53 protein-coding genes and 2 tRNA genes (2 of these 55 only partly in view) are annotated in these 57,236 nt (G+C 70.8%); 45 read left to right on the forward strand and 10 right to left on the reverse strand.

The annotated features are described in order from the left end of the window. Positions 1-465: the 5' portion of a DsbA family protein gene (locus ABT078_RS05690; RefSeq protein WP_351224141.1), read on the reverse strand. The gene continues 60 nt to the left of window position 1, outside the view; only the first 465 of its 525 coding nucleotides appear in the window; the start codon lies at positions 463-465; the stop codon falls past the left edge of the window. Positions 466-628: 163 nt separating this feature from the next. Between ABT078_RS05690 and ABT078_RS05695 the strand changes: the two genes are divergently transcribed. Both ABT078_RS05695 and ABT078_RS05700 read left to right on the forward strand, forming a co-directional pair. Then, positions 629-1,078: a hypothetical protein gene (locus ABT078_RS05695; protein ID WP_351224143.1), complete on the forward strand. Its 450-nt coding sequence runs from the start codon at positions 629-631 to the stop codon at positions 1,076-1,078. Between the two features lie 187 nt (positions 1,079-1,265). Further along, positions 1,266-1,418, forward strand: coding sequence for a hypothetical protein (locus tag ABT078_RS05700; RefSeq protein ID WP_351224145.1), 153 nt, complete (start codon positions 1,266-1,268; stop codon positions 1,416-1,418). Positions 1,419-1,442: 24 nt separating this feature from the next. Here the strand turns inward: ABT078_RS05700 and ABT078_RS05705 are convergent, their stop codons facing one another. Then, positions 1,443-2,003 (reverse strand): CGNR zinc finger domain-containing protein, encoded by a 561-nt coding sequence (locus ABT078_RS05705; protein ID WP_351224146.1) that lies wholly within the window; start codon positions 2,001-2,003, stop codon positions 1,443-1,445. 200 nt (positions 2,004-2,203) lie between these two features. Further along, on the reverse strand, positions 2,204-2,617 hold the full coding sequence (locus ABT078_RS05710; protein ID WP_003959770.1) for an SsgA family sporulation/cell division regulator: 414 nt from the start codon (positions 2,615-2,617) through the stop codon (positions 2,204-2,206). A 189-nt stretch (positions 2,618-2,806) separates the two neighbouring features. On the opposite strand from ABT078_RS05710, the gene ABT078_RS05715 reads away from it, so the two are divergent. Both ABT078_RS05715 and ABT078_RS05720 read left to right on the forward strand, forming a co-directional pair. Further along, positions 2,807-3,286 (forward strand): TIGR02611 family protein, encoded by a 480-nt coding sequence (locus tag ABT078_RS05715; protein WP_351224148.1) that lies wholly within the window; start codon positions 2,807-2,809, stop codon positions 3,284-3,286. A gap of 89 nt (positions 3,287-3,375) precedes the next feature. After that, positions 3,376-3,450, forward strand: a tRNA-Val gene (locus tag ABT078_RS05720). 94 nt (positions 3,451-3,544) lie between these two features. Here the strand turns inward: ABT078_RS05720 and ABT078_RS05725 are convergent. Further along, on the reverse strand, positions 3,545-6,091 hold the full coding sequence (locus tag ABT078_RS05725; RefSeq protein WP_351224150.1) for an SCO7613 C-terminal domain-containing membrane protein: 2,547 nt from the start codon (positions 6,089-6,091) through the stop codon (positions 3,545-3,547). 105 nt (positions 6,092-6,196) lie between these two features. Here ABT078_RS05725 and ABT078_RS05730 point away from each other — a divergent pair, with 105 nt between their 5' ends. The 3 genes from ABT078_RS05730 (at position 6,197) to ABT078_RS05740 (ending at position 8,788) form a co-directional block, all read left to right on the forward strand. After that, positions 6,197-6,658, forward strand: a complete 462-nt coding sequence (locus ABT078_RS05730) for an SRPBCC family protein (RefSeq protein WP_351224412.1) — start codon at positions 6,197-6,199, stop codon at positions 6,656-6,658. Between the two features lie 39 nt (positions 6,659-6,697). Next, positions 6,698-6,769 (forward strand) — tRNA-Val (locus ABT078_RS05735). Positions 6,770-7,123: 354 nt separating this feature from the next. Further along, a complete protein-coding gene (locus tag ABT078_RS05740) occupies positions 7,124-8,788 on the forward strand; it encodes a carbohydrate binding domain-containing protein (RefSeq protein WP_351224152.1) in 1,665 nt (554 codons plus the stop codon). A gap of 106 nt (positions 8,789-8,894) precedes the next feature. Here ABT078_RS05740 and ABT078_RS05745 read toward each other — a convergent pair whose 3' ends face one another. After that, positions 8,895-9,623, reverse strand: coding sequence for a 3'-5' exonuclease (locus ABT078_RS05745; RefSeq protein WP_351224154.1), 729 nt, complete (start codon positions 9,621-9,623; stop codon positions 8,895-8,897). A 173-nt stretch (positions 9,624-9,796) separates the two neighbouring features. Here ABT078_RS05745 and ABT078_RS05750 point away from each other — a divergent pair, with 173 nt between their 5' ends. From ABT078_RS05750 to thrS, 3 genes are all read left to right on the forward strand, one after another. Continuing rightward, complete coding sequence (locus ABT078_RS05750) at positions 9,797-10,360, forward strand: DUF4365 domain-containing protein (protein ID WP_351224156.1); 564 nt, start codon at positions 9,797-9,799, stop codon at positions 10,358-10,360. Beyond that, complete coding sequence (locus ABT078_RS05755; RefSeq protein WP_351224158.1) at positions 10,360-11,628, forward strand: hypothetical protein; 1,269 nt, start codon at positions 10,360-10,362, stop codon at positions 11,626-11,628. Before ABT078_RS05750 ends, ABT078_RS05755 begins: the two co-directional genes overlap by 1 nt. 392 nt (positions 11,629-12,020) lie before the next feature. Further along, entirely contained in the window at positions 12,021-13,997 is a 1,977-nt protein-coding gene (gene thrS, locus ABT078_RS05760; protein WP_351224160.1) for a threonine--tRNA ligase, read from the forward strand. Positions 13,998-14,016: 19 nt separating this feature from the next. On the opposite strand, the gene ABT078_RS05765 is transcribed toward thrS, so the two are convergent. After that, positions 14,017-14,709: a potassium channel family protein gene (locus ABT078_RS05765; RefSeq protein ID WP_351224162.1), complete on the reverse strand. Its 693-nt coding sequence runs from the start codon at positions 14,707-14,709 to the stop codon at positions 14,017-14,019. A gap of 66 nt (positions 14,710-14,775) precedes the next feature. On the opposite strand from ABT078_RS05765, the gene ABT078_RS05770 reads away from it, so the two are divergent. After that, positions 14,776-15,336 carry an HIT family protein gene (locus ABT078_RS05770; protein WP_351224164.1) on the forward strand — a complete coding sequence of 187 codons (561 nt, stop codon included), beginning with the start codon at positions 14,776-14,778 and terminating at the stop codon, positions 15,334-15,336. Positions 15,337-15,351: 15 nt separating this feature from the next. Here ABT078_RS05770 and ABT078_RS05775 read toward each other — a convergent pair whose 3' ends face one another. Both ABT078_RS05775 and ABT078_RS05780 read right to left on the reverse strand, forming a co-directional pair. Continuing rightward, a complete protein-coding gene (locus ABT078_RS05775) occupies positions 15,352-17,010 on the reverse strand; it encodes an AbeC-like domain-containing protein (protein WP_351224166.1) in 1,659 nt (552 codons plus the stop codon). A 200-nt stretch (positions 17,011-17,210) separates the two neighbouring features. After that, positions 17,211-19,418, reverse strand: a complete 2,208-nt coding sequence (locus ABT078_RS05780) for an elongation factor G-like protein EF-G2 (RefSeq protein ID WP_351224169.1) — start codon at positions 19,416-19,418, stop codon at positions 17,211-17,213. A gap of 257 nt (positions 19,419-19,675) precedes the next feature. On the opposite strand from ABT078_RS05780, the gene pgsA reads away from it, so the two are divergent. The 15 genes from pgsA (at position 19,676) to ABT078_RS05855 (ending at position 35,553) form a co-directional block, all read left to right on the forward strand. Beyond that, positions 19,676-20,341, forward strand: coding sequence for a phosphatidylinositol phosphate synthase (pgsA, locus tag ABT078_RS05785; RefSeq protein ID WP_351224171.1), 666 nt, complete (start codon positions 19,676-19,678; stop codon positions 20,339-20,341). Further along, positions 20,338-21,249 carry a phosphatidylinositol mannoside acyltransferase gene (locus tag ABT078_RS05790; RefSeq protein WP_351224173.1) on the forward strand — a complete coding sequence of 304 codons (912 nt, stop codon included), beginning with the start codon at positions 20,338-20,340 and terminating at the stop codon, positions 21,247-21,249. The genes pgsA and ABT078_RS05790 overlap by 4 nt, the downstream gene beginning before the upstream one ends. Further along, positions 21,246-22,433: a glycosyltransferase family 4 protein gene (locus ABT078_RS05795; protein ID WP_351224175.1), complete on the forward strand. Its 1,188-nt coding sequence runs from the start codon at positions 21,246-21,248 to the stop codon at positions 22,431-22,433. The genes ABT078_RS05790 and ABT078_RS05795 overlap by 4 nt, the downstream gene beginning before the upstream one ends. A 683-nt stretch (positions 22,434-23,116) precedes the next feature. After that, a complete protein-coding gene (locus ABT078_RS05800; protein WP_351224177.1) occupies positions 23,117-23,656 on the forward strand; it encodes a hypothetical protein in 540 nt (179 codons plus the stop codon). 172 nt (positions 23,657-23,828) lie between these two features. Then, the gene (gene pdxS, locus ABT078_RS05805) at positions 23,829-24,743 is read left to right on the forward strand and encodes a pyridoxal 5'-phosphate synthase lyase subunit PdxS (protein ID WP_351224179.1); all 915 of its coding nucleotides are present in this window, start codon (positions 23,829-23,831) and stop codon (positions 24,741-24,743) included. Between the two features lie 6 nt (positions 24,744-24,749). Beyond that, a complete protein-coding gene (pdxT, locus tag ABT078_RS05810) occupies positions 24,750-25,337 on the forward strand; it encodes a pyridoxal 5'-phosphate synthase glutaminase subunit PdxT (protein WP_351224181.1) in 588 nt (195 codons plus the stop codon). Positions 25,338-25,400: 63 nt separating this feature from the next. After that, complete coding sequence (locus tag ABT078_RS05815) at positions 25,401-26,153, forward strand: YebC/PmpR family DNA-binding transcriptional regulator (protein WP_351224183.1); 753 nt, start codon at positions 25,401-25,403, stop codon at positions 26,151-26,153. A 143-nt stretch (positions 26,154-26,296) separates the two neighbouring features. Continuing rightward, the gene (gene ruvC / locus ABT078_RS05820) at positions 26,297-26,830 is read left to right on the forward strand and encodes a crossover junction endodeoxyribonuclease RuvC (protein ID WP_351224185.1); all 534 of its coding nucleotides are present in this window, start codon (positions 26,297-26,299) and stop codon (positions 26,828-26,830) included. Next, the gene (gene ruvA / locus ABT078_RS05825) at positions 26,827-27,438 is read left to right on the forward strand and encodes a Holliday junction branch migration protein RuvA (RefSeq protein ID WP_351224187.1); all 612 of its coding nucleotides are present in this window, start codon (positions 26,827-26,829) and stop codon (positions 27,436-27,438) included. Before ruvC ends, ruvA begins: the two co-directional genes overlap by 4 nt. A gap of 175 nt (positions 27,439-27,613) precedes the next feature. Then, positions 27,614-28,711 (forward strand): Holliday junction branch migration DNA helicase RuvB, encoded by a 1,098-nt coding sequence (gene ruvB, locus ABT078_RS05830; protein WP_351224189.1) that lies wholly within the window; start codon positions 27,614-27,616, stop codon positions 28,709-28,711. Positions 28,712-28,875: 164 nt separating this feature from the next. Further along, the gene (gene yajC / locus ABT078_RS05835; protein WP_351224191.1) at positions 28,876-29,355 is read left to right on the forward strand and encodes a preprotein translocase subunit YajC; all 480 of its coding nucleotides are present in this window, start codon (positions 28,876-28,878) and stop codon (positions 29,353-29,355) included. A 147-nt stretch (positions 29,356-29,502) separates the two neighbouring features. Next, entirely contained in the window at positions 29,503-31,233 is a 1,731-nt protein-coding gene (gene secD / locus ABT078_RS05840; RefSeq protein WP_351224193.1) for a protein translocase subunit SecD, read from the forward strand. Between the two features lies 1 nt (position 31,234). Then, the gene (secF, locus tag ABT078_RS05845; protein WP_351224195.1) at positions 31,235-32,347 is read left to right on the forward strand and encodes a protein translocase subunit SecF; all 1,113 of its coding nucleotides are present in this window, start codon (positions 31,235-31,237) and stop codon (positions 32,345-32,347) included. Further along, the gene (locus ABT078_RS05850; protein ID WP_351224197.1) at positions 32,344-32,886 is read left to right on the forward strand and encodes an adenine phosphoribosyltransferase; all 543 of its coding nucleotides are present in this window, start codon (positions 32,344-32,346) and stop codon (positions 32,884-32,886) included. Before secF ends, ABT078_RS05850 begins: the two co-directional genes overlap by 4 nt. A gap of 168 nt (positions 32,887-33,054) precedes the next feature. After that, positions 33,055-35,553 carry a RelA/SpoT family protein gene (locus tag ABT078_RS05855; protein WP_351224199.1) on the forward strand — a complete coding sequence of 833 codons (2,499 nt, stop codon included), beginning with the start codon at positions 33,055-33,057 and terminating at the stop codon, positions 35,551-35,553. A gap of 166 nt (positions 35,554-35,719) precedes the next feature. Here ABT078_RS05855 and ABT078_RS05860 read toward each other — a convergent pair whose 3' ends face one another. Beyond that, positions 35,720-36,949 carry a DUF349 domain-containing protein gene (locus tag ABT078_RS05860; protein ID WP_351224201.1) on the reverse strand — a complete coding sequence of 410 codons (1,230 nt, stop codon included), beginning with the start codon at positions 36,947-36,949 and terminating at the stop codon, positions 35,720-35,722. Between the two features lie 174 nt (positions 36,950-37,123). Further along, complete coding sequence (locus ABT078_RS05865) at positions 37,124-37,909, reverse strand: peptidylprolyl isomerase (RefSeq protein ID WP_351224203.1); 786 nt, start codon at positions 37,907-37,909, stop codon at positions 37,124-37,126. Positions 37,910-38,060: 151 nt separating this feature from the next. Between ABT078_RS05865 and ABT078_RS05870 the strand changes: the two genes are divergently transcribed. The 19 genes from ABT078_RS05870 to nusB form a co-directional block, all read left to right on the forward strand. After that, on the forward strand, positions 38,061-38,792 hold the full coding sequence (locus ABT078_RS05870; protein ID WP_351224205.1) for an MBL fold metallo-hydrolase: 732 nt from the start codon (positions 38,061-38,063) through the stop codon (positions 38,790-38,792). A gap of 10 nt (positions 38,793-38,802) precedes the next feature. Beyond that, entirely contained in the window at positions 38,803-40,065 is a 1,263-nt protein-coding gene (gene hisS / locus ABT078_RS05875; protein ID WP_351224207.1) for a histidine--tRNA ligase, read from the forward strand. 203 nt (positions 40,066-40,268) lie between these two features. Continuing rightward, complete coding sequence (locus ABT078_RS05880) at positions 40,269-40,916, forward strand: vitamin K epoxide reductase family protein (protein ID WP_351224209.1); 648 nt, start codon at positions 40,269-40,271, stop codon at positions 40,914-40,916. A gap of 67 nt (positions 40,917-40,983) precedes the next feature. Next, a complete protein-coding gene (locus ABT078_RS05885) occupies positions 40,984-42,351 on the forward strand; it encodes a replication-associated recombination protein A (protein WP_351224414.1) in 1,368 nt (455 codons plus the stop codon). A 369-nt stretch (positions 42,352-42,720) separates the two neighbouring features. Continuing rightward, positions 42,721-43,335, forward strand: a complete 615-nt coding sequence (gene rpsD, locus ABT078_RS05890) for a 30S ribosomal protein S4 (protein WP_351224211.1) — start codon at positions 42,721-42,723, stop codon at positions 43,333-43,335. Positions 43,336-43,697: 362 nt separating this feature from the next. Beyond that, entirely contained in the window at positions 43,698-44,132 is a 435-nt protein-coding gene (locus ABT078_RS05895; protein WP_351224213.1) for a DUF948 domain-containing protein, read from the forward strand. Positions 44,133-44,138: 6 nt separating this feature from the next. Further along, on the forward strand, positions 44,139-44,498 hold the full coding sequence (locus ABT078_RS05900) for a DUF6167 family protein (protein WP_351224215.1): 360 nt from the start codon (positions 44,139-44,141) through the stop codon (positions 44,496-44,498). Beyond that, positions 44,498-47,167, forward strand: a complete 2,670-nt coding sequence (gene alaS / locus ABT078_RS05905) for an alanine--tRNA ligase (RefSeq protein WP_351224217.1) — start codon at positions 44,498-44,500, stop codon at positions 47,165-47,167. The genes ABT078_RS05900 and alaS overlap by 1 nt, the downstream gene beginning before the upstream one ends. 5 nt (positions 47,168-47,172) lie before the next feature. Further along, positions 47,173-47,637, forward strand: a complete 465-nt coding sequence (ruvX, locus tag ABT078_RS05910; protein WP_351224219.1) for a Holliday junction resolvase RuvX — start codon at positions 47,173-47,175, stop codon at positions 47,635-47,637. A gap of 101 nt (positions 47,638-47,738) precedes the next feature. Next, entirely contained in the window at positions 47,739-49,559 is a 1,821-nt protein-coding gene (mltG, locus tag ABT078_RS05915) for an endolytic transglycosylase MltG (RefSeq protein WP_351224221.1), read from the forward strand. Beyond that, positions 49,556-50,383 carry a shikimate dehydrogenase gene (locus ABT078_RS05920; protein WP_351224223.1) on the forward strand — a complete coding sequence of 276 codons (828 nt, stop codon included), beginning with the start codon at positions 49,556-49,558 and terminating at the stop codon, positions 50,381-50,383. The genes mltG and ABT078_RS05920 overlap by 4 nt, the downstream gene beginning before the upstream one ends. 354 nt (positions 50,384-50,737) lie before the next feature. Further along, complete coding sequence (aroC, locus tag ABT078_RS05925) at positions 50,738-51,922, forward strand: chorismate synthase (RefSeq protein WP_351224225.1); 1,185 nt, start codon at positions 50,738-50,740, stop codon at positions 51,920-51,922. A 29-nt stretch (positions 51,923-51,951) separates the two neighbouring features. Then, complete coding sequence (locus tag ABT078_RS05930) at positions 51,952-52,476, forward strand: shikimate kinase (protein ID WP_351224416.1); 525 nt, start codon at positions 51,952-51,954, stop codon at positions 52,474-52,476. Next, positions 52,473-53,567 (forward strand): 3-dehydroquinate synthase, encoded by a 1,095-nt coding sequence (gene aroB, locus ABT078_RS05935; RefSeq protein WP_351224227.1) that lies wholly within the window; start codon positions 52,473-52,475, stop codon positions 53,565-53,567. The genes ABT078_RS05930 and aroB overlap by 4 nt, the downstream gene beginning before the upstream one ends. After that, on the forward strand, positions 53,564-54,004 hold the full coding sequence (gene aroQ, locus ABT078_RS05940) for a type II 3-dehydroquinate dehydratase (RefSeq protein ID WP_351224229.1): 441 nt from the start codon (positions 53,564-53,566) through the stop codon (positions 54,002-54,004). Before aroB ends, aroQ begins: the two co-directional genes overlap by 4 nt. Before the next feature lie 133 nt (positions 54,005-54,137). Continuing rightward, entirely contained in the window at positions 54,138-54,974 is an 837-nt protein-coding gene (locus ABT078_RS05945; RefSeq protein ID WP_351224231.1) for a Pro-rich N-terminal domain-containing protein, read from the forward strand. 340 nt (positions 54,975-55,314) lie between these two features. Beyond that, positions 55,315-56,430 (forward strand): aminopeptidase P family protein, encoded by a 1,116-nt coding sequence (locus tag ABT078_RS05950; RefSeq protein ID WP_351224233.1) that lies wholly within the window; start codon positions 55,315-55,317, stop codon positions 56,428-56,430. Positions 56,431-56,501: 71 nt separating this feature from the next. Next, on the forward strand, positions 56,502-57,068 hold the full coding sequence (gene efp / locus ABT078_RS05955) for an elongation factor P (protein WP_351224235.1): 567 nt from the start codon (positions 56,502-56,504) through the stop codon (positions 57,066-57,068). Positions 57,069-57,070: 2 nt separating this feature from the next. Further along, positions 57,071-57,236, forward strand: partial view of a transcription antitermination factor NusB gene (gene nusB / locus ABT078_RS05960; protein ID WP_351224237.1) — the 5' end (the start) only. It continues 278 nt past the right edge of the window; the window shows 166 of its 444 coding nt (coding positions 1-166); the start codon lies at positions 57,071-57,073; its stop codon lies beyond the right edge, outside the window.

Raw genomic sequence — 57,236 nt, forward strand, 5'->3', positions numbered from 1 at the left:
CAGGCCCTCCTGGCTCTTGCCGCCGTCGAGACGCTCACCGCCGATCACGTACGTCGGCGTGCCCGTCACCCCGATCGCCTTGCCCTCGGCCTGGTCCGCGTCGACGATCAGGATGTGCCGGCCGTCGACGAGGGCGGTGTCGAACTCCTCAGCGTCCAGGCCGAGTTCGCGCGCAGCCTGCACGAGGAACGGCTCGCCCTCGCGGTCCAGCTCCTCGACCCGGGCGAGCACAGCCTCCACGTACGGCCAGCCCCGGCCCTGCACCATGGCCTCCTCGGCGGCCTGTGAGGCGGCGAAGGAGTGCTTGTGCTTCTCCAGGGGGAAGTGGCGGAGCCGCAGCTCGAGCCGGTCGCCGTAGCGTTCGCGCAGTGCGCGCAGATCGGTGAGGGCGGAGCGGCAGTCGGGGCACTGCAGCTCGCACCACACGTCCAGGACGAGGGGCTCGGAGGGGGAGGTGTCGCTCATGGAACCAGTCTCCCAGCCGCGCGCGGCCGACCCAACCGGGACCTGGGGAGGAGCCGCGTCCCGGAGATCTCCCTGAGGTACGCGCGGACCGTGGCCCGCAGGGACCGGGGCGGTGCAGGATGGAAGGGACGTTCCCACCCGTACAGGCCTTGTGGAGGACCGGATGCTTGCCGAGACCATTTGTTCCGCGGTGTCCGCGGCCGGGCTGGGCATCGCCGCGGTCACGGCGTACCGGAGACGGTTCCTGACCGCGACCCGCATCGTCGCGTATGCGCTCGTGCCGCTCGGCCTGGTGCTGACGGGTGCTGTCGAGTGGATCGCCTCGACGGCCTTCAGCCCGGCGGCCTGGGTGGGCGTCGGCGTGCTCGGGCTCGCGTGGGTGCTCTTCATGACGACCCGCGCGGTGGAGCGCCGCTCGCTCGGCAGGGCCGCCAAGGGCGGTGCGCGCCAGGGGGCGATCGCCCCGTCGGCGTCCGCCCCGGCGCCCGGCTCGACCCGGGCCGTCGGCAGGGCGTCCCGGCCCGCCGCCCCGCCTAAGGGGAAGCCGCGCACCGCCGGCCAGGACGACGACTTCAGCGACATCGAGGCGATCCTGAAGAAGCACGGCATCTGACCGGCAGGCGTCGGCGCCGGCTGCGACTCCTGCCGTCGACATCCACATCAGCGCGACGAGTCGACGCGCCCACGGAGCCCGTCGGGCGCCCCGGGGGCGGCCGGCGCCATGGATGTGATGAACTCGCCGCGCCGGAAGGCGTGTTGTTCGATCATCGCGCGGTGCGCTGCGACATCATCGCCCCGAGATGCTGGATACCTCCCGGGGCCAGACCCCCGCCCCCGCCGACGAGCCGCGTGGTTGTCTCTTCGCGCTCTCTCAGCCGCCCCTGATGATCTTTCTCGCGGTGATCGGCTGTCTGCTGCTCATCGCCTCGGTCCACGACCTGTTTCTGCTGTGAGCCCTGCCGGGCGCACGACGACCGTCAGCCGGCGGCGGCTTCCTTGCGGCGCGCACGGTACGCGGCGACGTGCAGACGGTTGCCGCAGGTGCGGCTGTCGCAGTAGCGGCGGGAGCGATTGCGCGAGAGGTCGACGAAGGCGCGCCCGCAGTCCGGCGCCTCGCAGCGGCGCAGCCGCTCCTGCTCTCCCGCGACGACGATGAACGCCAGCGCCATGCCGCAGTCGGCGGCTAGGTGGTCGGCGACGGATGCGCCGGGCGCGAAGTAGTGGACGTGCCAGTCGTAGCCGTCGTGGTCGGTCAGCTGCGGGGTGGTGCCCGCGGCGGCGACGAGCTGGTTGATCAGCTCTGCCGCGGTACGGGGGTCACTCGCCGCGAAGACCGCAGCGAAGCGGGCCCGCACCTCGCGTACGGAGTCGAGATCGGCCTCGCCCAGCTCACCCACGCCGCTGACGTTGTGGCTTCGTACGAATTCGTACAGCGACGAGATGTCCCTGAGCTGGTCGCCCTCTGCCTGCTCCGGCGCGGTGTTCACCAGATCGACGACGGTGTCGAGGGCGATGCGGGTGTCGTGGGGGATCAGCACGATTCGCTCCCTGGCCTGCTGCGGGCGGGCGTCGCCCACCGAATTGCGCTGACTCTAGCGTCTCGCTCACGAACGCGACGGCGCCGTCACTGCGGGGTGATCCGCAGTGACAGCGCCGCCGTATGCCGTATGCCGTATGTGGTTGTCCGCGCGGCGCCGTCTCCCCGAGTCGGACGGCGCCGAGCAGCCCTCGGTCTGGCTCAGCTTTCGGCCAGGATGTGCGAGAGCTCCGTGTCGAGATCGAAGTGCCGGTGCTCGGTGCCCGGTGGCACCGCGGCATCGGTCCGCTTCAGGAAGGACTCGAGGGCCCGTGCCGGGGCCTCGAGCAGGGCTTCGCCCTCCGGGGAGCTCAGCGCGATGCAGACGACGCCCTGGCCATGACTACGCGACGGCCAGACTCTGACGTCGCCGGTGCCGGTGGGCCGGTGCAGCCCTTCGGCGAGGAGATCGCGGGCGAACACCCACTCGACCGTCTCCTCGGCTCCGGTATGGAAGGTGGCGTGCACGGCATAAGGATCGGCCGTGTCATACCGCAGGCCCGCGGGTACAGGCAGTGAGGACTCGCTCGATACAACGAGGCGCAGGTGCAGCTCGCAGCTGACCGTGGTGTTCATAAGCGCCAGGGCCTTTCGCTCAGTGTGCGCTCGGGGATTCGCACGTCGGCGAAATCGACATGCCACCTACGGTGCCGTTGTAAACCCCTCTGTCTGTTTTGTGATCCTTGAGGTACCCCGTACGGAGGAGTCGGACCTCCGACTGTGCGGTCATGCCGGAGGGGCCTCTCGTCAGGTACTTTGGGGATCATGAATGCGGAGAGTGACGAGCGGAAGAACGCGGCCGCAGCGTCGGCCGCGGAACCCGCCACGGGGGACGTGCCCGCGGGTGCGAACGAGGACGAGGCGGCCCAGGAGCGGCCGCTCGGATCCCGGGCGCCCGAGTTCGTGAAAGCGCGCAGGACGCTGCACCTCAGCTGGCAGGTCGGCGTGTTCGTCGTCGGACTCGCCGTTGTGGCGGCCGGCGTGATCATGCTGCCGCTGCCAGGGCCCGGCTGGCTGGTGATCTTCGGTGGTATGGCGATCTGGGCCACCGAGTTCGTCTGGGCGCAACTCGTGCTGCGCTGGACGAAGCGGAAGGTGACCGAGGCCGCACAGCGTGCGCTCGACCCGAAGGTGCGCCGGCGCAACATCATCCTCACCACGGTGGGCCTGGTGATCATGGGCGTACTGATCGGGATCTACATCTGGAAGTTCGGCATCGTGATGCCCTGGAAGATCGACGAGTGACGCCGCGGTGATGGCCCCGCTGGTCGTCGCAGTGACGGTCCGATGGTCATGGAGCGCCGCTGACATGCGGTAATGTTTGCGGTGCGTCCGGGCGATTAGCTCAGTGGGAGAGCGCTTCGTTCACACCGAAGAGGTCACTGGTTCGAACCCAGTATCGCCCACCACCCGGACCGAAGGCCCCGGAGACCGAGTCTCCGGGGCCTTCGGTATTTCACCCGTTCGGCCCATCGATGCGGACCCGCTGACCGCGTCCGGACATCACCGCATCCGGCTCAGGGTCTCCCGGAGTCTGCGGGCGTCGCGCAGGCGCTGCTCGTACGTCGCGCCGACCGCGAGGAGCAGCAGTCCGGCGAGGGCGGGCGGCAGCCAGCGCGGCAGTGCGCCGACGACCTGGACCACGTACGGGGCGAGCTCGTGCAGGGCGTCCAGCGTCAGGGTCAGACCGCCCAGCACCAGCAGGGCCTGCAGCCGCAGCCGTGCGCCGGCCAGTGTGACCGCGAGCGCGGTCGCACCGAGGAGCAGCGGACGCAGCCAGTGCGCGTCCCCCCAGGCCGCGAACAGGCTCGGTACGAAGGTCGCGGCCAGGCCGGGACCGTACGCGACCCACGACGAGGCCTCCGGGTCCTTGCGCCGCCGCAGCAGGCCGACGGCGAGCGCCGGAACGGTAACCGGGAGGGTGTACGCCTCCGGCGCGGACACCTCCGAGGCTGCGAGGCGGACCCAGGTGGCCGCCACGAACAGCACCGCGGCGGCGTACCCGGCGGCGGGGCGCCGCTCGGCCCGTACCGCGGTGCCCGCCGCGACGACGCCCGCGAGGGCCAGCACCAGCGCGAGCGTCGGGGCGTGCGGCACCGCCAGACCGATCGCTACCAGCGCCGCGGCGGCACCGGTGAGCTCGACGGGCAGCGCGACGGGGTGGCTGCGCAGCCGCGCGCCGAGCAGCGCGGCGGCGGCGGGTACGGCGAGGAGTGCGAGAGCCGCTCGGTGTGCGGGCAGCCCGGCGGCCGCGGCCGCGGCCCCGACCAGACCGGTCGTCCACACGACCGTGGTGCATGCCAGAACGGCCTGGACGGCGCTCCGTGCCATGCGCGCCGCCGCGACGGACAGGACGGCCAGCACGCCGAGCACGGCGAACGTGGCGGGCCGTGTGGCCAGCCCCAGCAGCGCGACGCTCAGCCCGCCGGCCAGGCCGCAGACGAGCGCGGTGACGGCCGTGGCGTCCGGGCCGGCATGCCCGTTTCCGGCCGCGGCGGCTCCGGTCCCGGGGGTGTGGCCTTCCACCGGCTCCCGGTTCCGGAGGTCGGCCCGGAGTGCCGCCCGCGCCAGCGCCGCCGCCACCACAGCGAGCTGCACGGCCGACGTGGCCGCGTACGGCAGGGACAGGGCAGCGGGCAGGGCGAACGCGGCGCTCCAGGCGAGGACGAGCGCGACGCAGGACATCGCGGTACGGGGGAGTGCTACGGCCGGGAGCAGGCGGGGCGCCGCCCACAGGCCGGCGGCCACCACGGCCAGGACCAGCGGGGCCGTGCCCATGTCCGGCAGAAGCGGGGTGACATCGCGGGCGCCTGACCAGACGTCGTCGACGACCGCCACCGGCGCCGACAGCGCGGTCGCCGCGTAGGGCAGGGCCCAGGCGGCCGAGGCACCGTGAACCACGGCCGACGCGAGGCCGAGGCCGGTCGGTATGCGGCGCGGCGCCCGGATCCGCACGACCGCAAGGAGTGCGACCGCGCACAGCAGATACGCGGGCACGCCCCAGTCGTCCGGCACCGCCGCGCGGAGCACGCCGCCGACGCCCGCGATCACGGCCAGGCCCGCCACGACGGCCGTCGCCACCACGGCCGGCCCTGTCGTGGGCGATGCGGGCGCCGTGGGCTGCTGCCCTCTCGGCGGCTCCTGCGGCGCTGCCGCCGGCGCACGCCAGGCCGCGACCAGCGCGAGACCGGCGGCCGCGAGGAGCAGGACGCCCGGCTGCACCGCCTCCGCCGCTGTCCCTGCCGTCACCGAGAGCCAGAGCCCGGTCAGCAGTGACCAGCCACCGGTCACCACGGCACCCGCGACCGCGAGACCCCGCACGGCCGTCGGCTTCGCGGTCAGCGCGATCGCGACGTCGATCGCGGCGGTGGTCAGCGTCGCCCACGCGATGGTCCAGGCGCTCGCATCCGCCGCCAGCGCCCAGAGCGGCAGCGGCAGTTGTACGGTCACCACGGCCACCGGCAGCGGTATGCGCAACGTGCGCAGCGCCAGCCCGTACGCCGCCCACAGCGCGGCCAGCACGCCGGAGGCGACGGCCGCGTACGCCACTGCGTGCGTGTGCGGCAGGGCCGCGCGGCGCAGGGCGTACGCATCCAGGACCATCAGGACCAGGCCGAGCGCCGCCACCGATTCGGCGGTCGACGTGAGCCCGCGCCGCAGCAGCAGGACCGGTGTGGCGAGAGCCGCCACCGTCACCGCGCCGAGCACCAGGGACCGTCCGCCGATGCCCATATGACCCCAGCTGACCAGGGTGAAGGCGATCGCGGCGATGGCCAGCAGGATCCCGCCGAGTGTGAGCAGCACATTCTGCGCGCTCGGCGGCGAGGTCTCGGGGTTGGGGTGCGAAGGCCGGCCAGGGCCCCCGGGACGGGCCGGCCCCCAGGGCGCGGCCGTGGCCGCGGTCTTCGGCTGCTGCTGCGCCTGCAGTGACTGCAGCGTCTGCACCAGCCATGCCCTGCGGGTGAGCAACTGGGCTCGTCGCGCCTCGAGTTGGGCCAGCTCGCCGTCGAGGAGCCGCAGTTCCTCGGCGGGTGGCAGTACGTTCTCCATGCAGAGCAGTGTGGTGTGCGACACATGACTCCGATATGCGCGCGGATACTCAGCCGGATACTCAGATCACGCGTGAGTACGCCCCCCGCGGCGCAGACTCCGGACATGGACTGGCACCGCTACCGCTTCCGCAGCATCTGGGAACTGCCCGCCGTGCCTCGCCTCGTCTACGCCGTGCTGGAACGGGCCGAGGACTATCCCCGCTGGTGGCCGCAGGTCCGCGAGGTCATCCCCGTCGACGACCGAAGCGGCACCGCCCGCTTCCGCTCCGTTCTGCCGTACGACCTCGTCGTCACCCTGCACGAACGCCTGCGGGACCCCGGCGCCGGGATTCTGGAGGTGGAGCTGTCCGGTGACCTGGTCGGCAGGGCCCGCTGGACGCTGGCGCCGCGCATCGGCGGAGGCACCCGCGCCCGCTACGACCAGGAGGTGGAGGTGCGGCGCAGGCTGATGCGGCTGCTGGCCGTGCCGGGGCGGCCGGCCTTCCGGGCCAACCACGCGTTGATGATGCGGGCCGGGCGGCGGGGGCTCACCGCGTATCTGCGGGGAGCCCCGAAGGGAGTTTGAAGGAAACCCGCCGGTACCTGTATGGTTCAGTGCGTTCCCGGGCGATTAGCTCAGTGGGAGAGCGCTTCGTTCACACCGAAGAGGTCACTGGTTCGAACCCAGTATCGCCCACCGGGAGAGGCCGGTTCGTCAGTCGACGGACCGGCCTCGATCTTTTTCCGGGCTCGCACGGCCGGGATGGCCGGGGCGGAGGGTGTCCCGCGTGCGGGCGCGTGAGCTGTACCAATGGGGCGGCAGGGCGGATTCGCCACGCTCCGGGCCCCGGCAGGGCGTAGACCAATCACCGGAGTATGCGCACCCTTCTGACCGGCCGCCAGAGCGGCCGTCTCCGGGGCGAGTTGCGGCCCTGCGCGCGCTCTTGACGGGGACACGACGCTTCGCTTCAATCCGCCTGATAGGTCCAGACCAATCGTGGCGCCGCGACAGGTCCGCCGAACCGTCCCCCACCCCTCATCGGGAGGTCACGTGCGTTCCAGACACCGGCTCTTGGCCGGCCTCAGCGCGGCGCTGCTGGCCGCGGCCGCCGCCATCGCCCTGCCCGGCACGGCCCAGGCCGCCAATCTGCTCACCGATCCGGGCTTCGAGTCCGGGTCCCTGTCCGGCTGGTCCTGCACCGGCGGGCTGGGCTCGGTCGTCACCAGCCCCGTCCACAGCGGCACGAAGGCACTGGCCGGAGCGGCGAGCGCCAGTGACAACGCCAAGTGCACCCAGACCGTCGCCGTCCAGCCCAGCACCGCCTACACGCTCTCCGCCTGGGTGCGCGGCAGCTACGTGCACCTCGGCGTGACCGGCGGCGCCTCCACCTGGACGCCGTCCGCATCCGCGTACACCCAGCTCACCGTCGGCTTCACCACCGGCGCCGCACAGACCAGCGCCGAGGTCTACCTCCACGGTTGGTACGCCCAAGGCACCTACAACGCCGACGACATCAGCCTCGACGGACCCGGCGGCCCCGGCGGCGACACCCAGGCACCCACCACGCCCGCCGGCCTGCGCTCCACCGGCAAGTCGTCCTCCAGCGTCTCGCTCGCCTGGAACGCCTCGACGGACAACGTCGGCGTCACCGGCTACGACGTCTACCGCGGCTCCACCCTCGCCACCACCGTGACCGGCACCGGCGCCACCGTCAGCGGCCTCGCGGCGAACACCCCGTACAGCTTCACCGTCCGCGCCCGCGACGCGGGCGGCAACACCTCCCCGGCATCGACCGCCGTGAGCGTCACCACCGACCCGGGCGGTGGCGGCGGTGGCTTCAAGCAGGCCGCTCCGTATCTCTACCTCGGGTGGGGCGACCCGCCGAGCGCCCCGTCCGTGATGAGCGCCACCGGCATCAAGTGGTTCACGATGGCGTTCATCCTGTCGTCCGGGGGCTGCAACCCCGCATGGGACGGCACCCGGCCGCTCACCGGCGGCACCGACCAGTCGACCATCAACGCGATCCGCGCCGCGGGCGGCGACATCGTCCCGTCCATCGGCGGCTGGAGCGGCAACAAGCTCGGACCCAACTGCGCCACACCGGAAGCGCTCGCCGGCGCCTACCAGCAGGTGATCAACGCGTACGGGCTCAAGGCCATCGACGTCGACATCGAGAACAGCGACGAGTTCGAGAACGAGGCCGTCCAGGACCGCATTCTCAACGCTCTGAAGATCGTCAAGCAGAACAACCCGGGCCTGAGGACCATCATCACCTTCGGCACCTCCACCACCGGCCCGACCTGGTGGGGCAACCGGCTCATCGAGCGCGCCCAGGCACTCCAGGCGAACATCGACGTCTTCACGATCATGCCGTTCGACTTCGGCGGCGGCGCCGACATGTACGGCAACACCGTGAACGCGACGGAAGGGCTGAAGACCAAGCTGAAGAGCACCTTCGGCTGGGACGACGCCACCGCCTACGCCCACATCGGCATCTCGGGCATGAACGGCCTCAGCGACCAGCAGGAGCTGACCAGCCCGGCGACCTGGACCCAGATCAAGGACTGGGCCAACTCCCATCACATCGCGCGGCTGGCCTTCTGGTCGGTCAACCGTGACCGGCCCTGCCCCGGCGGCGGAGTGGTGAGCAACTGCTCCGGAATCAGCCAGAGCAACTGGCAGTTCACATCCATCACCGCCGGATTCACCGGCTAGGTCCCGTGGTCCTGTCCGGTCGGCCGGCGCGGTGATCGGGCCTGCCCGGCCGGACAGGCCGAGTCCACGGTCGTACGGGTGCCCCGAAGCGGCGGGGCGCCCGTACTCAAGCCGCCCGTGCCGGGAGCTCCGGTCGCAGCGGCCACGCGGGATCCACCGCCTCCTCGGTGCCGTTCCGGGCGAACCACGCCTGCAGGCCCCGCGCCTGCGCCGCGTGCCACACCGCCTGCAGCGTGTGCAGCTCCGGCGGCGAGAGCCGCTCCAGCCGGGCCGTGAAACGCCGCCCCACCGCCCGTACGACCTCCAGCGCGGCGGTGGCGTCCGCAGCGGCGTCATGCGCCCCTTCCAGCGCGACCCCGTACTGCTCGCACAGATCCGTGAGGGTGCGCCGGCCCTTCCGGTAACGGTCCAGATGCTTGTCGAGGACGCGCGGGTCCAGGACGCACATCGGCACGTGCTCCAGATAGTGCGCCAGCGACGAGGCCCGGTGGCGGCGCAGTTCGCGGTCCAGCAGGGTCAGGTCGAACGGCGCGTTCATGATGACGAGCGGCCTGCCGGCCGCGCACTGTTCGGCCAGAGCCCGGCCTATCTCCTCCATCACCGGCGCGGGCCACCGGCCGTTGTGCTGCAGATGCTCGTCGGTCAGCCCATGGACGGCCGTGGCCTCCGCAGGGACCGGTATGCCTGGATTGACCAGCCAGGTGGTGACGCGCGGGCGACTTCCCGCCGAATCCTGGACGACCAGTGCGGCGGACACGATCCGGTCCGCCTCGACGTCCACGCCTGTTGTCTCCGTGTCAAATGCCGCCAGGGGTCCCTCATACCAGAGTGTCATCCCCGAACTCCTTGCCCATACCTGGCAGATGGCGTGATCCCCCTGCCCGAATCGGTGATACCCGGACTGTTTGCGCAGTACGCAGGCGGGTGACAACACAGATGACGGGGCGCGAGATTGACGGCCCGTCGCGGGGATCATCGATCGGCACAGCCCGAAAGGCAGACGGAGCCATGGCGCTCGCGCAGCCCGAACCGGGTGCGCTGCCCGAGCGGACCGTACCGCTGCGCGGAGCACTCGCCACCACCGCCTGCATGGAGACCCTCCAGGTGGGGTATCTCCACGCGGTGGCGGCCGCCGCGGGCTGCTCGCTGTCCCAGCCGTTCCCGGACAACGGGATCGACTGGCACGTCAGCCACAGCGCTCCCGGACACACCGTCGACGACGAAGTCACCATCAAGGTGCAGCTCAAGGCGACCTACCAGATTCCGCCGCACCCACCGGGTCCGGCGTTCTCCTTCACCCTCGACAACGACCACCTGGTGAAGCTGGCCCGGACACCCGTGTCGGTGCACAAGATCCTCGTCGTGATGATCGTGCCGAGGACCCAGGACGAATGGCTCCGGGCCAGCCACGACCGGCTCGACCTGCGGCACTGCTGCTACTGGACCAATCTGGCCGGCCACCCGGTGACGGGCCGGCGCAGGACGACCGTGCGGATCCCGACCGCGCGCGTCTTCGACGACCGGGCGCTCTGCGAGATCATGACCCGGGTCGGGACGGGAGGGAGACCGTGATGCACCGCCCGATCGACGAACCCGTACCGCCGTACGCAGGCTCCTCCCACCCGCTTCCGCACCCGCATCCCCTGCCGCTTCCGCTCCCGGACGACGTGCCCGCGCCCTGGTACGGGAGCGAGGGGCCCGATCCCGCGCACGTCGACCCCGTCGTGCTGGGGGCGCTCCTCGACCGGCACGGGTGGCGGCGGCGCGGGGGAGCGGCCGGGCGGTACGCCCGCTGGACGCCACCCGGCCCGGCCGCCGGGCGCACGAGCCTGCTCGTCCCGGAGAGCCGGGCCTTCCCGGACAGCGAGGACCTGCTGAGCGAGGCGCTGACCGCGCTCGCACGGTCGGCCGCGCCGTCCGCCCGTGAAGTGCTCGTCGGGCTCGCCGTGCCCAGTGACGAGATCCGCTGGTGGCGGGACGTGCCCCAGGGTCCGTCGGGCGCGGCGGCCTGGACCGTGCAGGAACAGCTGCGCTCGGCCGCCCGGCAGATGCTGCTCGCGGGCGCGCTCGCCGCGCGGGGGCGGGCCGGGTACTACGGGGCGCGGCACCGGCGGCAGGCGCTGGCGGCGCTGTCGGGCATCCTCGTCGGCCCGGCGCCGGGCGGGCGCGGGCTCACCGCGTTCGTACCCGTGGAGACCGGCCGGTCCGTCGCCGTCGGACTGCACCACGCGCTGCACGCCACCCGCGAGGCCGTCGACTACCAGCGGGCCACCGGCGGGATGGAGGCCTTCGACGCGGCGGTCGAGGCCGGGGTCAGCCGTGAGCTGACCGAGGCCGTCGTGGCGCTGGTGCGCGGCGCCGAGGGTGCGCGGATCGCCCTGGCCTGGTCACCGGCGGCCGGGGTGCCGGAGGGCTGCGCGGCGCGCCCGGAGCCCGTCGAGTTCTCCCCGGGCGACCTGCCGGCCCTCCGAGAGGCCGGGGCCCGCTATCTCCGCGAGGAACCGTCCGTGCCCGTCCGCATCACCGGAGCGGTGGTACGGATGCGGCGCTCCGGCACGCGCGGCGAAGGAACCGTGAGGCTGCGCGTCCTGGCAGGCGCCGAGGTGCCGCACGTCCGCGCGGTCCTCGACGAGGAGTCCTACCGGATCGCGGGCCACGCCCACCTGGTGGGCGTTCCGATCCGCGTCATCGGCCGCCTCGAGAGCCGCGGGGGTTTCCGGCGCCTCACCGATGCCACCGGGGTCGTCCCGGTGCAGGTCGACGAGGCGGAGCGGGACCGGCTGATGAAGTCCCTCCACGAGAACCTCGACTTCTTCGAGGAGGCCTGCGGCGGCGACTGACGGGACGACGGCACCGCCGGCCGGTGCTCCGGCGCCCGCGGCGGGCCTTCTCCTCGTCCCGCTCCTTGTCCCGCCCCGCCCCGCCCCGTCCCGAACCGGCGCAAGCCCCCAGCCCCCGGCGCGGGCTCCGCCTTCGAAGCCTTGTGCCGCGGCGGGGCTCCACTGAGGGCGGTCATCGAGGGCTGCTCGGCGGTGCGGGGCTCAGGCCCGGGGCCCGGAGGGCCTGCCCTCCAGGTGGCAGGGCGGAACATCGACCCGGCCCGGGAAGGGACGGGGTGCGGGAAGCCCGCCGCAGGCGCCCGCTTTCGCGGGCGGGCCGTGCGGCTCGGTAGCATGACCTATTGCGTGCGTCGTACGACAGCGTGCGCACCCCCATCAGGCAGGAGAGACCGGTGTCAGACGTCCGTGTGATCATCCAACGCGATTCCGAGCGGGAAGAGCGCGTGGTGACGACGGGCACTACGGCAGCCGACCTCTTCGCCGGTGAGCGCACCGTCGTCGCCGCACGTGTCGGCGGTGAGCTGAAGGATCTCGCCTACGAGGTCAAGGACGGCGAGCCGGTCGAGCCCGTCGAGATCTCCTCCGAGGACGGCCTCAACATCCTGCGCCACTCCACCGCTCATGTCATGGCCCAGGCCGTGCAGGAGCTCTTCCCCGAGGCCAAGCTCGGCATCGGGCCCCCGGTCAAGGACGGGTTCTACTACGACTTCGACGTAGAGAAGCCGTTCACCCCCGAGGATCTCAAGGCCATCGAGAAGAAGATGCAGGAGATCCAGAAGCGCGGCCAGCGCTTCTCGCGGCGCGTCGTCACCGACGAGGCCGCCCGCGAGGAGCTCGCGGACGAGCCGTACAAGCTGGAGCTCATCGGGATCAAGGGCTCGGCTTCGCACGACGACGGCGCCGACGTCGAGGTGGGCGGCGGCGAGCTGACCATCTACGACAACCTGGACGCGAAGACCGGCGAGCTGTGCTGGAAGGACCTCTGCCGCGGTCCCCACCTGCCCACGACCCGCAACATCCCGGCCTTCAAGCTCATGCGCAACGCCGCCGCGTACTGGCGCGGCAGCGAGAAGAACCCGATGCTGCAGCGCGTCTACGGCACCGCCTGGCCCTCCAAGGAGGAGCTGAAGGCGCACCTGGACTTCCTCGCCGAGGCCGAGAAGCGCGACCACCGCAAGCTGGGCAACGAGCTGGACCTGTTCTCCTTCCCGGACGAGGTCGGCTCGGGCCTCGCGGTCTTCCACCCCAAGGGCGGCGTCATCCGCCGGGTCATGGAGGACTATTCGCGCAAGCGCCACGAGGAGCACGGCTACGAGTTCGTGTACTCGCCGCACGCGACCAAGGGCAAGCTGTTCGAGAAGTCGGGCCACCTGGACTGGTACGCCGAGGGCATGTACCCGCCCATGCAACTCGACGAGGGCGTGGACTACTACCTCAAGCCCATGAACTGCCCGATGCACAACCTGATCTTCGATGCGCGCGGGCGTTCCTACCGTGAACTGCCGCTGCGCCTCTTCGAGTTCGGCACGGTGTACCGGTACGAGAAGTCGGGCGTCGTGCACGGCCTGACCCGTGCCCGCGGCTTCACCCAGGACGACGCGCACATCTACTGCACCAAGGAGCAGATGGCGGAGGAGCTGGACTCCACCCTCACCTTCGTCCTCGACCTGCTGCGGGACTACGGCCTGACCGACTTCTACCTGGAGCTGTCGACCAAGGACCCGGACAAGTTCGTCGGCTCCGACGAAGTCTGGGAGGAGGCCACCGAGGTGCTGCGTCAGGTGGCCGAGAAGCAGGGCCTCCCGCTCACCCCGGACCCCGGCGGCGCGGCCTTCTACGGCCCGAAGATCTCCGTCCAGGCGAAGGACGCGATCGGCCGCACCTGGCAGATGTCGACGGTCCAGCTCGACTTCAACCTGCCGGAGCGCTTCAACCTGGAGTACACCGGCCCCGACGGCACCAAGCAGCGTCCGGTCATGATCCACCGCGCACTGTTCGGCTCCATCGAGCGCTTCTTCGCGGTGCTCCTCGAGCACTACGCGGGCGCGTTCCCGGCCTGGCTGGCGCCCGTCCAGGCGCTCGGCATCCCGATCGGTGACGCCCACGTCCCGTATCTGCAGGAGTTCGCCGCCAAGGCGAGGAAGCAGGGGCTGCGCGTCGAGGTGGACGCCTCATCGGACCGGATGCAGAAGAAGATCCGCAACGCCCAGAAGCAGAAGGTGCCCTTCATGGTCATCGCGGGCGACGAGGACATGGAGAACGGCGCGGTGTCCTTCCGCTACCGCGACGGCTCGCAGGAGAACGGCATCCCGGTCGACGAGGCCATCGCCAAGATCGTGAAGATCGTCGAGGACCGCGTGCAGGTCTGATCGCTCGCCGCAGCCGGCCTCAGGAAGGGGCCCCCGGAGGACGTCCGCCGTCCGGGGGCCCCTTCTCGTCCTCCCGGGCGAAGACCTGGATCAGCCAGGACGAGAACGAACCGGTCACCGCGCCCAGCAGGGCCAGCCCGCACATCATCATCCCCACCGCGATGAGCCGTCCCGTCCTGGTCACGGGCGTCACGTCCCCGTACCCGACCGTGGTCAGTGTCTCGCACGCCCACCACAGGGAGTCCCCGAAGGTATGGATTGTCGCCCCCGGCGCCGAGCGCTCGGCCTGGTAGACGGTGAGAGCGCCGGCGTAGCCCAGCAGGATCGCCGTCACCCCGGCGTATGCGATCACCCGTGCGTGCAGGCTCAGCCGCGCACGGTCCCGCCGTTGCTGCACCGCCGTGTACACCTTGACGAGGCGCAGGGGACGCAGCAGCGGCAGGACCAGGACCAGGGTGTCCAGCCAGTGCCTCCGCAGGAACCGGGGCAGTCGCTGACCGCTCAGCCGCAGCCGCACCACGTAGTCGGCAGCGAAGGCCAGCCACATCAGCAGCATCAGCGCGAGCGCGAGCTCGCGCCAGATCATGTCCACGCCGGAGGCCAGCACCCGCACCGAGTAACCGCCCAGGAACAGCAGCGAGCCCCAGAACAAGGGCAGCTCCACCCGCTGCTCCCAGCGAGCGAGCCGGGTGTCCTCGTCGTCGACGTCCATCGGCCAAGGATCTCCGGCCGCCGCCCGGCCCTGCCCCGGCGACACGCTCCGCACGGGCGAAGTCATATGCTGCACCACATGACGAGTGAGCCGGAGCAGCAGATCGGAGTCGGTATCCAGGACGCCTTCCAGCGTCTGTGGACGCCCCACCGGATGGCGTACATCCAGGGCGAGAACAAGCCGACCGGGCCGGGGGCCGATGACGGCTGTCCCTTCTGCTCCATCCCCGCCAAGTCCGACGAGGACGGACTCGTCATCGCGCGCGGCGACAGCGTCTACGCGGTACTCAATCTCTACCCGTACAACGGCGGGCATCTGATGGTGGTGCCCTACCGGCACGTCGCCGACTACACGGACCTCGACGACGCGGAGACCGCCGAGCTCGCCGCGTTCACCAAGCGGGCGATGACGGCGCTGCGTACGGCCTCCGGGGCGCACGGCTTCAACATCGGCATGAACCAGGGCAGCGTCGCAGGGGCCGGTATCGCCGCCCATCTGCACCAGCACGTCGTGCCGCGGTGGGGCGGCGACACCAACTTCATGCCGGTCGTCGGCCACACCAAGGTGCTGCCCCAACTCCTCGCCGACACGCGGAAGATGCTCGCGGACGCCTGGCCGGCCGCGTAACCGCGGGCGGCGCGGCTACGCGTCGTACACGTCGGCCTTGCGCGGTGCCGGGTCCTGGACCAGCCCGCTCACGATCATGGAACGGTTGCTGAAGCGCTCGGTGTCCACGCCGTTCTCCTCCAGTACCCGCATCGCCGCCGCGTGCGTCACCCGCAGTACGGGCGTCGCCGCCCGCATCGCGTCGTCCGCCATGAACCGGTGCCGCCAGGGCTTGTCCGCCCAGGCGTGCCGCAGACCGAACGGCTCCGGGAGCACCAGCTTCCCGCCCAGGAAGTCCAGCAGCGGCGGGTACCAGGTGAACGGCGCCCGGACCATCAGCCGCACCACCTCGGGCGTCTCCACCAGCGGCAGCGTCCGCTTCGTGGTCTCCCAGAACCGGATGGTCCTGGGGACCTCGACGGTCTTGGGCTCGGGCTTGGTGGTGAAGAGGGAGTGCACCGGGCCGAGCGCGTGCCCGGTCACCTCGATGCGCAGGGTCTCGTAGAGCACCGTCACCGTGATCATCATCGTGATCACCAGCTGGCCGTCCCACAGCGTGAACTGCACGCCCAGATAGTGGCGGTTCCCGCTGCCGAACTGCTGGTGGTCGCAGATGCGCTGTATCTCGTGGCGCTTGACCTGGAACTTGTTCTCCACGTCCTGGCCCGCGGGCCTGGCCACTTCCTTCGCGTTCTCCCCGACCGGCACCACGACCCAGTGCTTGACCGAGGGGGCCGGGAAGCCTCCCGTGTGCAGCGGGCCGCGCTGCAGCAGCGTCAGCTGGTCGTGGATGACCTTGATGACGTCCCAGCTGCGGAACTGGTGGAACTCCTTGCCGGGCGCCTTGGCCACCAGCTCCTCGGCGAGCTGCCAGCTGCCCCAGCGAGTGCCCATGCCGAGTATGCCCTTGGGCCCCGCGTAGAAGACCGAGTTGGAGTGCTGCTCGGCGGTGAGCATCTCCAGGCCCTGGCGCAGCTGCTCCGCCGCGGTCTCGTTCGGGTTCCCCGGGACGGCCTCCGGCACCTTCGCGCCGATACCGCCGCCGGAGAGCAGACTGCCCCAGCGCTCGCGCATGTCCTTCGCCGTGGCCTCGCAGATCCGCTTGGCGAGCAGCCAGCCGACGACCGGGGCGATGATCATGCCGCGCAGGTAGTACCCCCAGAAGCCGGTGAACGGCAGCCGGAGCAGGAAGACCACCGCCACGAGGGCGAGTCCGGCCAGCAGCGCCCCGCCCAGTGCGCCCGTCTTCTTGTCCTGCGCCCCGGCGATGGTCCGGCGCAGCTGGAACACACCGATCCAGAGCAGCATCCCGGGCAGGAACAGCAGCCCGAACACCGCCATGATCCCGGTGAGTTTCGCGTCCCGTTCCTTACGGATCCGGGTCGCCGCGAGCGCGTGCTCGACCACGGCCTGCGGCTCGGTGCCGAACGACTGGATCAGCGGTTTGCGGGCGCCGCCGAGCATCCGCACCTGAACCGCCCGGGAGAAGGCCTCCCCCAGATTCGGCTCGAACAGTGAGAACTTGGGCTTGGTGACCTTCGACTCGTGCCACTCGCTGTTGGCCTTGAGGATCTCCTCGAGCTTGCCGTCGCGGTACGCGGCCGAGGCGAGGGCGTGCGTCGCCGCCGTCTGGCCGGCCGAGCCCTGCAGGGGGACCTGCGCCCCGGGAGAGAAATCGAATGCCTGGTCCGCCACTGCACCGCCCCCATCGCCGCAACCGTCCGCTCTGCGGCCTGTTCCCCGCTACTGAGCCCCGCACACCTTCTGAGCTGGGCACCACAGCGTATCGAGGACTCGCCGTGCGTGGGTCCCGACCATGCAGCTTCATCCGGAAAGCGACCTCGGGCCCCCGAAGTGCCGCCCGCCGCACGGAGGTACGGCGGGCGGCAGCCCAACTAGGAACCGGATTCCGCCTGTTCGCGGATCTTGGTGGCCAACTGCGGTGGCATGGCCTCATGGCGGGCGTACGAGCGGTCGAAGCGGCCCGTGCCGTGCGAGATCGACCGCAGATCGACCGCGTACCGCCCGATCTCGATCTCCGGCACCTCGGCCCGCACCAATGTTCGCCCGTGGCCCGCCTGTTCGGTGCCGACGACCCGGCCGCGCCGCCCCGACAGGTCGCTCATGACCGGCCCGACGTACTCGTCGGGGACCAGCACCTGCACCTCGGACACCGGCTCCAGGAGATGGATCCGTGCATCGGCCGCCGCCTCGCGCAGTGCCAGCGCACCCGCCGTCTGGAAGGCGGCGTCCGACGAGTCCACCGAGTGCGCCTTGCCGTCCAGCAGCGTCACCCGCACGTCGACGAGGGGATAGCCGGCGGCGACGCCTTTCGCCGCCTGCGCCCGTACGCCCTTCTCCACGGACGGGATGAACTGCCGTGGCACGGCTCCGCCCACGACCTTGTCGACGAACTCGATCCCGGAGCCGGCCGGCAGCGGTGCGACCTCGATCTCGCAGATCGCGTACTGGCCGTGGCCGCCGGACTGCTTCACATGGCGGCCGCGCCCCGCGGACGGCTCGCCGAACGTCTCCCGCAACGACACCTTGTGCGGGACCACGTCGACCTGGACCCCGTAACGGCTGCGCAGCCGCTCCAGGGCCACATCCATATGGGCCTCCCCCAGACACCACAGCACCACCTGGTGCGTGTCCTGGTTCTGCTCGAGCCGCATCGTCGGATCCTCGGCGACCAGCCGCGCGAGGCCCTGCGAGAGCCGGTCCTCGTCCGCCTTGCTGTGCGCCTGGATGGCCACCGGCAGCAGGGGGTCGGGCATCGCCCAGGGCTCCATCAGCAGCGGATCGTCCTTCGAGGACAGCGTGTCCCCGGTCTCGGCCCGCGCCAGCTTCGCGACGCATGCGAGGTCGCCCGCGATGCACGCGCCGACCGTGCGCTGCTGTTTGCCGAACGGCATGGACAGCGCGCCGACCCGCTCGTCGACGTCGTGGTCCTCGTGTCCCCGGTCGGTCAGACCGTGGCCGGACACGTGCACGGTCTCGTCCGGGCGCAGCGTCCCGGAGAACACCCTCACCAGCGACAGCCGCCCGACGTACGGGTCGGACGCGGTCCTGACCACCTCGGCGACCAGCGGACCCGCCGGGTCGCAGCTGATCGCGGGGCGTGGGCCGCCCTCCGGCGTCGTGACCGTGGGCGCCTCGCGCTCCAGCGGGGTCGGGAAACCGCCGGTGATCAGCTCCAGCAGCTCGACCGTGCCGAGCCCCTGCTTCCCCCCGTCGGTGGCGGGCGCCGCGGCGAGCACGGGATGGAAGACGCCGCGAGCGACGGCCTTCTCCAGGTCGCCGATGAGCGTCTTGATGTCGATGTCCTCGCCGCCGAGATAGCGGTCCATGAGGGTCTCGTCCTCGCTCTCCGCGATGATCCCCTCGATGAGCCGGTTGCGGGCCTCCTCGATGACGGGCAGCTCGTCATCGCCGGGCGGCCTTTCCGTACGAGTGCCGGAGGAGTAGTCGAACAGCTTCTGCGACAGCAGCCCGATCAGCCCTGTGACGGGCGCGTGGCCGTCGGCGGCCTCCGGGCCGTGCAGGGGCAGATAGAGCGGCAGCACGGCGTCGGGGTCGTCGCCGCCGAAGATCTGCCCGCAGACGCCGGTCAGCTCGTCGAATCCGGTACGGGCCGTCTCCAGGTGCGTGACCACGATCGCCCGGGGCATGCCGACCGCCGCGCACTCCTCCCAGACCATGCGGGTCGAACCTGCGACGGCGTCGGCCTCCTGGGCCGCGGAGACAACGAAAAGGGCCGCGTCCGCGGCTCGCAGACCGGCCCTGAGTTCCCCGACGAAGTCGGCGTATCCGGGGGTGTCCAGCAGATTGATCTTGTACCCGCCCCATTCGAGCGGAACGAGGCTGAGCTGTACGGAGCGTTGCTGGCGGTGCTCGATCTCGTCGTAGTCCGAGACCGTGGCCCCGTCCTCGACCCGGCCGGCCCTGTTGACCGCGCCGGCGGCCAGGGCGAGAGCCTCGACCAGCGTCGTCTTGCCCGATCCACTGTGGCCGACCAGCACCACATTCCGTACGGATGTCGGCCGGTCGGCCGTTGTAGCCCTGCCGGCGGCTCCGGTGTGTGCGTTCGCCTTGTCGCCCATGATGTTCCTCCCGACTGCTTGCACGGTGAGGTGTGAGGGCGCGGACCCGGGGGAGCCGACTGGGATGCCCTCGGCCGAAGGCGAGGGGGCAGCTCCGGCGATGCCCGCGGTGGTCTTTCGAGCTTTCCACTCCCGTCATGGTGCGTCCATACGTCGTACGTGACCGGGGGAGTCCGCTGGCGCGGGACGGTCATGACTACGATGGGCGCGCCGGTGGCCACAAAGGGCCGCGCGGCCCACCGAACCTCGGGAAGGCCATGCTGAACAAGTACGCGCGTGCGTTCTTCACGCGTGTCCTCACACCGTTCGCCGCGTTTCTGCTCCGCCGCGGAGTGAGCCCGGACGCGGTCACGCTCATCGGCACGGGCGGGGTCATGGTGGGCGCGCTGGCGTTCTTCCCGCGCGGAGAGTTCTTCTGGGGGACCATCGTCATTACCCTGTTCGTCTTCTCGGACCTCGTCGACGGAAACATGGCGCGGCAGGCCGGGGTCTCCAGCCGCTGGGGCGCGTTCCTCGACTCGACGCTGGACCGGGTGGCGGACGGCGCGATCTTCGGCGGCTTCGCCCTGTGGTATGCGGGCAAGGGCGACGACAACGTGATGTGTGCAGTGGCCATCTTCTGCCTGGCGAGCGGCCAGGTCGTCTCGTACACGAAGGCACGCGGCGAGTCGATCGGGCTGCCGGTCGCGGTGAACGGGCTGGTGGAGCGGGCCGAGCGGCTCGTCATCTCCCTGGTCGCCGCGGGTCTCGCGGGACTGGGCGCCTTCGGGGTGCCCGGAATCCATGTGCTGCTGCCGATCGCGCTGTGGATCGTGGCGGTGGGGTCGCTGGTCACCCTGGGGCAGCGGGTGGTGACGGTGCGCCGGGAAGCGGCCGAGGCGGACGCGACGGCGTCCTCGGAGGGGAGTGGGGCGACGTCATGAGGGACCGGCTGACGGACACGCTGTACGGACTGGGCTGGGCCACGGTCAAGAAGCTCCCGGAGCCGGTCGCTGCGGCGCTCGGCCGGACCGTCGCCGACACCGCCTGGAAGAGGAGGGGCAAGGGCGTCCTGCGTCTCGAGGCCAATCTGGCACGGGTGGTGCCCGACGCGAGCCCCGAGCGGCTCGCCGAGCTCTCGAAGTCAGGCATGCGCTCGTACATGCGGTACTGGATGGAGTCGTTCCGGCTGCCCGCCTGGGACGAGGAGCGTGCGAAGCAGAGCTTCGACTTGAAGGACGTCCACCGTCTCACCGAGGCGATCGCCGAGGGCCGGGGCGTCGTCGCAGCGCTGCCCCACCTCGCCAACTGGGACCTCGCCGGGGTCTGGGTCACCCGCGCCCTCGGCATACCGTTCACGACGGTCGCCGAGCGTCTCAAGCCCGAGAGCCTGTACGACCGCTTCGTCGCCTACCGCGAGTCGCTGGGCATGGAGGTCGTGCCGCACACCGGCGGCTCGGCCTTCGGCACGCTGGCTCGCAGGCTGCGCGACGGCGGCCTGGTCTGCCTGGTCGCCGACCGCGACCTGTCCGCGTCGGGCGTCGAGGTGAAGTTCTTCGGCGAGACGGCCCGGATGCCCGCGGGGCCCGCCCTGCTCGCTCAGCAGACCGGGGCACTGCTGATGCCCGTGACCCTCTGGTACGACGACACGTCGGTGATGAAGGGCCGCATCCATCCGCCCGTCGACGTGCCCGAGACAGGTACCCGTGCCGAGAAGACGTCTGTCATGACGCAGGCGCTGGCCGATGCCTTCGCCACCGGAATCGCCGATCACCCGGAGGACTGGCACATGCTGCAGCGCTTGTGGCTCGCGGACCTGGACGACTCCGGCTCCGAGGAGTGGCGGACGTGAAGATCGGCATCGTCTGCCCGTACTCGTGGGACGTCCCGGGCGGCGTCCAGTTCCACATCAGGGACCTGGCGGAACACCTCATCGGGCTCGGCCACGACGTGTCCGTCCTCGCCCCTGCGGACGATGACACGCCGCTGCCGCCGTACGTCGTCTCCGCGGGCCGCGCGGTGCCGGTGCCCTACAACGGCTCGGTCGCCCGGCTCAACTTCGGCTTCCTGTCCGCGGCGCGGGTCCGGCGCTGGCTGCACGACGGCACCTTCGACGTCATCCACATCCACGAGCCGGCCTCGCCCTCGCTCGGGCTGCTGACCTGCTGGGCGGCACAGGGTCCCATCGTTGCCACGTTCCACACGTCGAACCCGCGGTCGCGGGCGATGATCGCCGCGTATCCGATCCTCCAGCCGGCCCTGGAGAAGATCAGTGCCCGCATCGCGGTCAGCGAATACGCGCGGCGCACGCTCGTCGAACACCTGGGCGGTGACGCGGTCGTCATCCCGAACGGTGTCGACGTCGACTTCTTCGCCCGGGCCGAGCCGCGGGCGGAGTGGCAGGGTGGGGGTACCACCGGCGAAGCCGGGGGGCGGACGATCGGCTTCATCGGCCGCATCGACGAGCCCCGCAAGGGCCTTCCGGTGCTCATGAAGGCGCTGCCGAAGATCCTTGCGGAGCGGCCGGAGACGCGGCTGCTCGTGGCGGGACGGGGCGACGAGGAGGAGGCCGTCGAGTCCCTCCCGAAGGAGATGCGCTCCCGTGTCGAGTTCCTCGGCATGGTCAGCGACGAGGACAAGGCGCGGCTCCTGCGCAGCGTCGACGTGTACGTCGCGCCCAACACCGGTGGTGAGAGCTTCGGCATCATCCTCGTCGAGGCGCTGTCGGCGGGCGCGCCGGTGCTCGCCTCCGACCTGGACGCCTTCACTCAGGTCTTGGACCAGGGCGCCGCGGGCGAGCTCTTCGCCAACGAGGACGCGGACGCGCTCGCCGCGACGGCACTGCGGCTCCTGGCCGACCCGGTGCGGCGCGAGGAGCTGCGGACGAAGGGCAGCGCGCATGTGCGGCGCTTCGACTGGTCGACGGTGGCGGCGGACATCCTCGCGGTCTACGAGACGGTGACGGACGGCGCGGCCTCCGTCGCCGCGGACGAACGCCCGGGCCTGATGGCCCGCTTCGGCCTGGCCCGCGACTAGCCCGCACTCGCGGCCCCGAACGGGCGGGGCGGGCGGGGACGGGCGTGCCCCAGCCCTCGGGCCCCTGGGGCAGCGCGGGCCTGCCCCGAGGCGCCGGGGCGCTGAGCCGGCCCCCCGGGCGCGGCCGGTGCCACCGGCTGGGCCGGAGTGTTCGTCCTGGAGGTCTGGACGGGCATGGGTGTGCCCCGTGCCGGCGATCCGGGTGTCCGTCTTCGAGCGCTGCACGGGCATGGGTGTGCCCCGGTACCAGCTGGGCGCAGGACGGGCGTGATGTGTGCGTCCCGGTACCAGCGGGGCGCGGGACGGGCGTGATGTGTGCGTCCCGGTACGAGCGGGGCGCGGGACGGGCGTGATGTGTGCGTCCCGGTACGAGCGGGGCGCGGGACGGGCTCGGAATCCCACGCCCGCCAGGGCGCAGGGACGGGGTCCGGGGCGGAGCCCCGAAAGCTGTGCCACGCCGAGGGTCCCCCCACGCCCGCCAGGGCATGGGGGAGGTCGGGGAGCGGGGATTCGCGGCGGAGCCCCCGCAACCGGCTTCCGGGGGCGGAGCCCTCAGTTCGGGAAGGGAAGGGGCGGGGCGGCGCGGGGCGGGGACAAGGCCCCCCGCAGGCGTCCCGGGCCGAGGACGCGGGCGCCGCCGTCGCCGTCCGGCCGCACTCCGTGCCCCGGTAGATTGGCCCGCCGTGACCGCAACCCTGATCTGGATCCTCGTCGCGCTCGTCGTCATCGGCCTCTACCTGAGCTGGACCGCCGGCCGCCTCGACCGCCTGCACGCGCGGATCGACGCCGCCCGTGCCGCCCTGGACGCCCAGCTTCTGCGCAGGGCCTCGGTCACCCAGGAGCTGGCCACATCGGGCGTGCTCGATCCGGCTGCGTCGATCGTGCTGTACGAGGCCGCGCACGCCGCCCGCCAGGCCGACGAGGAGCACCGCGAGGTCGCCGAGAGCGAGCTGAGCCAGGCCTTGCGGGCCGTCTTCGGGGAGCCGGAGCAGATGGAGGCGGTACGCGAGGCGCCCGGCGGCGAGGAGGCCGCGAACGAGCTCGCGGCGGCGGTACGGCGCGTACCCATGGCCCGTCGGTTCCACAACGACTCCGTGCGCGCGGCAAGGGCACTGCGCCGGCACCGCAAGGTCCGCTGGTTCCGCCTGGCGGGCCACGCGCCGTTCCCGATGGCGTTCGAGATGGACGACGAGCCGCCCACGGCGCTGGCGGACCGTCCCTGACCAGCCCTCCGGGCTCCTCGGCCGCCCGCTGCGAGCGGCAGCTCGTCGCCGGACGTTCGCCCCCGTTCTGCCGAAAAGGAGCCACACGCTACACATTGGCACTTGCAGTGGCCTGCTGCCGGACGGTTTCCTCTTCGGAGCACCAACCCGTCGTCACCGAGTGAGGTCGATCGTGTCCAGCACGTTCTCCAATTCCCCGCAGGCCCCCGAGACCGGCACCGCACGCGTCAAGCGCGGCATGGCCGAGCAGCTCAAGGGCGGCGTGATCATGGACGTGGTCAACGCCGAGCAGGCGAAGATCGCCGAGGACGCGGGCGCCGTCGCCGTCATGGCCCTGGAGCGGGTCCCGGCCGACATCCGCAAGGACGGCGGCGTGGCCCGGATGTCCGACCCGAACATGATCGAGGAGATCACCGAGGCGGTCTCCATCCCGGTCATGGCCAAGTCCCGGATCGGCCACTTCGTCGAGGCCCAGGTCCTGCAGTCCCTCGGCGTCGACTACATCGACGAGTCCGAGGTGCTGACCCCGGCCGACGAGGTCAACCACTCCGACAAGTGGGCCTTCACGACCCCGTTCGTCTGCGGTGCCACCAACCTGGGCGAGGCCCTGCGCCGCATCGCCGAGGGCGCGGCCATGATCCGCTCGAAGGGCGAGGCCGGCACCGGCAACGTCGTCGAGGCCGTGCGCCACCTGCGCCAGATCAAGAACGAGATCGGCCACCTGCGCGCCCTCGACCACAACGAGCTGTACGCCGCCGCCAAGGAGCTGCGCGCCCCGTACGAGCTCGTCGCCGAGGTCGCCCAGCTCGGGAAGCTTCCGGTCGTCCTGTTCTCCGCCGGTGGTGTCGCCACTCCCGCCGACGCCGCGCTGATGCGCCAGCTCGGCGCCGAGGGCGTCTTCGTCGGCTCCGGCATCTTCAAGTCGGGCGACCCGGCCAAGCGCGCCGCCGCCATCGTGAAGGCCACCACCTTCTACGACGACCCGAAGATCATCGCGGACGCCTCCCGCAACCTGGGCGAGGCCATGGTCGGCATCAACTGCGACACCCTGCCCGAGACCGAGCGCTACGCGAACCGTGGCTGGTAACCACCCATGAGCACCCCCGTGATCGGTGTCCTGGCTCTTCAGGGCGACGTACGGGAGCACCTGATCGCCCTGGCCACGGCCGACGCCGTGGCCAGGCCGATCCGGCGCCCCGAGGAGCTCGCCGAGGTCGACGGCCTCGTCATACCGGGCGGCGAGTCCACCACCATCTCCAAGCTGGCCCATCTCTTCGGCATGATGGAGCCGCTGCGTGAGCGTGTGCGCGCGGGGATGCCGGTGTACGGCACCTGCGCCGGTCTGATCATGCTCGCCGAGAAGATACTCGACCCGCGCTCGGGCCAGGAGACGATCGGCGGCATCGACATGATCGTGCGCCGCAACGCCTTCGGCCGCCAGAACGAGTCCTTCGAGGCCGCCGTGGCCGTCAAGGGCGTGGACACCCCCGTCGAGGGAGTCTTCATCCGCGCCCCGTGGGTCGAGTCGGTCGGCGCCGCGGCCGAGGTGCTCGCGGAGCACGACGGCCACATCGTCGCCGTACGGCAGGGAAACGCGCTCGCGACGTCGTTCCACCCGGAACTGACCGGAGACCACCGCGTGCACGCGCTGTTCGTCGACATGGTGCGCGCCGCGCACTGATCCGACCCCGGTAGGATCACAGGCGAACACAGCAGAGATTGGTTACGCGAAGGAGACAGGCAGATGTCCGGCCACTCTAAATGGGCCACGACGAAGCACAAGAAGGCCGTGATCGACGCCAGGCGCGGCAAGCTCTTCGCGAAGCTGATCAAGAATGTCGAGGTCGCGGCGCGCACGGGCGGCGCCGACATCGACGGCAACCCGACCCTCTTCGACGCCATCCAGAAGGCGAAGAAGAGCTCGGTCCCGAACAAGAACATCGACTCGGCGGTCAAGCGTGGAGCCGGTCTCGAGGCCGGCGGCGCCGACTACGAGACCATCATGTACGAAGGCTACGGCCCGAACGGTGTCGCGGTGCTCATCGAGTGCCTCACCGACAACCGCAACCGCGCCGCCTCCGACGTCCGCGTGGCCATGACCCGCAACGGCGGCTCCATGGCCGACCCCGGCTCCGTGTCGTACCTCTTCAACCGCAAGGGCGTCGTGGTCCTGCCCAAGGGTGAGCTGTCCGAGGACGACGTCCTGGGCGCGGTCCTGGACGCGGGCGCCGAAGAGGTCAACGACCTCGGCGAGAACTTCGAGGTCATCAGCGAGGCCACGGACCTGGTCGCGGTCCGCAGCGCCCTCCAGGAGGCCGGGATCGACTACGAGTCGGCCGAGGCCAGCTTCGTCCCGACCATGCAGGTCGAGCTGGACGAGGAAGGCGCCCGCAAGATCTTCAAGCTGATCGACGCGCTGGAGGACAGCGACGACGTGCAGAACGTCTTCGCCAACTTCGACGTGTCGGACGACGTCATGGAGAAGGTCGACGCCTGATCCCGCTTCGCACGACGGGCCGACGGGGGCATTCCTCGTCGGCCCGTCGCGTTGTCGGCCGCTGTCAGTGCGAGCCGATAGCCTGCACGAACTGGGGGTACCTCCCGGCGGTGGCCGGGGCAGAACGACGAAGGGGTGGGCGCGTGCGTGTTCTGGGCGTGGACCCGGGGCTGACCCGGTGCGGCATCGGCGTGGTCGAGGGCGTCGCGGGCCGACCGCTGACGATGCTCGGCGTCGGTGTCGTCCGCACCCCGGCCGACGCCGACATCGGCCACCGGCTCGTCGCCATCGAGCGCGGCATCGAGGAATGGCTGGACACGCACAGGCCCGAACTGGTCGCGGTCGAGCGGGTGTTCAGCCAGCACAACGTGCGTACGGTCATGGGCACGGCGCAGGCGAGCGCGGTCGCCATGCTGTGTGCCTCCCGCCGTGGACTGCCCGTCGCGCTCCACACGCCCAGCGAGGTCAAGGCCGCCGTCACCGGCAGCGGCCGCGCCGAGAAGGCCCAGGTCGGCGCCATGGTGACCCGGCTCCTGCGGCTCGACGCACCGCCGAAGCCGGCCGACGCCGCCGACGCGCTCGCCCTCGCCATCTGCCACATCTGGCGCGCCCCCGCCCACAACCGCCTCCAGCAGGCGGTCGCCGCACACCACGCACTGAAAGGGCGTACCGCATGATCGCCTTTGTGAGCGGCCCGGTCGCCGCTCTCGCTCCGACGACCGCCGTGATCGAGGTCGGTGGCATCGGCATGGCTGTGCAGTGCACGCCGAACACGCTCTCGGAGCTGAGGGTCGGTCAGGAGGCCAGGCTCGCCACGTCGTTGGTCGTCAGGGAGGACTCACTGACGCTGTACGGCTTCGCGGACGACGACGAGCGCCAGGTCTTCGAGCTGCTCCAGACCGCGAGCGGCGTCGGCCCGCGCCTCGCCCAGGCGATGCTCGCCGTGCACAGCCCGGACGCTCTGCGCCTCGCCGTGGCCACGGATGACGAGAAGGCGCTGACCGCCGTGCCGGGCATCGGCAAGAAGGGCGCCCAGAAGCTGCTCCTGGAGCTGAAGGACCGCCTCGGCGAGCCCATCGGCTCCTCGGCGCGCGCCGGGGGAGCGCCCGTCAGCCAGTCGTGGCGCGACCAGCTGCACGCCGCCCTGATCGGCCTCGGATACGCCGGCCGTGAGGCCGACGAGGCGGTCGTCGCGGTGACGCCGCAGGCGGAGGCGGCAGCCGGTGAGCCGCATGTCGGCCGGCTGCTCAAGGCCGCCCTCCAGACCCTGAACCGCACCCGCTGACGCCGCGCCCCGCACGGGGCGGGACCAGACACCGAGACCGACCGTCCGGCACCGAGACCGATCGCCGGGCACCATCCGACCGCCAGCCGCCATGACCGGCCACCGGCGATCCGCCCACGCCGTATCGCCGGCCGCGGACCGGGGCCGGCCCGAGAAGGACCGCGAGGCACACCTCATGGATTGGGACGACACCAGCAGCGAGACGTCGGCCGCCGCCGCGGCCGACCGCCTCGTCGGGGCATCCGCCGACGGCGAGGACCAAGCCGTCGAGGCCGCCCTGCGACCCAAGTCGCTGGACGAGTTCGTCGGTCAGGAGCGCGTGCGCGAGCAGCTCGACCTTGTCCTGAAAGCGGCCCTCGCACGCGGTGCCACCGCCGACCACGTCCTGCTCTCCGGCGCACCCGGACTCGGCAAGACCACCCTCTCCATGATCATCGCCGCGGAGATGGGCGCCCCGATCCGCATCACCTCGGGGCCCGCCATCCAGCACGCGGGCGACCTGGCCGCCATCCTGTCGTCCCTCCAGGAGGGCGAGGTCCTCTTCCTCGACGAGATCCACCGCATGTCCCGGCCCGCCGAGGAGATGCTCTACATGGCGATGGAGGACTTCCGCGTCGACGTGATCGTCGGCAAGGGCCCCGGCGCCACCGCCATCCCGCTGGAGCTGCCGCCGTTCACCCTGGTCGGCGCCACCACGCGCGCAGGGCTGCTGCCCCCGCCGCTGCGCGACCGCTTCGGCTTCACCGCGCACATGGAGTTCTACGAGCCCGCCGAGCTGGAGCGCGTCATCCACCGCTCGGCCCGGCTCCTCGACCTGGAGGTGGACACCGAAGGCGCCGCGGAGATCGCCGGCAGGTCCCGCGGCACGCCCCGTATCGCCAACCGGCTGCTCCGCCGTGTCCGGGACTACGCCCAGGTCAAGGCCGACGGGAGGATCACCCGCGACATCGCCGCCGTGGCCCTCGGCGTCTACGAGGTCGACGGCCGCGGGCTCGACCGGCTCGACCGGGCCGTGCTCCAGGCCCTGCTCAAGCTGTTCGGCGGCGGACCCGTCGGACTGTCCACGCTGGCCGTGGCCGTGGGGGAGGAGCGCGAGACGGTCGAGGAGGTCGCCGAGCCCTTCCTCGTACGGGAGGGACTGCTCGCCCGCACCCCGCGTGGCCGGATCGCGACACCCGCGGCATGGGCCCATCTCGGCCTCGTACCGCCCCAGCACGGCGGCGGAGCGAACGGCGCGGGCGCAAGCGGACAACAGGGTCTGTTCGGGACGTGACGGCGCGGAGGGTCGCCGGGCCGGGAACCACGGTGCCATGCTGGGCGTTGTTCCAACGATGCGGACTCGCTTAGACTCCGCCGATGCCGCCCTTCAGGGTCGGCTTGCCCACCCCCGTAGATCAGGCCGCTCCCCGGCGCGGTCGTGCGAAGGAATTCCGTCCCGTGGATATCGTGACCCTCCTCCCCTTCATCGTGCTCATCGGGGCCATGTTCCTGATGACCCGCTCCGCCAAGAAGAAGCAGCAGGCGGCGGCGAACATGCGGAACCAGATGCAGCCCGGCACGGGTGTGCGGACCATCGGCGGTCTGTACGCCACCGTCAAGGAGGTCAACGACGACACGGTCGTCCTCGAGGCCGCGCCCGGCGTCCACCTCGTCTTCGCGAAGAACGCCATCGGTGCGGTCCTCGATGACGCCGAGTACAACCGGATCGTGCACGGCGACGATGACGACGCTCTCAAGAGCGACACCCCGGTCGTCCCGGACGACGCCTCCTCGCTGACCGAGGACGCCAAGGACGACAAGATCGACCTGGGCAAGAAGGACGCCGAGGCGGAAGGCGCCGGCTCCGCGCCCGAGGCCAAGGACGCCAAGGACGCCAAGGACGACGAGAAGACCGACGGCGACACCGACGCGAAGTAACAGCGACCGGGGACCGCGGGACGCCCACCGGCGACGACCGCGGTCCCCCGTTCGTGCCGAACACTGCGGGGGCAGGTCCCCACAACACTTCGTGGCCGCCCCGTCGCACACCCGGCGCGGTGCGGTTGGACAGGGAGAATCGAGAAGGTGGCAGCACCGAAGAAGGGCCGAAAGGCGCCGGGAGGTCAGGGGAGGCCGGGGCGCACCCTCGCGCTGATGCTGATCGTCATGGCCGCTCTCCTCGGCGGGATGTTCTGGTCCGGGGACACCACACCGCGACTGGGTATCGACCTCGCGGGCGGTACGACGATCACGCTCAAGGCCGTGGCGGAGCCCGGCAAGGAGAGCGCGGTCAACGAGACCAACATGAACACTGCGGTCAGCATCATCGAACGCCGTGTCAATGGTCTGGGAGTCTCCGAGGCCGAGGTCCAGACCCAGGGCCGCGAGAACATCATCGTCAACATCCCCAAGGGGACGAACTCGGAGCAGGCCCAGAAGCAGGTGGGCACCACGGCCCAGCTGTACTTCCGGCCCGTGCTGAACGTCGCGGCCGGTGGTCCCGTGGCGCCGGAGCCCTCCGCGAGCACTTCTCCGAGCGCCGGTGACGACGGCAAGGACAAGGCGACCGCCCCGTCCGGTACGCCGACCGCCAGCCCCACCACGCAGGGACGTGCCGTCACCGACGCCCTGAAGGCGCCTTCGCCCACGCCGACCGGCTCCGCGCCGACCCCGCCGGCTGCGACGCCGACGCCGCCGCCTGCCGACCCGGCGACCGCCGCGCTCCAGCAGAAGTTCACCGAGCTGGACTGCCTCGACCAGAAGGCCCGTGTCGACGCGGCCAGGGGTGCCAAGCCCGAGGACACCATCGTCGCCTGCGGCAAGAACAGCGCGGACCAGTGGGAGAAGTACCTCCTGGGCCCGGCCGAGGTCGACGGTCAGGACGTCGACAGCGCCAAGGGCGTGCTGGACCCGCAGCGCGGCATGTGGATCGTCCAGATGGACTTCACGAGCGAGGGCTCGAAGAAGTTCTCCAAGATCACCGGCAAGCTGTCGCAGCAGCCTTCGCCGCAGAACCAGTTCGCGATCGTTCTCGACGGCGATGTCGTCTCGGCCCCGCAGGTCAACCAGACGCTCAGCGCCAATGCCGAGATCTCCGGCAGTTTCACCCAGCAGTCCGCCCAGGACCTGGGCAACATCCTCAGCTACGGTGCGCTTCCGCTGAGCTTCAACCAGGAGACGGTCACCACCGTCACCGCCGCGCTCGGCGGTGAGCAGCTCAAGGCCGGCCTCATCGCGGGCGCCATCGGCCTCGCGCTCGTCGTGATCTACCTGGTGGTCTACTACCGCGGTCTGTCGGTCGTCGCCCTGCTCAGCCTCATGGTCTCGGCGATCCTCACGTACTCCCTGATGGCGCTGCTCGGCCCGGCCATCGGCTTCGCGCTGAACCTCCCGGCGGTCTGCGGCGCCATCGTGGCGATCGGTATCACCGCCGACTCGTTCATCGTGTACTTCGAGCGCATCCGTGACGAGATCCGCGAGGGCAGGACGCTGCGCCCGGCCGTCGAGCGTGCCTGGCCGCGCGCCCGGCGCACGATCCTGGTGTCCGACTTCGTGTCGTTCCTCGCCGCCGCCGTGCTCTTCATCGTCACGGTCGGCAAGGTCCAGGGCTTCGCGTTCACGCTCGGCCTGACCACCCTGCTCGACGTCGTCGTGGTGTTCTTCTTCACCAAGCCGCTGATGACGCTCCTCGCCCGCAGGAAGTTCTTCGCGAACGGTCACCCCTGGTCCGGACTGGACCCGAAGCGGCTCGGCGCCAAGCCGCCGCTGCGCCGCTCGCGCCGTGTCTCCGCCCCCATCGACCCGAAGGAGGCGTGAGATGTCGCGTCTCGGCACCATCGGCGCCAGGCTCTACCGCGGCGAGGTCGGCTACGACTTCATCGGCAAGCGGAAGATCTGGTACGCCGTCTCGATCCTGATCACCATCACGGCCATCGTCGGCCTGGCGGTGCGGGGTCTCAACATGGGCATCGAGTTCAAGGGCGGTGCCGTCTTCACCACCCCGAAGACGAGCGTGTCCGTCTCCCAGGCCCAGGAGTACGCGCAGGAGGCCTCCGGGCACCCCGCAATCGTGCAGGAGCTCGGCAACGACACGCTGCGCATCCAGGTCAGCGAGCTGACCACCGCCGAGGCCGGCGAGGTGGGCAAGCAGCTCGCCCAGGACATGGGCATCAAGGGCGAGATCAACGCGGAGCTGGTCGGCCCCAGCTGGGGTGAGCAGATCGCGAACAAGGCGTGGACCGGCCTCGGCGTGTTCATGCTCCTCGTGGTGATCTATCTGGCGATCGCCTTCGAATGGCGCATGGCCGTCGCCGCCCTCATCGCCCTGATCCACGACATCACGATCACGGTCGGTATCTACGCCCTGGTCGGGTTCGAGGTCACGCCGGGTACGGTGATCGGTCTGCTGACCATTCTCGGTTATTCGCTGTACGACACGGTGGTCGTCTTCGACAGCCTCAAGGAGGGCACGAAGGACATCACCAAGCAGACCCGCTGGACGTACAGCGAGATCGCCAACCGTTCCATCAACGGCACGCTGGTGCGCTCGATCAACACCACGGTCGTGGCGCTCCTGCCGGTCGCCGGTCTGCTGTTCATCGGCGGTGGCTTCCTCGGCGCGGGCATGCTCAACGACATCTCGCTGTCGCTGTTCGTCGGTCTCGCGGCCGGTGCGTACTCGTCGATCTTCATCGCCACTCCGCTGGTCGCCGACCTGAAGGAGCGCGAGCCGCAGATGAAGGCCCTGAAGAAGCGGGTCCTCGCCAAGCGCGCGGCCGCCGCCAAGGGCGAGTCCGCCGACGACGCCGACGCGGAGGGTGCTGCGGCCGAGTCGTACGACGACGTTCCGGATGCGGCCACGGCCGCCGGCACCGTCGTCGGTCAGCGCGGCCGCGGCCACGGCCGCCCCTCGTCGGGGAAGCGCCGGTGACCGAGAGCAGGCGGGAGCTGCTGCTCAGCCGCATCCGTGACGTGCCGGACTATCCGAAGCCGGGCGTGATGTTCAAGGACATCACGCCGCTGCTCGCGGACCCGGCCGCGTTCACGGTGCTGACGGAGAGCCTCGCCGAGCTGTGCGCACGCCACGGCGCGACGAAGATCGTCGGCCTCGAGGCCCGCGGCTTCATCCTGGCCGCGCCCGTCGCGGTCCGGGCCGGCATCGGGTTCGTGCCCGTACGCAAGGCGGGCAAGCTCCCCGGAGCCACCCTGTCGCAGGCGTACGAGCTGGAGTACGGCACGGCCGAGATCGAGGTGCACGCCGAGGACCTCGGCGCGGACGACCGCGTCATGGTCATCGACGACGTCCTCGCCACCGGCGGCACGGCGGAGGCCTCGCTGGAGCTGATCCGCCGGGCCGGCGCCGAGGTCGCGGGCGTCGCGATCCTCATGGAGCTGGGCTTTCTCGGCGGGCGTGCCCGCCTGGAGCCCGCCCTGCGCGGCGCCCCGCTCGAGGCTCTGATCACGCTCTGAGCGTCTCAGGACCCGCAAACGGCGGTACGGAACGGGCATCCGGGAACACCGGGTGCCCGTTCCTCGTTGTGGACAGTCCCCCGTCCCGGGGCGAGGTGAACGCCCGAGGTCGATACGATGGCCTTTCCGGGCCTGACCGGGGGACCCGGATCCGCACGAGGAGTGCTCTTGCCAGACGAGGCCCAGCCCGCCACCGCGCAGCCCGAGCGACAGGCCGACAAGGCTGTGGCGGACCCTGTCACGCCCGAGAAGAAGTCCGCGGACAGCGCCGGGTCCGTGGCCCCGACGGAGCGTGCGAACGGCTCGGCCCCCGCTCCCACCCCGGTGACCGCCCCGAAGCCGCCGCCCGCCCCTCCGACGCGCTCGGGCGGTTCGTCGAACCGGGTCCGCGCCCGCCTCGCCCGTCTCGGCGTCCAGCGCTCCAGCCCGTACAACCCGGTCCTCGAGCCCCTGCTGCGGATCGTCCGGAGCAACGACCCGAAGATCGAGAGCTCGACGCTGCGCCAGATCGAGCGGGCCTACCAGGTCGCCGAGCGCTGGCACCGCGGGCAGAAGCGCAAGAGCGGCGACCCGTACATCACGCATCCGCTCGCCGTCACCACCATCCTCGCCGAGCTCGGCATGGACCCCGCGACCCTGATGGCGGGACTCCTGCACGACACCGTCGAGGACACCGAGTACGGCCTGGACACGCTGCGCCGCGACTTCGGCGACCAGGTCGCCCTGCTCGTCGACGGCGTCACCAAGCTGGACAAGGTCAAGTTCGGCGAGGCCGCGCAGGCCGAGACCGTACGCAAGATGGTCGTCGCCATGGCCAAGGACCCGCGCGTCCTGGTCATCAAGCTCGCCGACCGTCTGCACAACATGCGGACGATGCGCTACCTCAAGCGGGAGAAGCAGGAGAAAAAGGCCCGCGAGACCCTGGAGATCTACGCCCCGCTGGCGCACCGGCTGGGCATGAACACCATCAAGTGGGAGCTGGAGGACCTCGCCTTCGCGATCCTCTACCCCAAGATGTACGACGAGATCGTGCGGCTCGTCGCCGAGCGCGCGCCCAAGCGCGACGAGTACCTCGCCATAGTGACCGACGAGGTCCAGTCCGACCTGCGCGCCGCCCGCATCAAGGCCACCGTCACCGGCCGCCCGAAGCACTACTACAGCGTTTACCAGAAGATGATCGTCCGCGGCCGTGACTTCGCGGAGATCTACGATCTGGTCGGCATCCGCGTCCTCGTCGACACCGTCCGCGACTGCTACGCGGCGCTCGGCACCGTCCACGCCCGCTGGAACCCGGTTCCGGGGCGGTTCAAGGACTACATCGCGATGCCGAAGTTCAACATGTACCAGTCGCTGCACACGACGGTCATCGGACCCAACGGCAAGCCCGTCGAACTCCAGATCCGGACGTTCGACATGCACCGCCGCGCCGAGTACGGCATCGCCGCGCACTGGAAGTACAAGCAGGAAGCCGTCGCCGGCGCCTCCAAGATTCGCACAGACGTCCCGAAGGCGACGGGCAAGGACAAGGACGCCATCAACGACATGGCGTGGCTGCGGCAACTCCTCGACTGGCAGAAGGAGACCGAGGACCCGGGCGAGTTCCTGGAGTCCCTGCGCTTCGACCTGTCCCGCAACGAGGTCTTCGTCTTCACGCCGAAGGGCGACGTCATAGCGCTCCCCGCGGGCGCCACCCCCGTCGACTTCGCGTACGCCGTCCACACCGAGGTCGGCCACCGCACCATAGGCGCACGCGTCAACGGCCGCCTCGTACCGCTCGAATCCACCCTGGACAACGGCGACTTGGTGGAGGTCTTCACCTCCAAGGCCACCGGCGCCGGCCCCTCCCGCGACTGGCTCGGCTTCGTCAAGTCGCCGCGGGCGAGGAACAAGATCCGGGCCTGGTTCTCCAAGGAGCGCCGGGACGAGGCGATCGAGCAGGGCAAGGACGCCATCGCCCGCGCCATGCGCAAGCAGAACCTGCCGATCCAGCGCATCCTCACCGGCGACTCGCTGGTGACGCTGGCGCACGAGATGCGGTACCCGGACATCTCCTCGCTGTACGCGGCGATCGGTGAGGGCCATGTCGCCGCGCAGGGCGTCGTCCAGAAGCTCGTCCAGGCCCTCGGCGGCGAGGAGGCCGCCACCGAGGACATCGCCGAGTCCGTCCCGCCGTCCCGCACCCGCGGGCGCAAGCGTCGCGCCGCCGCCGACCCCGGTGTCGTCGTCAAGGGCGTCGACGACGTCTGGGTGAAGCTCGCCCGCTGCTGCACGCCCGTCCCCGGCGACCCCATCATCGGTTTCGTCACCCGCGGCAGCGGCGTCTCGGTCCACCGGGCGGACTGCGTCAACGTGGACTCGCTCTCCCAGCAGCCCGAGCGGATCCTCGACGTCGAATGGGCGCCCACCCAGTCCTCGGTCTTCCTGGTCGCCATACAGGTCGAGGCCCTGGACCGCTCCAGGCTCCTCTCGGACGTCACCCGCGTGCTGTCGGACCAGCACGTCAACATCCTGTCGGCGGCCGTCCAGACCTCCCGAGACCGCGTCGCCACCTCCCGCTTCACCTTCGAGATGGGCGACCCCAAGCACCTCGGTCATGTCCTCAAGGCGGTCCGGGGCGTGGAGGGTGTGTACGACGTGTACCGGGTGACCTCGGCACGCAGGCCGTGACTCCGAGCCCGTCCTGCGGTCGCAGACGGCCCCACGAACCGCCCGGCCCACGCACCACGGGCTGACGGGCTCACCGGCCGGTAACGGACGACGAGCCCGCCGCGCACGGCCGAAGGGCCCGGCAGCAACCTCGCTGCCGGGCCCTTCGCCGCGCTGCGGGCGACCGTCAGCCGCCGAACTCCTCCAGGCCCTTCAGCGCCTGGTCCAACAGCGCCTGCCGGCCCTCGAGCTCCTTCGCCAGCTTGTCCGCCCTGGCGTTGTTGCCCGTGGCACGCGCCGCGTCGATCTGCTGACGCAGCTTGTCGACCGCCGCCTGCAGCTGGCCGGTCAGACCCGCGGCACGCGCCCGCGCCTCCGGGTTGGTGCGGCGCCACTCGGCCTCCTCGGCCTCCTGGATCGCCCGCTCCACCGCGTGCATCCGGCCCTCGACCTTCGGGCGGGCGTCGCGCGGGACATGCCCGATGGCCTCCCAACGCTCGTTGATGGAACGGAAGGCGGCACGGGCAGCCTTCAGATCCGTCACCGGCACGAGCTTCTCGGCCTCGGCCGCCAGCTCCTCCTTGAGCTTCAGGTTCTCCGTCTGCTCCGCGTCCCGCTCGGCGAAGACCCCGCTGCGCGCGGCGAAGAAGACGTCCTGGGCGCCGCGGAAGCGGTTCCACAGGTCGTCCTCGTGCTCGCGCTGGGCGCGGCCCGCGGCCTTCCACTCCGTCATCAGCTCGCGGTAGCGCGCGGCCGTGTTGCCCCAGTCCGTCGAACCGGACAGCGCCTCGGCCTCGGCGACCAGCCGCTCCTTGGTCTGCCGGGCCACCTCGCGCTGCGCGTCCAGCGAGGCGAAGTGCGCCTTGCGGCGCTTGGAGAACGCCGAGCGCGCGTGCGAGAAACGGTGCCACAGCTCGTCGTCGGACTTCCGGTCGAGCCGGGGCAGGCCCTTCCAGGTGTCCACCAGCGCGCGCAACCGCTCGCCGGCCGCCCGCCACTGCTCGCTCTGCGCCAGCTCCTCGGCCTCCGTGACCAGCTCCTCCTTGGCGCGCCTGGCCTCGTCGGTCTGCTTGGCCTTCTGCGCCTTGCGCTCCTCACGGCGCGCCTCGACGGTCGCGACGAGCGCGTCCAGGCGCTTGCGCAGGGCGTCGAGGTCACCGACGGCGTGATGCTCGTCGAGCTGGTGACGGATGTGATCGATGGCGGCCATCGCATCCTTGGCCGACAGATCGGTGGTCTTCACCCGCTTCTCGAGGAGGCCGATTTCGACAACCAAGCCCTCGTACTTGCGCTCGAAGTAGGCCAGTGCCTCCTCGGGAGTTCCGGCCTGCCACGATCCGACGACCTGCTCGCCCTCGGAAGTCCGCACGTACACGGTGCCCGTCTCGTCGACGCGGCCCCACGGGTCGCTGCTCACAGCGCCTCCTCCACATGATGCCTGCGAGGGGGGTGCTCCCCCTGGGCATCGTCCACAGTTTCCTGGACGGGCCTCGCCCGTCTTCCACAGCGCGAGTCAGCCCGCGCTGCACAACGCCAATCTAGGCGACCGGCCGCCCGGCTGTCCGCACTCGGCGCCGCCGAATTCGCCGGGTCACCCCTTGCTGACCGCCACCTTCTTGACCGTGACCGCCTTCTTGGGAGCGCCGTCCGTGGCGCCGCCGTCGACTCCCCCCGCCGCGACCGTCTTGACCGTGTTCAGGCCGGTCGTGTCCATGGTTCCGAACGGCGTGTAACCGGGGGGCAGTTTGCTGTCCTTCCAGACCAGGAAGAACTGGCTGCCGCCACTGTTCGGCTGTCCGGTGTTCGCCATCGCCACCGTGCCGGCCTTGTACGTCACCGTGCCGTCCGCTCCCGCCTTGCCGAGCCCCGTCAGGTTCTCGTCCGGGATCGTGTAGCCGGGACCGCCGGTGCCGTCGCCCTTCGGGTCGCCGCACTGCAGTACGAAGATGCCGTCCGTGGTGAGCCGGTGACACTTCGTGCTGTCGAAGAAGCCCTTGTCCGCGAGGTGCTTGAACGAGTTCACGGTGCGCGGCGTCTTCGCGGCGTCCATCGCGACGGAGATGTCGCCCTGGCTCGTCTTGAGCGACATCGTGTACTTGGCCTTCGCGTCGATGGCCATGGCCGGCTCGGGCGCGCTGCTCTCGCTCGCCGTGGGGGAGGGCGTGGACTGCGCCGCCGCGTCGCTGCCCTCGGAGCCGCCGTCCGAGAGGCCGACCGAGGCGTACGCCGCCGCACCGGCGGCCAGTGCCACGGCGAGTGCCGCGGCGATGACCGTGTTGCGGCGCTTCGCCTTGTGTCGCGCCTCCTCCCGGCGCTGCTGCTGCCGCTCGAACTTCTCCCTGGCGAGCTGCCGCCGCCGCTGATCGCTGCTGACCACCGGGTCTTCTCCTCGTGATGGTGTGATCTATCCGGGCGAGTGTGCCCGTACCGTATACGGGTTGGCTGTGAAATGAGCAGCGCCGGTAGGCTCTGACCTGTTGCAATTCGATACAGCAACTTCCCCGTCGGACGACATATCGAGGACGATCGTGCTTATTGCCGGGTTCCCCGCAGGGGCCTGGGGGACCAACTGTTACCTGGTCGCCCCGGCCGCAGGCGAGGAGTGCGTGATCATCGACCCGGGCCACCAGGCCGCCCAGGGAGTCGAGGAGACGCTCAAGAAGCATCGGCTCAAGCCCGTCGCCGTGATGCTCACCCATGGCCACATCGACCATGTCGCCTCCGTCGTCCCGGTCTGCGGAGCCCATGACGTACCGGCGTGGATCCACCCCTCCGACCGGTACATGATGAGCGATCCGGAGAAGTCCCTCGGCCGCTCCATCGGGATGCCGCTCATGGGCGAGCTGACGGTGGGGGAGCCGGACGACGTCCGCGAGCTGACGGACGGCGCCTCGCTGAAGCTCGCCGGTCTCGAGCTGACCGTGTCGCACGCGCCCGGCCATACGAAGGGGTCGGTGACCTTCGGCCTGCCCGAGGCGGCGGCCAACTCACAAGATCAGGGGCGTCCGCCGGTCTTCTTCTCGGGCGACCTGCTCTTCGCCGGCTCCATCGGACGCACCGACCTGCCCGGCGGTGACATGGCCGAGATGCTCGACTCGCTGGCCCGCGTGTGCCTGCCCCTCGACGACTCGACCGTGGTGCTGTCCGGCCACGGCCCCCAGACGACCATCGGCCGCGAGCGCGCCACCAACCCGTACCTGCGGGAGGTGGCCTCCGGCCAGGGAGACGGAACGACCGCCGCTCCCCGACGAGGAATGTGACGAGACCTTCGTGACTACTTTCCAGGCCCCCAAGGGCACGTACGACCTGATCCCGCCGGACTCCGCGAAGTACCTCGCGGTGCGCGAGGCGATCGCCGCGCCGCTGCGGAACTCCGGTTACGGGTACATCGAGACGCCGGGCTTCGAGAGCGTCGAGCTGTTCGCGCGCGGTGTCGGCGAGTCCACCGACATCGTCACCAAGGAGATGTACGCCTTCGAGACGAAGGGCGGCGACAAGCTCGCCCTGCGCCCCGAGGGCACCGCCTCCGTGCTGCGCGCGGCCCTGGAGGCCAACCTGCACAAGACGGGCAACCTCCCGGTCAAGCTCTGGTACTCGGGCTCGTACTACCGCTACGAGCGCCCGCAGAAGGGCCGATACAGGCACTTCTCGCAGGTCGGCGCCGAGGCGATCGGTGCCGAGGACCCGGCGCTCGACGCCGAGCTGATCATCCTGGCCGACCAGGCGTACCGTTCGCTCGGCCTGCGGAACTTCCGCATCCTGCTGAACTCGCTGGGCGACAAGGAGTGTCGTCCCGTCTACCGTGACGCGCTCCAGGGGTTCCTCCGCGGGCTCGACCTGGACGAGGACACCCGGCGCCGCGTCGACATCAACCCGCTGCGGGTCCTCGACGACAAGCGCGACGCGGTCCAGAAGCAGCTCGTCGGCGCGCCGCTGCTGCGCGACTACCTATGCGACGCGTGCAAGGCGTACCACGAGGAGGTGCGCGAGCTGCTCGCCGCCGCGGGTGTGACGTACGAGGACGACGAGAAGCTGGTGCGCGGCCTCGACTACTACACGCGCACGACGTTCGAGTTCGTCCACGACGGTCTCGGCTCGCAGTCCGCGGTGGGCGGTGGCGGTCGCTACGACGGCCTCTCCGAGATGATCGGCGGGCCCGCGCTGCCGTCGGTGGGCTGGGCACTCGGCGTGGACCGCACGGTCCTGGCGCTGGAGGCCGAGGGCATCGAGCTCGAACTCCCCTCCAGCACCAGCGTGTTCGCCGTCCCGCTGGGCGAGGAGGCCCGCCGGGTGCTGTTCGGTGTCGTCACCGCGCTGCGCAAGGCCGGGGTCGCGGCGGACTTCTCGTACGGCGGCAAGGGCCTCAAGGGCGCGATGAAGAACGCGAACCGCAGCGGTGCGCGGTACACGATCGTCGCCGGCGAGCGGGACCTTGCGGAGGGCGTGGTCCAGCTCAAGGACATGGAGTCCGGCGAGCAGACCGCGGTGCCCGTGGACGCGGTGATCGCGGAGATCCGGGCGAAGCTCGCCTGAGCGGTTTCCCGGGTGGATTCCGGGCGGCCGCCGCGCGGATTCCTGAGCGGATGTCGAGCGGACGTTCCGCGGACGGGCCCGGGCCGGGACGACCGGCCCGCGCCCGTCCGTGTGTCCGGCCTTATGTCCACCGAACGGTGGACACGGCCCGCAGTGCGGCAGAATGACCGTGCCAGCAGCCACCGAGTGATGGAAACAGCGATATGACGACTGCAGCGGTTGACGGCGTGTCCTCCGGCCAGGAATCGGAGAGCGCGCGCGGCAGGGTCGGAGGCAGCCGCGCCCTCGCATGGCTGCTAGTGATCACCGGCGCCGCAGGTCTGCTGGCCGCGTGGGTCATCACGATCGACAAGTTCAAGATCCTGGAGGCCAAGGTCGCGGGGGAGACCTTCACCCCCGGCTGCAGCCTCAACCCGATCGTCTCCTGCGGCAGTGTCATGGAGAGCGACCAGGCGTCGGCCTTCGGCTTCCCGAACCCGATGCTCGGGCTCGCCGCCTACGCGATCGTGATCTGCGTCGGCATGAGCCTGCTCGCGGGCGCCCGCTTCCGCCGCTGGTACTGGCTCACCTTCAACGCCGGCACGCTCTTCGGCGTCGCGTTCTGCACCTGGCTCCAGTACCAGTCGCTGTACAACATCAACGCACTGTGCCTGTGGTGCTGCCTGGCCTGGGTCGCCACGATCTTCATGTTCTGGTACGTGACCTCGCACAACATCCGCAAGGGTCTGCTGCCGGCCCCGGAGTGGGCGAAGAACTTCCTCGCCGAGTTCACCTGGGTCCTGCCGGTCCTGCACACCGGAGTCATCGGCATGCTCGTCCTGACCCGCTGGTGGGACTTCTGGACCAGCTGACGGGCCCCGTCCGGGTTGTCCCGGGCCCGGGCCGCGTTGTCAGTGCCCTCACATAGGCTTCATGCCTGTGGAGCCCGATCTCTTTACCGCCGCTGCCGAAGAACGCCAGGAGAAGGACCCGTCCGCGAGCCCCCTGGCCGTCCGGATGCGTCCGCGCACCCTGGGCGAGGTCGTCGGCCAGCAGCACCTGCTGAAGCCGGGTTCGCCGCTGCGGCGTCTCGTGGGCGAAGGCGACGGCGGACCGGCGGGCGCCTCGTCCGTCATCCTGTGGGGCCCGCCGGGCACCGGCAAGACGACCCTGGCGTATGTGGTCTCGAAGGCGACCGACAAGCGGTTCGTGGAGCTCTCCGCGATCACTGCGGGCGTCAAGGAGGTCCGCGCCGTCATCGACGGAGCCCGCCGCGCGGCCGGTGGCTTCGGCAAGGAGACCGTCCTCTTCCTCGACGAGATCCACCGCTTCAGCAAGGCCCAGCAGGACTCCCTCCTGCCGGCCGTGGAGAACCGCTGGGTGACGCTCATCGCGGCGACGACCGAGAATCCGTACTTCTCGGTGATCTCCCCGCTGCTCTCCCGCTCCCTGTTGCTGACGCTGGAGCCGCTCACCGACGACGATCTGCGCGGGCTGCTGCGGCGGGCGCTGCCCGCGGAGCGCGGCCTGGGCGGCGCGGTGACGCTGCCCGAGGACGCAGAGGCGCATCTGCTGCGGGTCGCCGGAGGCGACGCCAGGCGGGCGCTGACCGCCCTCGAAGCAGCCGCGGGCGCCGCGCTCGCCAAGGGGGAGCAGGAGATCTCCCTGCAGACCGTGGAGGAGACGGTCGACCGGGCCGCGCTGAAGTACGACCGCGACGGCGACCAGCACTACGACGTGGCGAGCGCGCTGATCAAGTCCATCCGTGGTTCCGACGTTGACGCTGCGCTGCACTACCTGGCGCGGATGATCGAAGCGGGGGAGGACCCGCGGTTCATCGCGCGGCGCCTCATGATCTCGGCCAGCGAGGACATCGGCCTCGCCGATCCGACCGCCCTGCCCACGGCCGTCGCCGCAGCCCAGGCCGTGGCCATGATCGGCTTCCCCGAGGCCGCGCTGACCCTCAGCCACGCCACGATCGCCCTGGCCCTCGCCCCCAAGTCCAACGCGGCGACGACGGCGATAGGCGCGGCCCTGGCGGACGTGCGCAACGGACTGGCCGGACCCGTCCCGCCTCATCTGCGCGACGGCCACTACAAGGGTGCCGCCAAGCTCGGTCACGCTCAGGGCTACCTGTATCCGCACGACGTCCCCGGCGCCATCGCGGCGCAGCAGTACGCACCGGATGCGATCCATGGAAGGCGCTACTACGAACCGACGCGCTACGGCGCGGAGGCGCGGTACGCGGATGTGGTGGAGAAGGTCCGCGAGCGTCTGCGCGGCGAGGGCGCGGCCGACGGCCGCTGATCAACGGCGCCGGGTACTCCCGTGTCGGCAGCACCTCGCACGCCCTGTAGACTGGCCCGCAGCGCTGCGTCCCGTGTCCGGTCTCGACCGGCACCACCAGAACGGGACATCCAGCCGGAGTCTCCACTGCTTTCGAGCCGGAGACTCCAGGAGCGTCGCGCACCGTCGAAGGTGTCGCGGGCAGCCCACCACCCCTCCAGGAGGGTCGGTGGGCCACTCGCGTGCTGCACGTATGTGCCCAGACCAGGGGAGCGGCTGCCCACCGAGTCTGCCGTTCACGGCAGGACCCGATGGGTTTCCCCGGCTGCGGATGCGACCTCCCTTAACCCTGGTGAAGCCGATTTCACAGAGAACGAGAGAGGTTGGTTCATGCCGAACCAGTCCCGTCCCAAGGTCAAGAAGTCCCGTGCCCTTGGTATCGCGCTGACGCCGAAGGCCGTCAAGTACTTCGAGGCTCGCCCCTACCCGCCGGGTGAGCACGGCCGCGGCCGCAAGCAGACTTCGGACTACAAGGTCCGTCTGCTCGAGAAGCAGCGCCTTCGCGCGCAGTACGACGTCTCCGAGCGTCAGCTGGTGCGTGCCTACGAGCGCGCCAGCAAGGTCCAGGGCAAGACCGGTGAGGCGCTGATCATCGAGCTCGAGCGCCGTCTCGATGCCCTGGTGCTCCGCTCCGGTATCGCCCGCACGATCTACCAGGCCCGTCAGATGGTCGTCCACGGCCACATCGAGGTCAACGGTGGCAAGGTCGACAAGCCGTCGTTCCGTGTCCGCCCGGACGACGTCGTGACGGTCCGCGAGCGTTCCCGCGAGAAGAGCCTGTTCCAGGTCGCGCGCGAGGGTGGTTTCGCCCCCGACGGCGAGATCCCGCGCTACCTGCAGGTCAACCTCAAGGCGCTCGCCTTCCGCCTGGACCGGGAGCCGAACCGCAAGGAGATCCCGGTGATCTGCGACGAGCAGCTCGTCGTCGAGTACTACGCCCGTTGATCCAGCGGTCGTAGCACCACCGGCCTCACGCGCCCGAGCCCGTCGCTTCCCCGCCAGCCTGCGGGGGAGCGGCGGGCTTCCGCGTTCCCGTACCGGCTGCGCAACCGAGATGTTCGCAACCCGTCGAGCGCGCGCGGGAGTTGGCCGCGGACGAGAGGGCCGAGATCGAATTGCCCGGGTCCGCCGGGAGATTGCCTCACCGCGGCGGGCACGCTACGTACTCGGATGTGAACGTTCCGTACGATCGGCCTGTGCAACTCCCCTCCGGGACGCCGTCGATCCGGTACAGGCTGCGACCTTCGGCGCGATAGGGTCGGAGGACGACTTTCGAAGGCCCGACGACGAGCAGAGAGCGGTGCAGCGTGACCGGTGGAGAGGTTGCCGGGATCCTGGTGGCCGTCTTCTGGGCGATCCTGGTCTCCTTCCTCGCCGTGGTGCTGGTGAGGCTGGCCCAGACGCTCAGGGCGACCACCAAGCTGGTGGCGGACGTGACGGAACAGGCCGTGCCGCTGCTGGCCGACGCCTCCCAGGCCGTCCGCTCCGCGCAGACCCAGCTCGACCGGGTCGACGCCATCGCCTCCGACGTCCAGGAGGTCACCTCCAACGCGTCGGCACTCTCCACGACCGTCGCCTCGACATTCGGCGGCCCACTCGTCAAGGTGGCGGCGTTCGGTTACGGCGTACGCAAGGCGATGAGCCGCAACAAGACCGACGAGGCGCCGCCCGAGCGGGTCCGGCGCACGGTCATCGTCGGCCGCACCGTGCCGGCCGCGAGGCGCCGGAAGCAGAAGGGCTAGGCCGCGATGTTCCGTCGTGCGTTCTGGTTCACCGCAGGCGCCGCAGCCGGTGTGTGGGCCACGACCAAGGTCAACCGCAAGCTCAGGCAGCTGACCCCCGAGAGCCTGGCCGCCCAGGCCGCCAACAAGGCGATCGAGACCGGGCACCGCCTCAAGGACTTCGCCCTCGACGTCAGGGCCGGGATGGTCCAGCGCGAGGCCGAGCTCGGCGAGGCGCTCGGTATCGAGGCACCCCCTCAGCACGGACTCCCCTCGCAGCGCCGCGTGGCCGCACTCGAGGGCCGCCCCGAAAACCAGAAGCAGGACAGGAAGCACTACGGGATGCTTGACAAGAGGCACTCGTACAACCGGAATGAGGACCACTGATGGAGTCGGCTGAAATCCGCCGCCGCTGGCTGAGCTTCTTCGAGGAGCGCGGGCACACCGTCGTGCCTTCGGCGTCGCTCATCGCGGACGACCCGACTCTGCTCCTGGTCCCCGCGGGCATGGTCCCGTTCAAGCCGTACTTCCTGGGCGAGGTCAAGCCCCCGTTCCCGCGCGCCACGAGTGTGCAGAAGTGCGTGCGCACGCCGGACATCGAAGAGGTCGGCAAGACCACCCGCCACGGCACGTTCTTCCAGATGTGCGGCAACTTCTCCTTCGGTGACTACTTCAAGGAAGGCGCCATCAAGCTCGCCTGGGAGCTGCTCACCTCCCCGGTGGCGGACGGCGGCTACGGGCTGGAGCCGGAGAAGCTCTGGATCACCGTCTACCTCGACGACGACGAGGCCGAGCGCATCTGGCGCGAGGTCGTGGGCGTCCCCGCCGAGCGCATCCAGCGCCTGGGCAAGAAGGACAACTTCTGGTCCATGGGCGTCCCGGGCCCCTGCGGTCCCTGCTCGGAGATCAACTACGACCGCGGCCCCGAGTTCGGCGTCGAGGGCGGCCCCGCCGTCAACGACGAGCGCTACGTGGAGATCTGGAACCTGGTCTTCATGCAGTACGAGCGCGGCGAGGGCACCGGCAAGGAGGACTTCGAGATCCTCGGCGACCTCCCGAGCAAGAACATCGACACCGGTCTCGGCCTCGAGCGCCTCGCCATGATCCTGCAGGACGTGCGGAACATGTACGAGACCGACACCCTGCGCGTCGTCATGGACAAGGCCACCGAGCTCACCGGGGTGCGCTACGGCGCTGCCGAGGCCAGCGACGTGTCCCTGCGCGTGGTCGCCGACCACCTGCGCACGTCCGTGATGCTCATCGGCGACGGAGTCACCCCCGGCAACGAGGGCCGCGGCTACGTGCTGCGCCGCATCATGCGCCGTGCCATCCGCAACATGCGTCTGCTCGGTGCCACCGAGCCGGTCGTCGGCCCGCTCGTCGACGTGGTCATCAAGACCATGGGCGAGCAGTATCCGGAGCTGGAGACCGACCGCAAGCGCATCGAGACGGTCGCCCTCGCCGAGGAGGCCCGCTTCCTCAAGACGCTGAACGCCGGCACGAACGTCCTGGACAGTGCCGTCACCGAGGCCAGGAGCGCCGGCTCGAAGGTGCTCTCCGGCGACAGGGCCTTCCTGCTCCACGACACCTGGGGCTTCCCCATCGACCTCACCCTGGAGATGGCCGCCGAGCAGGGGCTCTCCGTGGACGAGGACGGCTTCCGCCGCCTGATGAAGGAGCAGCGGGAGCGCGCCAAGGCCGACGCCAAGGCCAAGAAGACCGGCCACGCCGACCTGTCCGCCTACCGCGAGGTCGCCGACACCGCCGGCTCGACCGAGTTCACGGGCTACAGCCGCAACGAGGGCGAGTCGATCATCCTCGGTCTCCTCGTCGACGGCGTCCCGTCGCCCGCCGCCTCCGAGGGGGACGAGGTCGAGGTCGTCCTCGACCGCACCCCGTTCTACGCCGAGGGCGGCGGCCAGCTCGCCGACCAGGGCCGCATCAAGCTCGACACCGGCGCCGTCATCGAGGTGCGCGACGTCCAGCAGCCCGTCCCCGGTGTCTCCGTGCACAAGGGCTCGGTGCAGGTCGGCGAGGTCACCGTGGGCGCCTCCGCCTACGCCGCCATCGACGTCAAGCGCCGTCGCGCCATCGCCCGAGCCCACAGCGCCACGCACCTCACGCACCAGGCGCTGCGCGACGCTCTCGGCCCGACCGCCGCCCAGGCCGGCTCGGAGAACTCGCCGGGTCGCTTCCGCTTCGACTTCGGCTCGCCGTCCGCCGTCCCCGGCACGGTTCTCACCGACGTCGAGCAGAAGATCAACGAGGTGCTCGCCCGCGAGCTCGACGTCCAGGCCGAGGTCATGAGCATCGACGAGGCCAAGAAGCAGGGTGCCATCGCCGAGTTCGGCGAGAAGTACGGCGAGCGGGTCCGTGTCGTCACCATCGGCGACTTCTCCAAGGAGCTCTGCGGCGGTACGCACGTGCACAACACCGCCCAGCTGGGCCTGGTGAAGCTGCTCGGCGAGTCGTCGATCGGCTCGGGAGTGCGCCGTATCGAGGCCCTCGTCGGTGTCGACGCGTACAACTTCCTGGCCAGGGAGCACACGGTCGTGGCCCAGCTCCAGGAACTGGTGAAGGGCCGCCCCGAGGAGCTGCCGGAGAAGATCGCCGTCATGCTCGGCAAGCTGAAGGATGCCGAGAAGGAGATCGAGAAGTTCCGCGCGGAGAAGGTCCTCCAGGCCGCCGCCGGTCTCGCCGAGTCCGCCAAGGACGTCCGTGGCACGGCCCTGGTCACCGGTCAGGTGCCGGACGGCACGTCCGCCGACGACCTGCGCAAGCTGGTCCTCGACGTCCGCGGCCGCATCCCTGGCGAGCGGCCGGCCGTCGTGGCGCTGTTCACCACGGCCAACGGCCGTCCGCTGACGGTCATCGCCACGAACGAGGCCGCCCGTGAGCGTGGCCTCAAGGCCGGCGAGCTGGTCCGTACGGCTGCCAAGACCCTCGGTGGCGGCGGTGGCGGCAAGCCGGACGTCGCCCAGGGCGGCGGTCAGAACCCGGACGCGATCGGCGACGCCGTCGACGCCGTCGAGCGTCTCGTGGCCGAGACGGCCTGATCGCGATGCGCAGAGGACGTCGTCTTGCGATCGACGTCGGGGACGCCCGGATCGGGGTCGCCTCGTGCGACCCCGACGGGGTCCTCGCCACGCCGGTGGAGACCGTGCCGGGACGTGACGTCCCTGCCGCCCACCGGCGGCTGCGCCTGCTCGTCGAGGAGTACGAACCGCTCGAGGTCGTCGTCGGCCTGCCCCGTTCGCTCAGCGGCGGCGAGGGCCCGGCGGCGGCGAAGGTCCGGGCCTTCGCCCAGGAGCTGGCACGCGGTATCGCGCCGGTGCCGGTGCGGCTCGTGGACGAGCGGATGACCACGGTGACGGCGAGTCAGGGGTTGCGGGCGTCGGGCGTGAAGTCCAGGAAAGGCCGGTCTGTCATCGACCAGGCAGCCGCTGTGATCATCCTCCAAAACGCTCTTGAGACCGAGCGGGTATCCGATAATCCGCCCGGCGAGTGCGTCGAAGTGGTCATCTGATCGCGATACGGTAACGTTCCGCCCGACGCGGCGGCGTTCGAACAGCTGCCGCACGACGTAGAGGCGGACCGTCGGGTCGCCTCGCGGCTGTTTGGGGATCGATGACTGATTATGGCCGGGGCTCCGGCTCCGAACCGTGGCATCCCGAGGACCCGTTGTACGGGGACCAGGGATGGAGAGGTCGGCAGGGCCCGGAGGGCCATGTCGACCCGTACGGTGCCCAGCAGCCGCATCCGAATCAGCCGCAGCAGCCGTATCCGCAGCAGCAGCCGGAGCAGTACGGCGGCGGCTACGAGGACCCGTACCAGCAGCCGTACGGTGACCAGCACCAGCAGCAGTACGGCGGTCAGCACCAGCAGCAGCCGCCGTACGGTGGCCAGCATCAGCAGCAGCCGCCGTACGGTGGCCAGCAGCATCAGCAGCAGTACGGCGGCGGTCCGCAGCAGTACCAGCAGCAGCCCTACGACGGCTCCCACCAGTACACCGGCCAGCAGTACACCGATCAGCAGTACGGCAACCAGCAGTACGGTGCCGGCGGCTGGGACACCGGGACGCAGCCCGCGATGCCGTACGAGCCCCAGGGCGCGCCGTACGGTGGCCAGGCCCCCGACATGTACGGCACCTCCGAGGCCTACCCGCCGCCCCAGCCCCCCGGTCGCCGTACGGCGCCGCCGCGGGAGCCCGAGACCGACTGGGACGCCGAGCAGGAGGAGGAGACCCACCCCTTCTTCACCGGCGACGACGGCCCGGACGACGACCCCGGCTATGACGACGACCGGAATGCCTCCCGCCGTGGCGGCGGTCGTGACGGCCGCGGCGGCTCCAAGAAGCAGAAGAAGGGCCGCAGCGGCGTCGCGTGCCTCTTCGTCACCGTCGTCCTGGTGGGCGGCGCCGGCGGCCTCGGCTATGCCGGTTACCAGTTCTGGCAGGACCGCTTCGGCGCGGCACCCGACTTCGCGGGTGAGGGCAACGGCACTGTCCAGGTCGAGGTCCCGCAAGGAGCGACCGGAGCCACAATCGGCAACGCCCTCAAGGCGGCCGGCGTCGTGAAGAGCGTCGACGCGTTCATCGCGGCCCAGGCGAAGAATCCCAACGGGAAGAAGATCCAGGCGGGCGTCTACATCCTCAAGAAGGAAATGTCGGCGGCGAACGCCGTGGAGGCCATGCTCAATCCCGACAGCCGCAATACCCTGATCATTCCCGAGGGGAAGCGGAACACCTGGGTCTACGAGCAGATCGACACCCGGCTCGAGATCGACAAGGGCACGACCGAGAAGGCCGCGAAGGAACAGGCGAAGAAGCTCGGCCTGCCCGACTGGGCGAACAGCAACCCCGACATCAAGGACCCGCTGGAAGGATTCCTCTTCCCGGCCGCCTATCCGGTCGCCAAGGGCAGCAAGCCCGAGGTCGTCCTCAAGGCGATGGTCGCCCGCGCCAATCAGGAGTACGGCAAGAAGGACCTCAAGGCCGAGGCCGCGAAACTCGGTCTGAAAACGCCGCTGGAACTCATCACGGTGGCGAGCCTGGTCCAGGCGGAAGGCAAGTACAAGCACGATTTCGACAAGGTCTCGAGGGTCGTCTACAACCGGCTCAAGCCGGACAACACCGAGACGTACGGTCTGCTCGACTTCGACTCCACGGTCAACTACGCGAAGGGCGAAAGTACTCTGGACACAGGTGCGGTCGGGAACCTCCGTAAGTTCAAGAACCCGTACAACACCTACTACATCAAGGGCCTGCCTCCCGGCCCCATCGGCAACCCCGGCGCGGCCGCACTCGCCTCCGCCCTCAAGCCGACGCCCGGGCCTTGGTACTACTTCGTGTCGATCACCGAGGAAGAGACCCTGTTCGCGGTCACCAACGCGGAACACGAGCGCAACCGCCAGAAGTACGAGCAGGAACGAAAGAAGTCCGGCCAGTGAGTACTCGACACAGGGCAGCGGTGCTCGGATCGCCCATCGCCCACTCCCTCTCCCCGGTGCTGCACCGCGCCGCCTACGAGGCGCTCGGCCTCACGGACCGGTCCTACGACCGGTTCGAGGTGGACGAGACGGATCTGCCGGGCTTCATGAACGAACTCGACGACTCCTGGGCCGGGCTGTCCCTGACCATGCCGCTCAAGCGGGCGATCATCCCGCTGCTCGACGAGGTCAGCGACACCGCCGCGGCCGTCGAGGCCGTCAACACGGTCGTCTTCACGGAGGACGGCCGCCGCGTCGGCGACAACACGGACATCCCCGGCATGATCGCCGCGCTTCGTGAGCACGGTGTGGAGAAGGTGGACCACGCCGCCGTCCTCGGCGCCGGCGCGACCGCGTCCTCCGCCGTCGCCGCGCTGTCCCGGATCTGCACCGGGCCCGTCACCGCCTACGTACGGACGCACACGCGCGCCGAGGAGATGCGCGGCTGGGGCGCACGTCTCGGCGTCGAGGTGCATACCGCCGACTGGGCCGAGGCGGGCCATGCCTTCGACGCGCCCCTCGTCATCGCCACCACCCCCGCCGGGGCGACGGACCCCCTCGTCCCGTACATCCCCGACCGCCCCGGCACCCTCTTCGACGTGCTCTACGACCCGTGGCCGACCCCGCTCGCGGCCGCCTGGGCCGAGCAGGGCGGCGGGGTCGTCGGCGGCCTCGACCTGCTGGTGCACCAGGCCGCGCTGCAGGTGGAACAGATGACCGGAGTCGGCCCGGCTCCGCTCGCCGTGATGCGGGCCGCCGGTGAGCGGGCATCGGCCGAAGGGTGAGCGCTCCTGACATCGGAGCGCCGCTCGCCGCGGACTGGAGCAGTGGGCTCGTCACACGCTGTTCGTACGCCTGCTGCCCGAGTGGCTGGAGAACATCGTCCTCGCGCTCTTCCTGCTCGTCCTCGTGACGGTGGGGGCACGTCGGCTGCTGGGCATGGTGCGTGCGGCGCGGGCCGGCGACGGAGCCGTGCCATCGGAGGACTCGGGCGTCCGATAGCTGGACCGCGATCAGAGAAGGCGTCCGGACATGGGAGGATCGGGGGTGGCGGACCAGGGCCGCTCCCCCCAGCCATTGCTGGGAGGCACCCCCAGGTCGCGCCGTCGCAGTTCCAGGCGCGAGCATGAGGAGCACCGTTGAGCAGGTTGCGCTGGCTGACCGCGGGGGAGTCGCACGGACCCGCACTGGTGGCGACGCTGGAGGGTCTTCCCGCCGGTGTCCCGATCACCACGGAGATGGTGGCGGACCACCTCGCCCGGCGGCGCCTCGGCTACGGACGCGGTGCGCGGATGAAGTTCGAGCGTGACGAGGTCACTTTCCTGGGTGGTGTGCGGCACGGGCTGACGATGGGCTCGCCGGTCGCGATCATGGTCGGCAACACCGAATGGCCGAAGTGGGAGAAGGTCATGGCGGCCGATCCGGTCGACCCGGCCGAGCTCGCCGAACTGGCCCGCAACGCCCCGCTGACCCGGCCCCGGCCCGGCCACGCCGACCTCGCCGGCATGCAGAAGTACGGCTTCGACGAGGCCCGGCCGATCCTGGAGCGCGCCAGCGCCCGTGAGACCGCCGCCCGTGTCGCCCTCGGCGCCGTCGCCCGCTCCTACCTGAAGGAGACCGCGGGCATCGAGATCGTCTCGCACGTCATCGAGCTCGCCGCGGCCAAGGCGCCCTACGGCGTCTACCCGACCCCGGCCGATGTCGACAGGCTCGACGCCGACCCGGTCCGCTGCCTGGACGGCGACGCCTCGAAGGCGATGGTCGCCGAGATCGACCAGGCCCACAAGGACGGCGACACCCTCGGCGGAGTCGTCGAGGTGCTCGCGTACGGCGTGCCCGTCGGCCTCGGCTCCCACGTCCACTGGGACCGGCGCCTCGACGCGCGCCTCGCGGCCGCCCTCATGGGCATCCAGGCCATCAAGGGCGTCGAGGTCGGCGACGGCTTCGAGCTGGCCCGTGTGCCCGGCTCCCAGGCGCACGACGAGATCGTGACCACGGAGGACGGCATCAGGCGTACCTCCGGCCGCTCCGGCGGCACCGAGGGCGGACTGACCACCGGTGAGCTGCTGCGCGTCCGTGCGGCGATGAAGCCGATCGCGACCGTGCCGCGGGCCCTCAAGACCGTCGACGTCGTCACCGGCGAGGCCGCGGCCGCGCACCACCAGCGCTCGGACGTGTGCGCCGTGCCGGCCGCCGGCATCGTCGCCGAGGCCATGGTCGCGCTCGTCGTCGCCGACGCCGTCGCCGAGAAGTTCGGCGGCGACAGCGTCCCCGAGACCCGCCGCAACGTGCAGTCGTACCTCGAGAACCTGGCCATCCGGTGAGCGGACCGCAGGTCGTTCTGATCGGGCCGATGGGCGTCGGCAAGTCCACCGTCGGCGCCCTGCTGGCCGAGCGCCTCGGCGCCGGCTACCGGGACACCGACGCGGACATCGTCGCCGCGCAGGGCCGTGAGATCTCGGACATCTTCATCGAGGAGGGCGAGCCGTACTTCCGCGAGCTGGAGCGCGCGGCGGTAGGGGCCGCGGTCGCCGAGCACACGGGCATCCTGTCCCTGGGCGGCGGCGCGATCCTCGACGACGGCACCCGTGAGCTGCTGTCCGGGCTGCCCGTCGTCTATCTCTCGATGGACGTCGAGGAGGCCGTGCGCCGCGTCGGACTCAACACGGCCCGCCCGCTGCTCGCCGTCAACCCGCGCCGCCAGTGGCGCGAGCTGATGGAGGCCCGCCGCCATCTGTACACCGAAGTCGCGCGCGTCGTCGTCGCCACCGACGACCGCACCCCCGAAGAGGTCGCCCAGGCGGTCCTCGACGCCTTGGAGCTGCTGCGTTTTCCCGGGGGCAACCCCCGGACCCCCGGCCAGGAAGAGACATCATGACCGAGCAGTCAGCCACCCGTATCCAGGTCGGCGGCACCGCGGGCACCGACCCGTACGAGGTGCTCGTCGGCCGGCAGCTGCTCGGCGAGCTCCCCGGGCTGATCGGTACCAGGGCCAGGCGCGTCGCCGTCATCCATCCCGAGGCGCTCGCCGACACCGGTGACGCGGTCCGCCAGGACCTCGCCGACCAGGGGTACGAGGCCGTCGCCATCCAGGTGCCGAACGCCGAGGAGGCCAAGACCGTCGAGGTCGCGGCGTACTGCTGGAAGGCGCTCGGCCAGACCGGCTTCACCCGTACCGACGTCATCGTCGGCATCGGCGGCGGGGCGACCACCGACCTGGCCGGCTTCGTCGCGGCGTCGTGGCTGCGCGGAGTCCGCTGGATCGCGATCCCGACCACGGTCCTCGCCATGGTCGACGCGGCCGTCGGCGGCAAGACCGGCATCAACACCGCCGAGGGCAAGAACCTCGTCGGCGCCTTCCACCCGCCGGCGGGTGTGCTGTGCGACCTGGCCGCCCTGGATTCCCTGCCGGTGAACGACTACGTCAGCGGCCTGGCCGAGATCATCAAGGCCGGTTTCATCGCGGACCCGGTCATCCTCGACCTGATCGAGGCCGATCCGGAGGCCGCCCGCACGCCGTCCGGGCCGCGCACCGCCGAGCTGATCGAGCGTTCCATCCGGGTCAAGGCCGAGGTCGTCTCCAGTGACCTCAAGGAATCGGGCCTGCGCGAGATCCTCAACTACGGTCACACGCTGGCGCATGCCATCGAGAAGAACGAGCGCTACAAGTGGCGGCACGGTGCTGCCGTCTCCGTCGGCATGGTCTTCGCCGCCGAACTCGGCCGCCTCGCCGGGCGGTTGGACGACGCCACCGCCGAGCGGCACCGTACGGTCCTGGAGTCGGTCGGTCTGCCGTTGACGTACCGCGGCGACCAGTGGCCGAAGCTCCTGGAGACCATGAAGGTCGACAAGAAGTCCCGCGGCGATCTGCTGCGATTCATCGTGCTCGACGGCCTCGGCAAGCCGACCGTCCTGGAAGGCCCCGACCCGGCGGTCCTGCTCGCCGCGTTCGGTGAGGTGTCCGCATGACCCGTCGCGTCCTGGTGCTGAACGGGCCCAACCTCGGGCGGCTCGGCTCGCGGGAGCCCGATGTGTACGGCGCCACGTCGTACGCGGGACTGGTGGACGCCTGCCGGTCGCTGGGCAAGGAGCTCGGCTTCGACGTCGACGTCCGCGAGACGAACGACGAGGGGGAGATGGTCCGCTGGCTCCACGAGGCGGCGGACGGCTCGCTGCCGGTGGTTCTCAACCCCGGTGCGTTCACGCACTACTCGTACGCGATGCGCGACGCGGCGGCGCAGCGGACCGCGCCGCTCATCGAGGTGCACATCTCGAATCCGTACGCACGGGAGGAATTCCGCCACACTTCGGTGGTCGCGGCCGTCGCCTCCGGAACGGTCGCGGGCTTCGGGATCGGCTCGTACCGGCTGGCCCTGCGGGCGCTCGCCGACGAACTCGAGAGCTGAACAGGCCTCGACGGGGCACTCCGTACCGGCCCCGGCCGTTCCCACTGTGGCGGCCGGGGAGGGTACCGTTCGGTACGGGCCGGTCAACTGCCGCCCGACCAGCGTGAAGTCGCACGAGACGGAGTGGCACCGGATGCAGCACGGAGCGGGTGGTCCGCTGCCGCCCCAGGGACCGGGGCAGGGGCCGGCGGCCGGGTGGGAGCATCGGGGCCGGCACCCCGTCCCGCCACCACCGCCGCAGGGCCCGTCCGCCCACGGCTGGACCGGTCCCGCTCCGCACCACGCCGCCGCGCCACCCTCCCGTGACACCACGGGGCACGTGCAGCTGCCCCCGGGCGGACCCGTTCCCCTGCCCTCCCCCACAGCTTCGCCCGGGGGGACCCCCACGCCTCCGGCCGAGAGCGGGACCGGCACCGCTACGCTCGCGGTGCTCCTCATAGGCCCGGCAGGCGCGGGCAAGACCACCGTGGCCCGCCACTGGGCCTCCGCCCGCCGCGTCCCCACCGCACACATCAGCCTCGACGACGTCCGCGAATGGGTCTGCTCGGGCTTCGCCGACCCCCAGTCCGGCTGGAACGACCGGTCCGAGGCCCAGTACCGCCTCGCCCGCCGCACCTGCGGATTCGCCGCCCGCAACTTCCTGGCCAACGGCATCTCCTGCATCCTCGACGACGCGGTCTTCCCCGACCGCCCGGTCGTCGGCCTCGGCGGCTGGAAACGCCATGTGGGCCCCGGCCTGCTGCCGGTCGTCCTCCTTCCCGGGCTCGAGGTCGTCCTGGAGCGGAACGCCGAGCGCAGCGGCAACCGCCGCCTCTCCGACGAGGAGGTCGCCGGCATCCACGGCCGTATGGCCGGCTGGTACGGCTCGGGACTCCCGATCATCGACAACTCCAAGTACGACGTCGAGACGACGGCCCGCATCCTCGACGACGTGCTTGCCCGCTCGATCGCGAGCCCACCGGCCTGGTAGTCGTATTCCGGCCCCTCCGGCCCCTCCGGCCCCTCCGGCCCCTCCGGCCCCTCCGGCCCCTCCGGCCCGTCGGGCCGTGCCGTCACGTGGCGGGCAGATTTCCCGCCCGTCCGGCCTTTGCGGATGTACGTGCGGGCTTCCTGGGCGGGCTCCGCCCGTGCATCGGGCCGGTGCGGCGTTCGAGGACGGGCACGGGGGCACCCGGACGGTTCCGTCCGTCCCGCCTCGGGCTCCGCCCGCAGGGCGCTGCCGGGGGCGCGGGGGCGGCGTCCCCGGCCCCGACACCCCGCACGGACGCGCTCGACCGGCCGAATTCGCTCGCCGCTCTTAGGCTCGTGTCATGTCCGAGGTGTTCGCTGCCCGACGCGGGTTGCTGCGGGACCGCTTCGCGGCCGTCGGCAGCTCAGCGGCCCTGGTGTCCCGGCCTGCAAACGTCCGCTATCTCGCGGGCGCCGCGCCGCCCGGTGCCGTTCTGCTGCTGGGCCCCGGAGGGCCGGCCGCCGACACCCTGCTCTGCCCGAGCCCGCCCACCGGCGACCCCGCGCACGGCAGGCTCGACGAACGGCTGCGGCAGACCGTGCTGCCCAACCACGGAGGCGACGCGGCCGTCGCCGCCGCCCAGGCCGCCGGGGCCGGCGGAGCGGACTCCCTCGCCGTCGAGGAGCACCATCTCACCGTCGCCCGCCACCGCGCCCTCGGCTCGGTTGCCCCCCACCTGCGCTTCTGCGACCTCGGTGGTGCCGTCGAGCAGCAGCGGATGGTCAAGGACGAGGACGAGATCGCCTGCATCCGCATCGCCTCCGAGATCACCGACCAGGCCCTCGGTGAACTGCTCGAATCCATCCTCGTCGGCCGCACCGAGCGCCATCTCGCCCTGGAGCTGGAGCGCCGGCTCGTCGACCACGGGGCCGACGGCCCTGCCTTCCGCACCTCCGTCGCCACCGGACCCAACGCCGGACTCAGCGGCCACCGCCCCTCCGACCGCCGTGTCGAGGAAGGTGATTTCCTCGCCGTCTGCCTCGGCGCGAACTACCGCGGCTACCGCTGCGAGATCGGTCGCACGTTCGTCATCGGAACCACCCCTGCCGACTGGCAGATCGAGCTGTACGACCTCGTCTTCGCCGCTCAGCGGGCCGGCCGCGAAGCCCTGGTCCCGGGCACGGAGTACCGCGAGGTCGACCGCGCCGCCCGTCAGGTGCTGGACGCCGCCGGCCACGGCCACGGCCTCCCACCCTCGACCGGGCACGGCGTCGGGCTCGAAATCGACGAGGACCCGCAGCTGACACCTGCGGCCATGGGTAAACTGGACGCTTGTGTGCCGGTCACCGTCGAACCGGGGGTCCACCTCCCGGGCCGGGGCGGGGTCCGGATCGATGACACGCTCGTCGTGCGCCAGGAGGCGGACGGCGGACCCGAGCTACTCACCATCACGACCAAGGAGCTGCTCGCGCTCTAGCCGAGCGGGCAGCGCGTATCTACGCATCTCCTCGGTCGTCCACCAGCGTCAGTCCAGGAGATTCCGCAACCGTGGCTTCCACGAACGACCTCAAGAACGGCATGGTGCTCAAGCTCGACAACGACCAGCTGTGGTCCGTCGTCGAGTTCCAGCACGTCAAGCCCGGCAAGGGCCCGGCCTTCGTGCGCACCAAGCTCAAGAACGTGCTGTCCGGCAAGATCGTCGACAAGACGTTCAACGCCGGTGTGAAGGTCGAGACGGCCACCGTCGACCGCCGCGACATGCAGTTCTCGTACATGGACGGCGAACACTTCGTCTTCATGGACATGCAGACGTACGACCAGCTGCACGTCTCGCGCGCCGCCGTCGGCGACGCCGCGAACTTCCTCATCGAGGGCTTCACCGCCACCGTCGCCACCCACGAGGGCGAGGTGCTCTACGTCGAGCTCCCGGCCGCCGTCGAGCTGGTCATCCAGGAGACCGAGCCGGGCGTCCAGGGCGACCGCTCCACCGGTGGCACCAAGCCGGCCACCCTGGAGACCGGCTACACCATCCAGGTCCCGCTCTTCATCACCACCGGTGAGAAGATCAAGGTCGACACCCGTTCCGGCGACTACCTCGGCCGGGTGAACAGCTAACCGTGGCTGCCCGCAACAAGGCGCGCAAGCGCGCCTTCCAGATCCTGTTCGAGGCCGACCAGCGCGGAGCCTCCGTGCAGACGGTCCTCGCCGACTGGATCCGGCATGCACGGACCGACGACCGTCAGCCGCCGGTCACCGAGTACACGATGGAGCTGGTCGAGGGCT

Origin of the sequence: Streptomyces sp. NPDC002133 (assembly GCF_040296405.1) — a bacterium.
Taxonomy (GTDB): Bacteria; Actinomycetota; Actinomycetes; order Streptomycetales; family Streptomycetaceae; genus Streptomyces.

Bases quoted from the DNA above. Each gene is read 5' to 3' on its own strand.
- ABT078_RS05695 (WP_351224143.1), top strand. From the start codon at position 629: ATGCTTGCCGAGACCATTTGTTCCGCGGTGTCCGCGGCCGGGCTGGGC.
- ABT078_RS05700 (WP_351224145.1), top strand. From the start codon at position 1,266: ATGCTGGATACCTCCCGGGGCCAGACCCCCGCCCCCGCCGACGAGCCG.
- ABT078_RS05710 (WP_003959770.1), bottom strand. From the start codon at position 2,617: ATGAACACCACGGTCAGCTGCGAGCTGCACCTGCGCCTCGTTGTATCG.
- ABT078_RS05715 (WP_351224148.1), top strand. From the start codon at position 2,807: ATGAATGCGGAGAGTGACGAGCGGAAGAACGCGGCCGCAGCGTCGGCC.
- ABT078_RS05725 (WP_351224150.1), bottom strand. From the start codon at position 6,091: ATGGAGAACGTACTGCCACCCGCCGAGGAACTGCGGCTCCTCGACGGC.
- ABT078_RS05730 (WP_351224412.1), top strand. From the start codon at position 6,197: ATGGACTGGCACCGCTACCGCTTCCGCAGCATCTGGGAACTGCCCGCC.
- ABT078_RS05745 (WP_351224154.1), bottom strand. From the start codon at position 9,623: ATGACACTCTGGTATGAGGGACCCCTGGCGGCATTTGACACGGAGACA.
- ABT078_RS05750 (WP_351224156.1), top strand. From the start codon at position 9,797: ATGGCGCTCGCGCAGCCCGAACCGGGTGCGCTGCCCGAGCGGACCGTA.
- ABT078_RS05755 (WP_351224158.1), top strand. From the start codon at position 10,360: ATGCACCGCCCGATCGACGAACCCGTACCGCCGTACGCAGGCTCCTCC.
- ABT078_RS05765 (WP_351224162.1), bottom strand. From the start codon at position 14,709: ATGGACGTCGACGACGAGGACACCCGGCTCGCTCGCTGGGAGCAGCGG.
- ABT078_RS05770 (WP_351224164.1), top strand. From the start codon at position 14,776: ATGCTGCACCACATGACGAGTGAGCCGGAGCAGCAGATCGGAGTCGGT.
- ABT078_RS05780 (WP_351224169.1), bottom strand. From the start codon at position 19,418: ATGGGCGACAAGGCGAACGCACACACCGGAGCCGCCGGCAGGGCTACA.
- pgsA (WP_351224171.1), top strand. From the start codon at position 19,676: ATGCTGAACAAGTACGCGCGTGCGTTCTTCACGCGTGTCCTCACACCG.
- ABT078_RS05790 (WP_351224173.1), top strand. From the start codon at position 20,338: ATGAGGGACCGGCTGACGGACACGCTGTACGGACTGGGCTGGGCCACG.
- pdxT (WP_351224181.1), top strand. From the start codon at position 24,750: ATGAGCACCCCCGTGATCGGTGTCCTGGCTCTTCAGGGCGACGTACGG.
- ABT078_RS05815 (WP_351224183.1), top strand. From the start codon at position 25,401: ATGTCCGGCCACTCTAAATGGGCCACGACGAAGCACAAGAAGGCCGTG.
- ruvA (WP_351224187.1), top strand. From the start codon at position 26,827: ATGATCGCCTTTGTGAGCGGCCCGGTCGCCGCTCTCGCTCCGACGACC.
- ruvB (WP_351224189.1), top strand. From the start codon at position 27,614: ATGGATTGGGACGACACCAGCAGCGAGACGTCGGCCGCCGCCGCGGCC.
- secF (WP_351224195.1), top strand. From the start codon at position 31,235: ATGTCGCGTCTCGGCACCATCGGCGCCAGGCTCTACCGCGGCGAGGTC.
- ABT078_RS05880 (WP_351224209.1), top strand. From the start codon at position 40,269: ATGACGACTGCAGCGGTTGACGGCGTGTCCTCCGGCCAGGAATCGGAG.
- rpsD (WP_351224211.1), top strand. From the start codon at position 42,721: ATGCCGAACCAGTCCCGTCCCAAGGTCAAGAAGTCCCGTGCCCTTGGT.
- ABT078_RS05900 (WP_351224215.1), top strand. From the start codon at position 44,139: ATGTTCCGTCGTGCGTTCTGGTTCACCGCAGGCGCCGCAGCCGGTGTG.
- alaS (WP_351224217.1), top strand. From the start codon at position 44,498: ATGGAGTCGGCTGAAATCCGCCGCCGCTGGCTGAGCTTCTTCGAGGAG.
- ruvX (WP_351224219.1), top strand. From the start codon at position 47,173: ATGCGCAGAGGACGTCGTCTTGCGATCGACGTCGGGGACGCCCGGATC.
- mltG (WP_351224221.1), top strand. From the start codon at position 47,739: ATGACTGATTATGGCCGGGGCTCCGGCTCCGAACCGTGGCATCCCGAG.
- ABT078_RS05930 (WP_351224416.1), top strand. From the start codon at position 51,952: ATGGGCGTCGGCAAGTCCACCGTCGGCGCCCTGCTGGCCGAGCGCCTC.
- aroB (WP_351224227.1), top strand. From the start codon at position 52,473: ATGACCGAGCAGTCAGCCACCCGTATCCAGGTCGGCGGCACCGCGGGC.
- aroQ (WP_351224229.1), top strand. From the start codon at position 53,564: ATGACCCGTCGCGTCCTGGTGCTGAACGGGCCCAACCTCGGGCGGCTC.
- ABT078_RS05945 (WP_351224231.1), top strand. From the start codon at position 54,138: ATGCAGCACGGAGCGGGTGGTCCGCTGCCGCCCCAGGGACCGGGGCAG.
- ABT078_RS05950 (WP_351224233.1), top strand. From the start codon at position 55,315: ATGTCCGAGGTGTTCGCTGCCCGACGCGGGTTGCTGCGGGACCGCTTC.